The organism is Streptomyces sp. NPDC001381, assembly GCF_042895685.1.
Taxonomy (GTDB): domain Bacteria; phylum Actinomycetota; class Actinomycetes; order Streptomycetales; family Streptomycetaceae; genus Streptomyces.
The window spans coordinates 113,095-167,979 of the sequence record NZ_JBIAWO010000004.1; the positions used below are offsets into that span (position 1 = coordinate 113,095).

Annotated in this window: 55 protein-coding genes and 3 tRNA genes (1 of these 58 only partly in view); 25 read left to right on the top strand and 33 right to left on the bottom strand. The window is 70.9% G+C overall.

The window, feature by feature from the left end; genetic code table 11:
* The 4 genes from ACFY2L_RS19100 to ACFY2L_RS19115 all read right to left on the bottom strand — a co-directional run.
* Positions 1–375, bottom strand: the 5' portion of a protein-coding gene (locus tag ACFY2L_RS19100; protein ID WP_390822874.1) for a DUF5819 family protein. 342 nt of this gene lie to the left of the window's left edge; only the first 375 of its 717 coding nucleotides appear in the window; its start codon is at positions 373–375; its stop codon lies beyond the left edge, outside the window.
* 137 nt (positions 376–512) lie between these two features.
* Positions 513–1,838, bottom strand: coding sequence for an ice-binding family protein (locus tag ACFY2L_RS19105; RefSeq protein WP_390822875.1), 1,326 nt, complete (start codon positions 1,836–1,838; stop codon positions 513–515).
* Positions 1,839–2,757: 919 nt separating this feature from the next.
* Complete coding sequence (locus ACFY2L_RS19110; RefSeq protein ID WP_390822876.1) at positions 2,758–2,982, bottom strand: cold shock domain-containing protein; 225 nt, start codon at positions 2,980–2,982, stop codon at positions 2,758–2,760.
* Between the two features lie 123 nt (positions 2,983–3,105).
* Positions 3,106–3,483 carry a hypothetical protein gene (locus ACFY2L_RS19115; protein WP_390822877.1) on the bottom strand — a complete coding sequence of 126 codons (378 nt, stop codon included), beginning with the start codon at positions 3,481–3,483 and terminating at the stop codon, positions 3,106–3,108.
* A gap of 315 nt (positions 3,484–3,798) precedes the next feature.
* On the opposite strand from ACFY2L_RS19115, the gene ACFY2L_RS19120 reads away from it, so the two are divergent.
* Both ACFY2L_RS19120 and ACFY2L_RS19125 read left to right on the top strand, forming a co-directional pair.
* Entirely contained in the window at positions 3,799–4,101 is a 303-nt protein-coding gene (locus ACFY2L_RS19120) for a hypothetical protein (protein ID WP_390822878.1), read from the top strand.
* A 550-nt stretch (positions 4,102–4,651) separates the two neighbouring features.
* Positions 4,652–5,614: a hypothetical protein gene (locus tag ACFY2L_RS19125; protein ID WP_390822879.1), complete on the top strand. Its 963-nt coding sequence runs from the start codon at positions 4,652–4,654 to the stop codon at positions 5,612–5,614.
* Between the two features lie 159 nt (positions 5,615–5,773).
* On the opposite strand, the gene ACFY2L_RS19130 is transcribed toward ACFY2L_RS19125, so the two are convergent.
* From ACFY2L_RS19130 to ACFY2L_RS19145, 4 genes are all read right to left on the bottom strand, one after another.
* Positions 5,774–6,430, bottom strand: a complete 657-nt coding sequence (locus ACFY2L_RS19130; protein WP_390822880.1) for a class I SAM-dependent methyltransferase — start codon at positions 6,428–6,430, stop codon at positions 5,774–5,776.
* Between the two features lie 72 nt (positions 6,431–6,502).
* Positions 6,503–7,003 (bottom strand): hypothetical protein, encoded by a 501-nt coding sequence (locus tag ACFY2L_RS19135; RefSeq protein ID WP_351887670.1) that lies wholly within the window; start codon positions 7,001–7,003, stop codon positions 6,503–6,505.
* Between the two features lie 392 nt (positions 7,004–7,395).
* On the bottom strand, positions 7,396–7,611 hold the full coding sequence (locus ACFY2L_RS19140; protein WP_390822881.1) for a hypothetical protein: 216 nt from the start codon (positions 7,609–7,611) through the stop codon (positions 7,396–7,398).
* Positions 7,611–7,814: a hypothetical protein gene (locus ACFY2L_RS19145; RefSeq protein WP_390659900.1), complete on the bottom strand. Its 204-nt coding sequence runs from the start codon at positions 7,812–7,814 to the stop codon at positions 7,611–7,613. Before ACFY2L_RS19145 ends, ACFY2L_RS19140 begins: the two co-directional genes overlap by 1 nt.
* 172 nt (positions 7,815–7,986) lie before the next feature.
* On the opposite strand from ACFY2L_RS19145, the gene ACFY2L_RS19150 reads away from it, so the two are divergent.
* The 4 genes from ACFY2L_RS19150 (at position 7,987) to ACFY2L_RS19165 (ending at position 11,118) form a co-directional block, all read left to right on the top strand.
* The gene (locus ACFY2L_RS19150) at positions 7,987–8,745 is read left to right on the top strand and encodes a DUF6879 family protein (RefSeq protein WP_390659899.1); all 759 of its coding nucleotides are present in this window, start codon (positions 7,987–7,989) and stop codon (positions 8,743–8,745) included.
* Between the two features lie 16 nt (positions 8,746–8,761).
* Positions 8,762–9,613 (top strand): helix-turn-helix domain-containing protein, encoded by an 852-nt coding sequence (locus ACFY2L_RS19155; RefSeq protein ID WP_390822882.1) that lies wholly within the window; start codon positions 8,762–8,764, stop codon positions 9,611–9,613.
* 243 nt (positions 9,614–9,856) lie between these two features.
* Complete coding sequence (locus ACFY2L_RS19160) at positions 9,857–10,213, top strand: hypothetical protein (RefSeq protein WP_351887655.1); 357 nt, start codon at positions 9,857–9,859, stop codon at positions 10,211–10,213.
* Positions 10,214–10,938: 725 nt separating this feature from the next.
* Entirely contained in the window at positions 10,939–11,118 is a 180-nt protein-coding gene (locus tag ACFY2L_RS19165) for a hypothetical protein (protein ID WP_390822883.1), read from the top strand.
* Positions 11,119–11,215: 97 nt separating this feature from the next.
* Here ACFY2L_RS19165 and ACFY2L_RS19170 read toward each other — a convergent pair whose 3' ends face one another.
* The 4 genes from ACFY2L_RS19170 to ACFY2L_RS19185 form a co-directional block, all read right to left on the bottom strand.
* Complete coding sequence (locus ACFY2L_RS19170) at positions 11,216–12,061, bottom strand: hypothetical protein (RefSeq protein ID WP_390822884.1); 846 nt, start codon at positions 12,059–12,061, stop codon at positions 11,216–11,218.
* Positions 12,062–12,170: 109 nt separating this feature from the next.
* Positions 12,171–13,436 carry a winged helix-turn-helix transcriptional regulator gene (locus ACFY2L_RS19175; RefSeq protein ID WP_390822885.1) on the bottom strand — a complete coding sequence of 422 codons (1,266 nt, stop codon included), beginning with the start codon at positions 13,434–13,436 and terminating at the stop codon, positions 12,171–12,173.
* A gap of 241 nt (positions 13,437–13,677) precedes the next feature.
* Positions 13,678–13,917 carry a DNA-binding protein gene (locus ACFY2L_RS19180; protein WP_390822886.1) on the bottom strand — a complete coding sequence of 80 codons (240 nt, stop codon included), beginning with the start codon at positions 13,915–13,917 and terminating at the stop codon, positions 13,678–13,680.
* Complete coding sequence (locus ACFY2L_RS19185) at positions 13,914–14,120, bottom strand: helix-turn-helix domain-containing protein (protein ID WP_390822887.1); 207 nt, start codon at positions 14,118–14,120, stop codon at positions 13,914–13,916. Before ACFY2L_RS19185 ends, ACFY2L_RS19180 begins: the two co-directional genes overlap by 4 nt.
* A gap of 175 nt (positions 14,121–14,295) precedes the next feature.
* Here ACFY2L_RS19185 and ACFY2L_RS19190 point away from each other — a divergent pair, with 175 nt between their 5' ends.
* Together ACFY2L_RS19190 and ACFY2L_RS19195 are read left to right on the top strand one after the other, a co-directional pair.
* Positions 14,296–14,838 (top strand): multiprotein-bridging factor 1 family protein, encoded by a 543-nt coding sequence (locus ACFY2L_RS19190; protein WP_390822888.1) that lies wholly within the window; start codon positions 14,296–14,298, stop codon positions 14,836–14,838.
* A complete protein-coding gene (locus ACFY2L_RS19195) occupies positions 14,838–16,007 on the top strand; it encodes a tyrosine-type recombinase/integrase (protein WP_390822889.1) in 1,170 nt (389 codons plus the stop codon). The genes ACFY2L_RS19190 and ACFY2L_RS19195 overlap by 1 nt, the downstream gene beginning before the upstream one ends.
* Positions 16,008–16,117: 110 nt before the next feature.
* Here ACFY2L_RS19195 and ACFY2L_RS19200 read toward each other — a convergent pair.
* Positions 16,118–16,190, bottom strand: a tRNA-Arg gene (locus ACFY2L_RS19200).
* A gap of 230 nt (positions 16,191–16,420) precedes the next feature.
* A tRNA-Ser gene (locus tag ACFY2L_RS19205) sits at positions 16,421–16,511 on the bottom strand.
* A 156-nt stretch (positions 16,512–16,667) separates the two neighbouring features.
* On the opposite strand from ACFY2L_RS19205, the gene ACFY2L_RS19210 reads away from it, so the two are divergent.
* Both ACFY2L_RS19210 and ACFY2L_RS19215 read left to right on the top strand, forming a co-directional pair.
* Positions 16,668–17,258 (top strand): SSI family serine proteinase inhibitor, encoded by a 591-nt coding sequence (locus ACFY2L_RS19210; protein WP_390822890.1) that lies wholly within the window; start codon positions 16,668–16,670, stop codon positions 17,256–17,258.
* A 383-nt stretch (positions 17,259–17,641) separates the two neighbouring features.
* Positions 17,642–22,243, top strand: a complete 4,602-nt coding sequence (locus ACFY2L_RS19215) for a PAS domain-containing protein (protein WP_390823193.1) — start codon at positions 17,642–17,644, stop codon at positions 22,241–22,243.
* Positions 22,244–22,250: 7 nt separating this feature from the next.
* On the opposite strand, the gene ACFY2L_RS19220 is transcribed toward ACFY2L_RS19215, so the two are convergent.
* Positions 22,251–22,844 carry a TetR family transcriptional regulator gene (locus tag ACFY2L_RS19220; RefSeq protein WP_390659891.1) on the bottom strand — a complete coding sequence of 198 codons (594 nt, stop codon included), beginning with the start codon at positions 22,842–22,844 and terminating at the stop codon, positions 22,251–22,253.
* 131 nt (positions 22,845–22,975) lie between these two features.
* On the opposite strand from ACFY2L_RS19220, the gene ACFY2L_RS19225 reads away from it, so the two are divergent.
* A complete protein-coding gene (locus ACFY2L_RS19225; protein ID WP_390822891.1) occupies positions 22,976–24,181 on the top strand; it encodes an MFS transporter in 1,206 nt (401 codons plus the stop codon).
* 133 nt (positions 24,182–24,314) lie between these two features.
* Here the strand turns inward: ACFY2L_RS19225 and ACFY2L_RS19230 are convergent, their stop codons facing one another.
* From ACFY2L_RS19230 to ACFY2L_RS19255, 6 genes are all read right to left on the bottom strand, one after another.
* Positions 24,315–25,994, bottom strand: coding sequence for a long-chain fatty acid--CoA ligase (locus ACFY2L_RS19230; protein WP_390659889.1), 1,680 nt, complete (start codon positions 25,992–25,994; stop codon positions 24,315–24,317).
* A 118-nt stretch (positions 25,995–26,112) separates the two neighbouring features.
* A complete protein-coding gene (locus ACFY2L_RS19235) occupies positions 26,113–26,661 on the bottom strand; it encodes a SigE family RNA polymerase sigma factor (protein ID WP_390659888.1) in 549 nt (182 codons plus the stop codon).
* A 159-nt stretch (positions 26,662–26,820) separates the two neighbouring features.
* A complete protein-coding gene (locus tag ACFY2L_RS19240) occupies positions 26,821–27,990 on the bottom strand; it encodes a lipid-transfer protein (protein WP_390659887.1) in 1,170 nt (389 codons plus the stop codon).
* A complete protein-coding gene (locus ACFY2L_RS19245) occupies positions 27,987–28,388 on the bottom strand; it encodes a MaoC/PaaZ C-terminal domain-containing protein (RefSeq protein ID WP_390822892.1) in 402 nt (133 codons plus the stop codon). Before ACFY2L_RS19245 ends, ACFY2L_RS19240 begins: the two co-directional genes overlap by 4 nt.
* A complete protein-coding gene (locus ACFY2L_RS19250) occupies positions 28,385–29,284 on the bottom strand; it encodes a bifunctional MaoC family dehydratase N-terminal/OB-fold nucleic acid binding domain-containing protein (RefSeq protein ID WP_390659885.1) in 900 nt (299 codons plus the stop codon). The genes ACFY2L_RS19245 and ACFY2L_RS19250 overlap by 4 nt, the downstream gene beginning before the upstream one ends.
* A 193-nt stretch (positions 29,285–29,477) precedes the next feature.
* Entirely contained in the window at positions 29,478–29,792 is a 315-nt protein-coding gene (locus tag ACFY2L_RS19255; protein ID WP_390659884.1) for a hypothetical protein, read from the bottom strand.
* A 362-nt stretch (positions 29,793–30,154) separates the two neighbouring features.
* On the opposite strand from ACFY2L_RS19255, the gene ACFY2L_RS19260 reads away from it, so the two are divergent.
* On the top strand, positions 30,155–31,060 hold the full coding sequence (locus ACFY2L_RS19260) for a bifunctional DNA primase/polymerase (protein WP_390822893.1): 906 nt from the start codon (positions 30,155–30,157) through the stop codon (positions 31,058–31,060).
* On the opposite strand, the gene ACFY2L_RS19265 is transcribed toward ACFY2L_RS19260, so the two are convergent.
* Together ACFY2L_RS19265 and ACFY2L_RS19270 are read right to left on the bottom strand one after the other, a co-directional pair.
* Positions 31,050–31,727, bottom strand: coding sequence for a hypothetical protein (locus ACFY2L_RS19265; RefSeq protein WP_390822894.1), 678 nt, complete (start codon positions 31,725–31,727; stop codon positions 31,050–31,052). The genes ACFY2L_RS19260 and ACFY2L_RS19265 overlap by 11 nt on opposite strands.
* Positions 31,728–32,115: 388 nt before the next feature.
* Positions 32,116–32,484 (bottom strand): VOC family protein, encoded by a 369-nt coding sequence (locus ACFY2L_RS19270; protein ID WP_390822895.1) that lies wholly within the window; start codon positions 32,482–32,484, stop codon positions 32,116–32,118.
* Positions 32,485–32,617: 133 nt separating this feature from the next.
* Between ACFY2L_RS19270 and ACFY2L_RS19275 the strand changes: the two genes are divergently transcribed.
* On the top strand, positions 32,618–33,439 hold the full coding sequence (locus tag ACFY2L_RS19275; RefSeq protein ID WP_390822896.1) for a helix-turn-helix domain-containing protein: 822 nt from the start codon (positions 32,618–32,620) through the stop codon (positions 33,437–33,439).
* A 64-nt stretch (positions 33,440–33,503) separates the two neighbouring features.
* Here ACFY2L_RS19275 and ACFY2L_RS19280 read toward each other — a convergent pair whose 3' ends face one another.
* Positions 33,504–33,923, bottom strand: a complete 420-nt coding sequence (locus ACFY2L_RS19280; RefSeq protein ID WP_390659879.1) for an arsenate reductase ArsC — start codon at positions 33,921–33,923, stop codon at positions 33,504–33,506.
* A 77-nt stretch (positions 33,924–34,000) separates the two neighbouring features.
* Between ACFY2L_RS19280 and ACFY2L_RS19285 the strand changes: the two genes are divergently transcribed.
* Both ACFY2L_RS19285 and ACFY2L_RS19290 read left to right on the top strand, forming a co-directional pair.
* Positions 34,001–34,315 carry an ArsR/SmtB family transcription factor gene (locus ACFY2L_RS19285; RefSeq protein ID WP_390659878.1) on the top strand — a complete coding sequence of 105 codons (315 nt, stop codon included), beginning with the start codon at positions 34,001–34,003 and terminating at the stop codon, positions 34,313–34,315.
* Positions 34,316–34,351: 36 nt separating this feature from the next.
* Positions 34,352–35,137 carry an aquaporin gene (locus ACFY2L_RS19290; RefSeq protein ID WP_390659877.1) on the top strand — a complete coding sequence of 262 codons (786 nt, stop codon included), beginning with the start codon at positions 34,352–34,354 and terminating at the stop codon, positions 35,135–35,137.
* 15 nt (positions 35,138–35,152) lie between these two features.
* On the opposite strand, the gene ACFY2L_RS19295 is transcribed toward ACFY2L_RS19290, so the two are convergent.
* Positions 35,153–35,521 (bottom strand): ArsR/SmtB family transcription factor, encoded by a 369-nt coding sequence (locus tag ACFY2L_RS19295; RefSeq protein WP_390659876.1) that lies wholly within the window; start codon positions 35,519–35,521, stop codon positions 35,153–35,155.
* A 203-nt stretch (positions 35,522–35,724) separates the two neighbouring features.
* On the opposite strand from ACFY2L_RS19295, the gene ACFY2L_RS19300 reads away from it, so the two are divergent.
* Together ACFY2L_RS19300 and ACFY2L_RS19305 are read left to right on the top strand one after the other, a co-directional pair.
* Positions 35,725–37,095, top strand: coding sequence for an NAD(P)-binding domain-containing protein (locus tag ACFY2L_RS19300; RefSeq protein ID WP_390822897.1), 1,371 nt, complete (start codon positions 35,725–35,727; stop codon positions 37,093–37,095).
* 240 nt (positions 37,096–37,335) lie between these two features.
* Positions 37,336–37,674, top strand: a complete 339-nt coding sequence (locus ACFY2L_RS19305; protein ID WP_390659874.1) for a YciI family protein — start codon at positions 37,336–37,338, stop codon at positions 37,672–37,674.
* Between the two features lie 242 nt (positions 37,675–37,916).
* Here ACFY2L_RS19305 and ACFY2L_RS19310 read toward each other — a convergent pair whose 3' ends face one another.
* The 4 genes from ACFY2L_RS19310 to ACFY2L_RS19325 are packed head-to-tail and all read right to left on the bottom strand — an operon-like array spanning position 37,917 to position 41,003.
* Complete coding sequence (locus ACFY2L_RS19310; protein ID WP_390822898.1) at positions 37,917–39,095, bottom strand: tyrosine-type recombinase/integrase; 1,179 nt, start codon at positions 39,093–39,095, stop codon at positions 37,917–37,919.
* Positions 39,095–39,313: an excisionase family DNA-binding protein gene (locus tag ACFY2L_RS19315; RefSeq protein ID WP_256920608.1), complete on the bottom strand. Its 219-nt coding sequence runs from the start codon at positions 39,311–39,313 to the stop codon at positions 39,095–39,097. Before ACFY2L_RS19315 ends, ACFY2L_RS19310 begins: the two co-directional genes overlap by 1 nt.
* A complete protein-coding gene (gene repSA, locus ACFY2L_RS19320) occupies positions 39,307–40,680 on the bottom strand; it encodes a replication initiator protein RepSA (RefSeq protein WP_390823194.1) in 1,374 nt (457 codons plus the stop codon). Before repSA ends, ACFY2L_RS19315 begins: the two co-directional genes overlap by 7 nt.
* Before the next feature lie 47 nt (positions 40,681–40,727).
* Entirely contained in the window at positions 40,728–41,003 is a 276-nt protein-coding gene (locus tag ACFY2L_RS19325; RefSeq protein WP_390822899.1) for a hypothetical protein, read from the bottom strand.
* A 240-nt stretch (positions 41,004–41,243) separates the two neighbouring features.
* Between ACFY2L_RS19325 and ACFY2L_RS19330 the strand changes: the two genes are divergently transcribed.
* On the top strand, positions 41,244–41,978 hold the full coding sequence (locus tag ACFY2L_RS19330; RefSeq protein WP_390822900.1) for a GntR family transcriptional regulator: 735 nt from the start codon (positions 41,244–41,246) through the stop codon (positions 41,976–41,978).
* A gap of 494 nt (positions 41,979–42,472) precedes the next feature.
* Entirely contained in the window at positions 42,473–42,934 is a 462-nt protein-coding gene (locus tag ACFY2L_RS19335; RefSeq protein ID WP_390822901.1) for a hypothetical protein, read from the top strand.
* Positions 42,935–43,054: 120 nt separating this feature from the next.
* Here ACFY2L_RS19335 and ACFY2L_RS19340 read toward each other — a convergent pair.
* Together ACFY2L_RS19340 and ACFY2L_RS19345 are read right to left on the bottom strand one after the other, a co-directional pair.
* Positions 43,055–43,141: transfer RNA gene (locus tag ACFY2L_RS19340), tRNA-Ser, on the bottom strand.
* A gap of 63 nt (positions 43,142–43,204) precedes the next feature.
* Entirely contained in the window at positions 43,205–44,779 is a 1,575-nt protein-coding gene (locus ACFY2L_RS19345; RefSeq protein WP_390822902.1) for a S1C family serine protease, read from the bottom strand.
* Between the two features lie 257 nt (positions 44,780–45,036).
* On the opposite strand from ACFY2L_RS19345, the gene ACFY2L_RS19350 reads away from it, so the two are divergent.
* The 3 genes from ACFY2L_RS19350 to ACFY2L_RS19360 all read left to right on the top strand — a co-directional run bounded on the left by ACFY2L_RS19350 (position 45,037) and on the right by ACFY2L_RS19360 (position 48,036).
* On the top strand, positions 45,037–45,873 hold the full coding sequence (locus tag ACFY2L_RS19350) for a glycerophosphodiester phosphodiesterase (RefSeq protein ID WP_390659872.1): 837 nt from the start codon (positions 45,037–45,039) through the stop codon (positions 45,871–45,873).
* 294 nt (positions 45,874–46,167) lie between these two features.
* Positions 46,168–46,806: an ATP-binding protein gene (locus ACFY2L_RS19355; RefSeq protein ID WP_390659871.1), complete on the top strand. Its 639-nt coding sequence runs from the start codon at positions 46,168–46,170 to the stop codon at positions 46,804–46,806.
* Positions 46,807–47,046: 240 nt separating this feature from the next.
* Positions 47,047–48,036 (top strand): DUF5926 family protein, encoded by a 990-nt coding sequence (locus ACFY2L_RS19360; RefSeq protein ID WP_390659870.1) that lies wholly within the window; start codon positions 47,047–47,049, stop codon positions 48,034–48,036.
* A 278-nt stretch (positions 48,037–48,314) separates the two neighbouring features.
* On the opposite strand, the gene ACFY2L_RS19365 is transcribed toward ACFY2L_RS19360, so the two are convergent.
* Together ACFY2L_RS19365 and ACFY2L_RS19370 are read right to left on the bottom strand one after the other, a co-directional pair.
* On the bottom strand, positions 48,315–48,905 hold the full coding sequence (locus ACFY2L_RS19365; RefSeq protein ID WP_390659869.1) for a hypothetical protein: 591 nt from the start codon (positions 48,903–48,905) through the stop codon (positions 48,315–48,317).
* A 56-nt stretch (positions 48,906–48,961) separates the two neighbouring features.
* Positions 48,962–49,627: a bifunctional DNA primase/polymerase gene (locus ACFY2L_RS19370; protein WP_390659868.1), complete on the bottom strand. Its 666-nt coding sequence runs from the start codon at positions 49,625–49,627 to the stop codon at positions 48,962–48,964.
* A gap of 631 nt (positions 49,628–50,258) precedes the next feature.
* Between ACFY2L_RS19370 and ACFY2L_RS19375 the strand changes: the two genes are divergently transcribed.
* From ACFY2L_RS19375 to ACFY2L_RS19385, 3 genes are all read left to right on the top strand, one after another.
* The gene (locus ACFY2L_RS19375) at positions 50,259–51,659 is read left to right on the top strand and encodes a PP2C family protein-serine/threonine phosphatase (protein ID WP_390659867.1); all 1,401 of its coding nucleotides are present in this window, start codon (positions 50,259–50,261) and stop codon (positions 51,657–51,659) included.
* A gap of 83 nt (positions 51,660–51,742) precedes the next feature.
* The gene (locus tag ACFY2L_RS19380; protein WP_390822903.1) at positions 51,743–53,233 is read left to right on the top strand and encodes an aminopeptidase P family protein; all 1,491 of its coding nucleotides are present in this window, start codon (positions 51,743–51,745) and stop codon (positions 53,231–53,233) included.
* A gap of 64 nt (positions 53,234–53,297) precedes the next feature.
* Positions 53,298–54,674: a PLP-dependent aminotransferase family protein gene (locus ACFY2L_RS19385; RefSeq protein ID WP_390659865.1), complete on the top strand. Its 1,377-nt coding sequence runs from the start codon at positions 53,298–53,300 to the stop codon at positions 54,672–54,674.
* Positions 54,675–54,885: the final 211 nt, after the last annotated feature.

A 54,885-nucleotide genomic window follows, 5' to 3' on the forward strand; every position in this document is an offset into this window, starting at 1 on the left:
GGGACTCACCTGAACCGATCCGTCGGAGCCGGTGTGCGCGGTTCTTGCCAGAATCTGCCGGTTGACGGATTCGGGGTCCGGAGCGAAGAGTCGCCAATTCTGTTCGAAGAAAGGGAAGACCCATGCATTGACCTGCGGGCCGTATCGTTTGGAAACGGTGTTGGCCGGTGCCACGTGAAGGAATACCAGAACCACGTGGACGACCGTCACCACCAGGCACAGGACCACGGCTGCACACAGCCCGGCTCTGCATGCACGGACACCTCTCGGCAGCTTGAGGGGCTGGGCCACCGCGTCGGGACATTCCTGCGTGGCCGGACCGGAGCCGGAGTGCTGGAGTTCCACCACATCCGCTGAGTCGATTCCGCTCGACACCGCCTACCTGTCTTTCTCGTATCAGCTACTCACGTCCGGCGATTTCCGCTGAAGGCCGTCGACGGCGCGCGGCGGATTCGGTGAGAATTCCGCCGCGCGCCGTCATCCGGTGAGCGGACTGGCCGCGGTGGGCTGCCTCAGCCCTCGTGGCTCTTGGAGTCGACGTCCGCGTAGCCCTTGGGCTTGTTGCCGTAGCCGTAGTTCTCGTCGTGCTGCTTGCCGTGGTCGGGCTTGCCGTGGCCCGGCTTACCGTGGCCAGGCTTGCCGTGGCCCGGCTTGACGGGCTGGAAGTAGGGCTCGAGGTCCAGCTTGCCGCCGTGGCCCGGCCTGCCGGGCTTGTCGTCGTGACCCGGCCTGCCCGGCTTGTCGTCGTGACCCGGCCCGCCCGGCGCGTGATCGTTCCCGCCGGTGCCGTTCCCGGCGGTGTTGCCCACGGTGTTGCCGGTGTTCCCGGCGGTGTTGCCCGCGGTGTTACCGGACGTGTTGCCGGCGACGTTGCCCTGGGTGCCGCCGGTGCCGACGAGGATTCCGCCCAGGAGACCACCCGTGACCAGACCGCCGCTGGTGGTGGCGCCGGTGGTGGTGGTCCCAGCCGTCGCGCCGGTGGTGGTACCCGTCGTCGTTCCGGTGGTGGTACCCGTCGTCGTGCCGCCGGTGGCGGTCCCGCAGATCGGCCGGGTGATGGTGTTGTTGATCAACGACACGATCCCGGACTCGGCGACGGCACCGGCCAGCACGCGGCCCTCGACCGCCGCCCTGTTCTCCATCGTGATCGAGGTGTGGGCCATGAAGGTGCCCACGGAGAAGGAGTCGCTACCGAAACTGGCGGAACTTCCGATCTGCCAGAAGACATTGCATGCCGTAGCGCCGCCGGTGAACTCCATGCGGCTGCCGGACGCCAGCGTCAGCGCGGAGGGGACCTGGAAGACCCAGACGGCGTCGGGGCCGCCGTTCAGCGTGAGAACACCCGAGTTCGTGACCACACCGGGGACGAAGTTGTACAGGCCCGGGGCCAGCCCCGTCGGGCCGCCCGCGCCGCTCAGCTCCGAGTTGAGGGTGCCGTCGACGGGGCCGCGGGCCGCGGCGACGCCGTACGCGTTCTGCAGCGCGGCGTGGGCGAAGTTGGCCGGCCCGTCCGTGATGTGGACGGACCCGTTGATCACATTGGCGCACGGCGGAGACGCGGGGATCCCCGGCGGCGGCGGGTCACAGAATCCAGTGACCGATGTACCTGGTGACACGCCGGCGTCTCCGCTGATCAGGGAGGAACCGGTATTGGTCACCGCCTCGCCGCCCAGCACCGCGAACCTGGCGGCAGCGCCAAGAGGAACAGGCGTGGTAATGGCGTTTGCCTGCGTCGGCACCATTACCACTGTGGTAGCGGCGATCAACGCCGTGACCGCCGTCGCGATCCAGGCGGGCATTGCGCGCCGTTGACGCGCACCGGGGATGCTCTGTGTCATCGAGGGGACCACTCCTCTGGGGAAAGACAGTGAATGATTTTTGCTGTCCTTGTCGAGTTACCGCGAGCCGGAACCTCTTCTCGCTGACAAGCACCGTGGGCTTCCATCGCCTGCTCGGCAACGCCCGGAAAGAAGTTGGATTCACATTAACTGGCGAGGAACGACAGATAACGTTGACGCACGATCCATCCGGGTGGACTTTCGACGGATACCGTCCAACCCGAAACGGAATATCATATAAAGCTATGGGCGTAACACACCGACCCCGAAATTCCGCACACCCGAAAGCCACAGGGGAAGCGGCGACCGCCGCTGAAGCCGACCCATTCCATACGGTCACTTAATAAGAAATAACTCATGGACCGCGTCCCAAGTCAGCGCCATTCCGCCCCGCGGTCCGACGGAGCACCCGCCTGGCGGCGAACAGCGGCCAGCCCCTCCGACCCGTCCGCTGCCGTACACCCCCACAACGCAAGAGGCCCCGGATCTCTCCGGGGCCTCTCACCTGTGTGCACTCGGCAGGATTCGAACCTGCAACCTTCTGATCCGCAGCCCTGGAGAGATCGGTCATCGGAGCCGTACTTCGTTGCTGTACAGCAACGGCTACCAGTCCCGCCGGTCATCCGTGATCTCGGTGCGGCTGACGCCTCGCCTCACCGCCAGAGCAGGAACGCGTGAAGTGCCTCGTCAGTCGCCGCCAGCAGTGACTCGGGGAAGAGCTCCGACAGGAAGGCATCGCTCGGGGCCCGTGTCCCAGCAGCGAGCTCTGCCGCCTCTTCGTCCACGCGGGCACGCCAACGTGCTGATGGTCTGGTTGCCATGTGTGGACCGTAGGCCCAGGCTCTGACAGTGCCGTCGCAGTGCACGCTTTCCAACTGTGGTGGTGGGCTCGGGAGCTCCGTGATGGCAGATGTGGATGTCAGGCCGGCCGAGGCACTATCTTCACTGCCCGGTAGTCGTAGCCGTCCTGCTTGAAGCCAGGGGCTTCCCAATGGAGATCTACACGTTGCCCCGGCGACAGCGTATGGAAGCCCTTCGTCTGGATGTCGGCGTAGTGGCCCCAACAACCGCCGGGTGTCTCGGGAGAGTCGAGTACCCCCCACCCTTCCTCGTCGTGCCACTCACGGACAGTCGCAGTCACCATGCCGCGACTGTACGAGTGCCGGCCGCACCGACATCGCCGGAGGCCTTCGCCACCGCGCCCGCAATCCCGCTTACTCGCTCACCACGCCAGACATCACATGATCAAACCGGGTGAAATCGCGATTCAGCAGGTGGACCTGCTGGAGATCTTTATTCCGGTGACACTGTAGGCGTTGGCAAACACGGTTGAGGTGTTCGGCGGAAGGCAGATCGAGGTGCCGTCCTGGAGCCGCAGGTACACCACGTCGTCGTTCCGGGTGTTCATGACCCCGTAGTGCGGCCGGGGCGTGACGGCCTGGTAGGTACTGGTGACGTCCTTGTACTTCGAGATCGGCGTGCCCGCGAGCAGGGCGTTGTTGTCGACGTAGAAGCAGACGTAGGGGTACGGACAGCCGTGGGTGGGGGCCTCCGCATGGGCTGCGATCGCGCCGGTCACGGAGATGGCTGCGACGGCCACGCCCACCCCGGCGAAGCTTGCGACCTTCCGGATGACGGACTTCATCAAACCTCCAAAAACAGGTTAATTGTTCGAGTCTGCCCGTGAGTGGCGGCGGGCACGACAAGGCAGGAGCGTAGCCGGGGCAGACGTAGGCTGCTGTCGCGAACTCCCCACTCTCACAAGGCTCTTGCGGACGGTCACGCCCGGGCGCGCCGGCCACGACGAAGCGCTCACCCGCGAACGCGCCGCCGCAGCCGGTCACCCGCTCCCCGGCCCGGACACCGTCCTCGTGCTCTCGCACTGGCGCTTCGCGGCAAGCGCGCCCACGGCGAGGGTTCGATCTACGTCTACAGAAACGGCTTCGCCGCATACGTATGGGTGACCACACCGGACGGCGACCGCAAGCGGAAGTACGTCTCCCGGCGAGTCGTCCAGGCCGCCCGTGACGCCCTGCGCGCCGCGCTCACCCACGCGGTGACCGAGGAGGAGATCAGCAAGAACGTGGTCTCCCTGGTCAAGGTCCCCAAGCCGCGCCGTAGGCGGATCAAGCCTTGGTCCGTTGTGGAGGCGGGGCGCTTCCTCGCCGACGCGCCCACTCGTGAAGATCCTCTCTTCGCCGCCTGGGTTCCGGTCACCCGAAGGTGGCCCAGCGGGTTCTCCGGCACTCGCAGATCGCGATGACGACGGAGGTCTCCGCGGAGGCGAGCGAGGAGGAGGTGCGAGCCGCGCTCGGCAAGCTCTCAGCTGCCACGGGTGGGAGCGCGACCGACTAGGCAAAGCCCATTGCCGTACTCCGCTGCTGTACGAGTCCTCAATGCAAGAGGCCCCGGATCTCTCCGGGGCCTCTCACTTGTGTGCACTCGGCAGGATTCGAACCTGCAACCTTCTGATCCGTAGTGCAATGAAGGACTTCCTGGCCATCCATGTGGTCCATGCGGAGCCCTTGGAAGCCCCACGCGTCACCGTCCGGCCGTCGTCTCTCCGCCCGTCCGTGAGACGCGCGTGAGACGACGACAGGCCCCCGATCATCCTGGTGGGTGGTGGGATCCAGGGCGTCTCGTCGGCGTGAAGCCACCCCTGGGGGCTCGGCAGGCCTCGTAGGACTTCTCGACCGGGAGGTCGCGTGCATTCAGATCGGTGTGAGCATGAGTACCTGAACCGTACCCCGGCGTGACTCCCCCTAACGGAAAATGCCCTTCCCCCGTCGGCGTCTTCTGGCACGCTGTGCCGCGTGACAGGTGAGGGCGATGCCAGCAAGCACGACGAGGCGTGGGCGATGGAAATCCTCGACCAGCTGAATCGAGGCACGCAGGAAGCGCATGAGCATCGCGACGCGCTCGCGGCAGCGGTCGACGAAATGGCGTACGGATTTACGCAGTTGGGTCTCAAGCCTTGGACGATGGAGCCAAAGAGCCCAGCGCGAGAGGACATGAAGGCCCCCGACGTCCTGCTCGGTGACCGCGCCGAACCAGCCGCGACGATTCTCAGATATGAATCAGTGGTCAACATCCTTAGCGCCGCCGATCAGCTTCGGGGCTTCGCCGTCCTGCTTCGCGCGGAGGCATCGTTGATGGGCGCGGTCTCGGTCGCGCGCGGCATCTTCGAGGCGTGCCTGTGGGCCACAGCGGTGATCGACCCGACCATTACCACTGACGAGCGTCTGCAACGTGCCCTGACGCGTCGCCTCGCACGGCTCTCGGCAGGTATCCGTCTCAAGGCCATGCTCGGCGATGGCGTCACTGACGCCGACCAGGTCATCGACAACGACGGCCACGTCGACGACGAGCACGGGACCAACCGCGATCCTGCGAAGGACATCGCCGACATCGAGATCTACGCCAAGGGCCGGGGCTGGCCCGTGAAGAAGCGCCACCGCGCCTCCGAGATCACGCCCCTTTCGATCGACTGGCTCAGCGAGAACCTTGAGCGCCGAATCGGCATCGAGGGGTACGCCTGGACGAGCGGGTCGTCGATGGCGCACGGCGAGCATGCCGCCGACACGGCATCGTGGGTTGAGCTGTCCCAAGACCTTGGCACGGCTCCGGCGTGGTTGATCCGATTGTGGTCGACCGGCGCTTGGGCGGGGCCGCGTCTCTTCCTTGCAACGCTCGCTGGCTACACAGGGAGGGTGAGCCTAGGGCGCGAGTATCAGCGATTCGAGAAGCTGTTCTGGAACGAGGAGGGCAAGAGCTAAGGTGAGTGTTTGATTCTGGCTTTTCTGCAACGGCGCTCCAGGGGCGGCCGTCGGACATGCCACCCACCAGTCGCGTCGATCAGCTGCCACCGCTTGGGGTCGCTGACCGGCGCCGGGGCAGCGTGGTGCCAGCATTACGGCTGCTCCGCCACCGCGCAGTCACGGAGCTGTAGCGCGGACCAGGAGAGTCCCAATGTGCGCTGGGTACGGCGCGTCCAGCACCTGAGCCTCTGCCGTGGCGAACCCGGCCCGGGTCAGCAGGCGCTCCCACACCGCCGGGCGGTAGCTGTAGCGGTAGGTGAACATCGCTTTGCCGGCGAAGCCCCCCTTGTACATGCCCTGCGGTCCGTACGCGCCGGGGATGGCTGGAGGCTGCGAGAGAACGAAGACACCGCCGGGGTTGAGCCGCTGCCGGACAAGGGGGAAGAGGCGGCTCGGGTCGGTGAACCAGGCGGCTCCAAAGATCGAGTAGACGGCGTCGTACGCGTCCTCGTGCTCGCCCAGGTACTCCAGGACCTCAGCGCACACGAACTGCGCGCCGGTGCTGGCCCACTTCGCGGTGGTCTTCTTGACCATGACGGGAGACAGGTCCACGCCCCGAGCCGCGACGCCGCGCTGCGCGAGGAAGGCGAGGGCGCGGCCGGTGCCGCAGCCGATCTCCAGGACGGAGCGAGGGTCGCCGAGCAGTTCTGGGCCGGGTCCGTGACCGACGTACTGGGTCCAGCAGAAGCTCGGTTCCGCGTCGTCCTTGAAGGCCGAAGCGGCGAAGGTGTCCCATAGCTCCGTCTCGGCGGCGATGTCGTGTTGTGCGGGCAAGGCGATTCCTCTTCGCAAGGCTGGGCCCCTGTCCTCCTGGGGACCGAGGACAGGGGCCCAGCGTAGGGCCGTTCAGTGGCTGTCGGGGACCTTGTTGTCGCACGGCGAGCAGTCCGTGCCGTCGATCGCCCACAGCTCCTCGTCGACGTCGAAGCCGATGGACTTCAGGAAGTCCGCCGTGCGCAGGCACAGGCCGTCGCGGCGGCGCTCGATGAACGGGGCGTGGTGCTTGTAACGGCCCTCGTTGTACACGTCGCAGAGGGCCCACCACACCGGCGTGTCGAGGATGAGCTGGTGGACGCCGATGTCGACGAGCTTGCCGACGCCCAGGTGGACCTCGGGGTGCTCCATGCAGCCGACGGTGTACATGACGGCGTTGCCGAGGATGCGCTCGGCCATGTCACGGACCATCGTGTGGTCGCGCAGCAGCAGAGCGACCTCGCGGTCCCAGAGGGTCATGCCGCTGTCCAGGATGTTGACGGTCAGGTGCCTGATGTGCGGCTCAACGCCGTTGAGCAGCTCCTTCGGATCCCTGGTGCGAGTGCTGGAAGGGCTGTCGAGCGTGACGGTCATGGACGTTCCCTTTCTGGGAGGTGTCGTGCCGTGCTGGTAACCCGCCTCAGGCTCAACCTGTGCAGGGTGGGGCAGCTGGGGCGGGGGCTGGAGACCCACCCCGCCGAAGGTCTGTGGTCCTTCGACGGGATGGGAATGGGGGTGGGCTGATGTCGAGGCGCCGTGTCAGCGAGAACATGGAGGAGCTGCCCCGGTCGTATCGGCGGGCGCGGGCCGCTTGCGGTTATAGGTGTGGTGAGGGCAGCCGCAGCGGCGGACGAGCCAGATGCCGTGGGCGTGGGGCAGCGGAATGTCCTCGGTCTGGCGGCACTCGCGGTGAAGGTCCGTGTAGTCGGGCTGGGCGGCGAGCGCGCACTCGGCAGACAGAGGCAAGGTCTCGGTGGCGGGCACGGTCATCCGAGGCGCTCCGCCCGGTTCATCTCGGTCACACGGGCGCGCAGCACTTCGGTGTCCGTGGCCTGCCGGATGGCGTCGGGGTCCGCGTCCCACTCACGTCCGCCGCCGGGGGGTCGGAGCTGGACGTAGGGGCCAGCGTGCCCCATCACGTAGCCGATCTTGTCCGTCTTCGTGTCGACGACCAGGGTGCCGTTCTCTTCCCGCGTTGCCATCACTCACGGCCCCCTCGCCGAAGTGCTTCTGCCAGTCGTTCGGCTACGTCGGCGCGGACGCGCCCCAGCTCGACGAGTTTCAGTTCGGGGTTCGCGAAGTCGACGCCGAGGGACGGGAAAATGATCCCGACCTCGGTGAGCGCCGCCCTCAGAGACCCCACCGCCGCGTGCGGGTCGACGTCCCGCAGTTCCGTCGTAGGCATGAACAGGACGCTAAGGAGGTGGAGTTGATGGCCGCCATGGAAGTTGCGCGAAGTTGCTTGACTGCTCGGCGAGGTTGCGCAAGGTTGCTGCTGTGGGTCGACAGGACCCCCACCAGAAGACGCCGATCTCGGGGAAGCTTGGGAGATCAGTCCCCAGTGGAAGGACGTGATCATGGCCCGACGACTGCGTTTCAACGGCACGGGCAGCGGCGTCAACGGGTGCCCGTCCATTCACGAAGACCTCGACACGGGCGAGGTCATCGTGCACGGCCCCACCCTCACCGACCCTGACGACGTCGCCCAGCTTCGGCACCTGAACAAGGGGGAGGTGCCGATCGTGGTGCCACGGGAACTGCTCGTCGACTTCGCCCCCAAGGAGGTCACTCGCGTGCCGAACATCATCGGGCTGGATGAGTTCGACCGGCTCTTCACGCAGTTCGAGCACACGGCATGGCGCCTGGAAACCCGCCGCCGGTACGCGTCCGACGAGCTCACGGATACGTACGCGCAGTTCACCCGTGGCGAGCCCGTCAACTGGGAAGGCGTCGACGCCGAGTGGTGTGCCGAGCGCCGCGAGCAGACCGGGCTCGGCAAACGATTCGAGCGTGTCCGCATCGTCGACGACCCGCCGACGGCTGGCCAGCTCTATCTGCTCGACAACGCGCGCCGCAACAGCGCCGTCGGCGAGAAGATCCACAACCTGTGGCGAGAGAATGCCGACCGGCTCAGCCTGCCCGACGAAGACTTCTGGATCTTCGACTCCCGGCTGATCGCGCTCCTCAACTTCGATGACGCCGACAACCTGGTCAACGTCGAACTGATTACGGAGCCTGCGGCAGTCCTGCGGTACGCCATGGCGCGAGACGCGGCGATGCATCACGCCGTCCCGTACGAGCAGTTCGCGGCGCAGCTGACCGCGAAGGAGGACTGAGAGCAGGTGAGCACCGGTGAGCACGGACTATCAGCAGGCACGAGAAGCGCTCGGGGTACGGCTACGCGAACTCCGGCTCTCCGCCCCTGGACGCCGGCTCACCGGTACGGAACTCGCCGAGCAGTACGGGTGGAACAAGTCCAAGGTCAGCAGGCTGGAGAACGGCAGGCAGACGCCAACACCCGATGACCTGCGCAAGTGGGCGGAGGCAACCGGCCGGCCCGAGGCGTACGACGAGCTGCTAGCCCGCCTCCGTGGCTTCGAGTCCCACATCCGGTCATGGCGGCGACAGCTGGCCGCCGGGCACAAGCCAGTCCAGGACACCCACCTGAGCGCTCACGCCGACGCCTTCCTATTCCGTGGCTGGGAGTCCTCCATGATCTTCGGGATTCTCCAGACTCCGGACTACGCTCGGTCAATCTTCACGAGGTACGCGGAGCTGCAGCGATCGCCACGCGACACCGAGGAAGCAGTCCGGTCCCGCATGAAACGGCAAGAGGCGCTGTACGACTCCTCGAAGCGTTTCCACCTCATCCTGTGGGAGGCCGCCCTTCACGCTCTGATCTGTCCGCCCTCGGTGCTCGCGGCCCAGCTCGACCGACTTGCAGGAGCCGTCGGCCTGGACACGGTAGAGCTGGGGATCATCCCGCTGTCCGCCTCACTCAAGATCCCCCCGGCGACCGCCTTCTGGATCTACGACGACCGTCAGGTGATCGTTGAGAACTGGCACGCGGAGTTGTGGATCGACGACGAGGCGAGTGTCGACACGTATCTGCGGACCTGGAGGACGCTCCGGGAGTCCGCCGTGTACGGCGTTGACGCGCAGAACCGCATCAGTGCGGCAAGACGAGCGTTGAGCTCCTGCTGAAGCTCATGTCCGACAGGCGGGTGGGCCCAGCCGATTTCGACGACTCGGGCCGGGGACGTTGGACGGTCCCGTGCCCCTTGGTCGGATAGGACGGCTGACTGGAAGCCGGGCTCCAGCAGCAACCTTGCCGGGGCAACAGGCTTCCTCGCTCGGCGAGTTCCCGTTTCCGGATAGTTCGGGTGGCGGAGTGCTTGAATGGCCCGGCTGGGCCAGGCGAGGCCCGGCAGAAGGGGCGGGAACCTGATGCGTAGAGCGGGCCTGATCATGTCGACCGTCGCCGTGCTGGCGAGCCTGGTCACCGCGTGCGGCAGCGATTCGGACGACGACAGCAAGGACACGTCGGTCGCGTACGGGGCACAGACATGCTCGGACTGGGCCGGGCACATGGACGACAGCGAGCACTGGGATGCGGCCAAGGAGTTGCTGACCAACGCCAAGGGCAGCGACGGCACCGAGGGTGACAAGGCCCCCTCGACGAGCATCATCAAGCAGTTCGAGGCCGACCTGGGCACCGCGTGTGACAAGGGCTCCAGCGACGACCTGCTGGCCACTGTCGCCGACGACCTATACGCCTCGAACGCCGCGTACTACAGCCTCTGACGCGAGCAGAGCCCTGACGGGCCGTCACTCTCGTCTGGACCTGCTGACTCCCAGCCTGTCGGGTGTCGGTTCCTGTCGCCGCGTCGCCATCTCGTGCACGCCACGTCTCGGGGCAGGTGGAGGCGCGCCCCGCAGCGGCCCTTGAGCACCCCCGTGATGGGGGTGCCGTAACGCCTTCACAATTCCACATACCCTCACATATTAGTATGGGCAGTTGATTTCACCTGCCCCTCACCTGTCCCGCCTTCTGCCCCTTTACTCCACCGGTAGGGCTGAGTGACACTTTCTCAATCGACACCTCGCAAAAACGAGAAAATGTCACCGAGAGGGACGATTGGACATTTACGGCACCTTGCCCATAGTGTCCCGGCATGCTCAAAGAGTCCGACTGCCCTGGGCAATGCGTTTCCCTCAAGACCGCATGGGGTCGGGATCACCCTCATCTCCCCGCCGAATTCAAGGATGGTGGCTACGCCTACGCAGAGCTGGGAGAAAACGCTTCGTCGTACTGCGTCAACTGCTCGGGATACGTCTGCACGACGTGCGGAAAGGCGCCCTCCGATAAGTTGATGGGGTCCTGCCACCCATGTGCCGAGCAAACGGCGTGGGACCGCTGGGGGTACCAAGAGCACTCCCGTTGGCTGAGAGGGACCTCCCGAGCGGACCTGGCGGAGTACAAGACGATCGCGTCCTGGCCCCGCCCATGGGAACGGCTACTCCGGATCATGGGAGAAATCTCGGATATCACGGGACAGCACACCGACGTCATCGCAAAGCTCATCAATGAGGAACTCGGCACTGGAGATATTCGAGAAGGAAACGAAGGACTGATCCGGCAAGCGGTCGTATTGGCGCTGTCCTGGCACTACGAGCTATTCCGTACGGATAGCGATCTGCCTTCGTAGCTCAGCCATGATGGATTGGCCAAGGCGAGGTTCGGAGGACCGAGCCAGGCAGCACCAGCGATGAGCGCTCCGATCATGGTGAGCCGGCAACTGCCTCTCAGGTGAGCGAGGCCAGGGCGGGGAGCGTCTCGGGGTCGTAGAGGTTGCCCAGGCGCGGATCCGTGAGCGCGGGAGAGATCTTGCCGCGCTCCTTCCAGGTGCCGACCGTCGATGACTTCACGCCGTAGCGAGCCGCGACCTCGCGAGTCGTGAGGAAGCGCGTCTGCTCACCGTTGCTCGGGACCTGCTCGGCCCGCCCAGTGAGCTGCTCATGGGGTCGCTCAGCAGCGGGAGGGACAAGAGGCAGCAGGCCTGCCCCTGCGGGTGCCGAGCCCGGCCATGCCCGTCTAGCCGGCATGGCGAGCACGGCGGACGTCTCGGGCGCTGCCGCGGGCTGCTCACCAGCGCAGCCGACGGGGGTGACCGCAAGGTGCAGCAGGTGCCCGAACACGAGGGGCGGGACAGCCGAGACGGCAAGCACGAGCCACAGCGGGACGAGGGGCCGGGTCGGCAGGTGGCCGGTGACGATGGCGTGAGACAGGCCCTGCGCAGTCATGGCGGCTGCCAGGGCAAGCCAGGCTCCGATGACGGCTGACTTCTTTCCGGATGCTCCCTTGGGGCGCTTGCTCGCGACAGCGGCTGCGATGCCCGCGTAGGCAGCGAGGACGCTCGGCATGCCCCAGGCGAAGGTCTCGTTCCATCCGGCGAGCCGAGCAAGGTGGTGCTCACCGGGGGCGCACATGATCAGGACAATCACGGCGACGACGGGGCGCCCTCCGTCGGTCAGCACCGTGACCCACCACGGGGTGCGCTGAGCGACATGACCCGGGCCATGTATGCGGTACGAGTTGCGGTGCCCGTGGGTGAGCCGCTGCTCCTCGGTGGCCGTGACACGCTCAGACACCTGTGCGGTCATACTGTGCTTGCTGTGGCTCGAAGCCATGTCGTACTCCCGTCAGGCGAGGGTTGATGAATCAGGCGTGGCGACGGTGGCCACGGTCAGAAGGCCGCCTTCAGGCGGCCACCGCCGCCCCGAGCTGCGGGTTGTGTGCTTCACGGCGGGCCGAGGCAAGGAAGATGACGGTGGCGGGCCTCTGACGTTCCTGGTCGGCCGCCTGAACCTCTTGTTCGGCCGTGTGGAGCTCGCCCGTGGCGGTGTCGACCAGCTCGGTGTGTGCCGGTTCCGACTTCCAGGCGCCTCGTTCGATGGCGTTGCGTACGGCCGTGGTGCGGTCGTAGCGCTGCTCGTCGGCCTTGAACTGGACCCGCTCAACGATGGACAGCCAGTGGGCCTTCTCCAGCTCGTGGCGGAACTGGCGCTGCTCCTTCATGCCGACAGCACCGGCCTCCTGGGCCGCGTCGTCCAGAGGCTTCTCTGTACGTATCCACAGGTGGGCAGCCTCGGCGGCCAGGCCGAGTTCCTGAAGTCTCTTCAAGTTCCTCCACACCGTGGTGCGGTGGACGCCTGCCGTCTCGGCAAGTTGGCGGACGGTCATGCCTTCGCCGGTCAGGGCGGCGTGCACGAGCGCAGCGTGCTTGCCCAGGAGCAGGAAGATGTCCTCTCCGCTGGTGTGTATCGCTTGGTGCACGGGCCTGTTGCAGGAGGAGACACAGTCCTCACGCCCGGTGGAGGGGCTACGCCCCTGTGTCTCCCTGTGCAACACGGCCTGCGCAGCAGGGGGTACGGTCAGGCGGTACTCGTTGGCGTGAGAGACCAGCTCCCTGCGCTGGGTCTCGGCCAGCCACCCGGCCTCGGCCAGCCGCTTGACCGCACGTGCAGCGGTGGCCCTGGAGACACCGACCTTCTCAGCGATGGTGCGGACCGGCAGGTACACCCGCACACGCCGCATCCTGGTGGCCTCCTGGTGGTAGAACTCCAGGACCAGAGAGTCGACGACGGCCGTACGCCCTTGCAGTGGTTGGGCCCTGAAGGTCGCTCGGATCTCGCCGACCTCCTGTAGAGCAGCCTGCGGGTCGGAAATGGCCGGGTTGGCACGAACGCGTGCCACGGCCTTGGTCCAGGTCTTGTCCAGGCGGGAGAGAGTGTCGGAGCGGGAGCGCCGACGGTGCGCCTGGTCACCCGATCGGTAGTAGAACCAGCGGGCGAGATGATTCCGCTCGGGATCGGACATCTCGTAACGGAAGTCGGCCTCGTCCCAGCCCGCGTTGACCATCGCCATGGTCACCGCCATGACGGCCTCGTTGCGGGAGGCGTATCCGTGCTCGCCGGTGACCAGCGCGTCCTGGTGCTCAGCCTTCAGCGGTCGCTTGGGACGCACAGGCCGCTCCGGTATCGTGGACAGCGTCATTGTGGTTTCGATCTCCCTTGGAGACTCGGACCTTCGAGCGGCCGCCCGGGGCGAACGGGCGGCTTCTCGCGTTTCAGGGGCGTGATGGTCGCCCTCGTTCTCCTCGTCATCGGCCGAGCCGGAGGGTCGTGCCTGGCCTGCCGACGGCGGTCTCGTAGTCGGCCGGTGCCAGGAACAGCGGCAGTGGCTTCTCGTGGCGTCGGCGAACGCGTTAGGCGCTGAGCAACTCGCTCGCAGTCGTCGGAGCCACGTCGCCTCCGAGGACCTGCACAAGCGACGCGGTGATGACGACCACCCGCTTGTCGAACGACAGCGTTCGCACGGGCGCCTCGCCCCGGGCGATGAGGTCGTAGAGCTTGCTCTTGCCGCAGCCGAGCGCCTCGGCAGCCCGCTGCACCGAGACGGTCGCGGGCCAGGAGCGGACCTCGGCAAGCGTCGGCTGGGCGGTCACCCGCCTACCTCCAGCAGCAACACACCGACAGCTACGTTGAGGCCGTTGGCGATCCGTTGGAGGGTCGCGGGACGGGGCTGGCGCTTGCCGCGCTCGATGAGGCTCAGGGCGTCGATCCCCATGCCCACCTTGGCGGACAGGTCACGGAGGGTCATGCCGTCCTCGATCCGCTTACGGCGGATCGCAAGTCCGTTCGTCTTCACATCATCAACGTAATCACCAACCGGGCACCAACGCAAAGAAATCAAGGGACGGATTTTCTCGCCATGTTAGTGCTAAATTAGCGCTCGACTGATGGCCACAACGGGGTGCACGGCGAGATTTGATAAGGAGGTGCCAACACCACCGCCAACGGCACCGACAAAGGGAGACCACCGCATGCCCTGGACCAAGGACCCTGAAGCCTGGGCGCGCCTCGGAGCAGCGATCCGTGCGGAACGCGAACGGCAAGGGCTGCTGCAGGAGGAACTCGCGGACAGGGCTGGAGTCTCCGTCGGCACCGTGCGCAACGCCGAGGCGGGCCGCGTGCCCAAGGGCCTGCGCTGGCCGCAGAGCCTGACACAGATTGAAAAAGCTCTGGGGTGGAGCGTGGGCAGCATGGAGGCGGTCCTCGCGGACAAGGAGCCGAGCCGGCTCCCCCTCGGTACCCAAGAGCCCGAACCCGCGACCGCGACGACTCCAATTCCCACTGGGCAGGTCAAGCTCCGCACCATCGGCTGGCTCCGCGAGCACGGACGCGAGGTGTTGGAAGAAGCCCTGCCTCCGGTGAACCAGTTCGGCCACCTGTGCGCCCTCCTGGACGCGCCACAGCACGCCGTGGATGCCTACGAACGGGCGGTCGGCGAGCTAGTTGGCGCCGTCCGCGAAGCCCAAGGGTGGCAAGGCTGGGCGCCATTCGGAGAACAACAGGAAGAAGGCTGATGGCAGACCCCATCAAGAAGATCACGCTCGGCGACGGAACGGTCCGCTACCGCTTCGTCATCGACGTCGGCAAGGACCCGCAGACGGGCAAGCGCAAGCAGCTCACCGTCACCAAGGACACCAAGAAGGAGGCGGAGGCCGAGTACGCCCGGATCAAGCACCAGCGGTCCCAGGGCACGTTTGTCGCCCCCTCGAAGATGACCGTCGAGGAACTCGTCGACGCCTGGCTGGTGGAGGCGACCAAGGACGTCGAGGTCGCCACCAAGCGCTCCTACGAAGACGCCATGCGCTATGTGCGCACCCGCCTGGGCAAGAAGCCCGTGCAGGAGCTGACCGAGGACGACGTCGACGCCCTGATCACCTGGATGCTCACCGAGGCCCGGCGCATCGGGGGTAAGCCCGGCACCGGCCTGAGCGTCCGGACCGCAGACCTGACTCTGGGGCGCCTGCGCGCCGTGCTCGAACTCGGCATCCGGCGTCAAGTCCTCACCAGGAACGTCGCCCAGTACGTGAAGGTCCCGCGCGCCGCCCGCAAGGAGGCCCGCAGGAAGAAGAAGGAGAGGAAGCCCTGGAACGAGGAAGAGGTCAAGATCTTCCTCATGCACTGCGCCAACACCCGGCTGTACGCGGTGATGCTCCTGTCCCTGATCGGCTTGCGCCCCGCCGAGGTCGTCGGCCTGCGCTGGATGGACGTCGACCTGGAGCAGAGCACCATCCGTATCGAGATCACCCGCACCCTGGTTGCCGGCAAGGTCGTAGAGAAGGACACCAAGTCGGTCGCGGGCGACCGCTGGCTTCCGCTGCCCCTGGTCGTCCTGCAGGCGCTGAAGGCCTTCCACACCCGCCAGCTTCGCGAGCGTCTCAAGGCAGGCGAGGCGTACGAGGCGTCCGGCCGGGTCGTGGTCGACGATCTCGGCAAGGACTGGAAGACGGACAAGCTGCGGCGCGAGGCGTACAAGCTCATGGCCGCCGCCGGGGTCCGCAAGACCCGGCTGTACGACGCTCGCCACGCCTGCTTGTCGTGGATGGCGAACAACGGCGTGCCGGACACGGTCGTCTCGGCGTGGGCCGGGCACAGCGACCTGTCCTTCACGAAGCGCACCTACGTCCACCCCGACCCGCAGTCGCTCATGGCGGGCTCCGAGAAGCTGATGGAACTGCTCGGCTGAGCTGTAACTGATCAACCACGGACGGTGACGCGTGAGATTCTGTGAGACGCCAACGCAAAAGCCCCGACCTCCACTTGGGAGAATCAGGGCCTTGACCTGGCGTTTCTTTGTGCACTCGGCAGGATTCGAACCTGCAACCTTCTGATCCGTAGTCAGATGCTCTATCCGTTAAGCTACGAGTGCTTGTTGTTCAGTTTTTCTGTCCTTCGCTCCCGGCCCTTCCGGCCCGCTCGCGGCGACAGGAAGAACATTACATGACTGCCGCCGACATGTGAAATCCGTTTGCCGCACCCCTTGTGAGCTGCGAAAACGCCCTCGGAGGCGGTTCGGGCGGGGGGGCCGGGGACGGGGGCTGGGCGGGGGTGGGAACGGCGAAGCCCCGGGCCGTGAACGGACCGGGGCTTCTGTGACTGCGGAGGCGGAGGGATTTGAACCCTCGATGGGCTTTAAGGCCCAAACCGCATTAGCAGTGCGGCGCCATAGACCGGACTAGGCGACGCCTCCAGCACAACCGCTCGCGTGTGTGCGAGTGGTGCGTGCAGATGATGACACAGTCGAGCGTGCTGTCACCAATCGACGTCCACGGTACTAGGCAGTCGGGTCACAGGGCAAAGGGCTTCCCCTGCGGAACGTCGCCCGTGGCGCCGCGTTAGTCCGGTCATGTCGCAGGTCACCTCGCTCAGAGACCCCCGACGGTTCGGCGGCGCGATCACCGCCGTCGCCGTCGCCGCCGTCACCGCCCTCTGCACCGTGCTCCCCGCCGTCGCCGCCTCCGCCTCCGCCCCGTCCCGCCCGGACGGGACGGCCCTCGCCCCTCCTCCGGTCCGGGAGGAGGACCGGGCCCGTGGAGATCACCTCGTCGTCACCGTCCGGCGGGCGGGCGGGAAGGCCGACGGGGTCTTCGAGGTGTGGTGCCACCCCGGCGGCGGCCGTCACCCGGACGTGTCGGGTGCGTGCCGGGCCGTGGAGCGGAACACCCGGTGGGGGCGGGACGCCTTCGCGCCGGTACCGGGCGGCAGTGTGTGCACCATGCGGTACGGCGGGCCGGCCACCGCCCGGGTCACCGGCCGCTGGGCCGGGCGGCCCGTCGACGCGACGTACGACCGCAGCAACGGGTGCGAGATCGAGCGGTGGGATCGGATGGTGCCGCTGCTGCCCGGCCTCGGGGCCACCCCGGCCCGGGCCGGCGGCAGCGCCGCGCCCCACGGTTCCCAGGGTGCCGGCGGTCCCCACGGCCCCGCGATCTCCTGAACGTCCGTCGCTTCACCCGCGTCCGCCCCGCCCCGCCCCGCCCGCGACCGGTCCGCCCGCCCGCCAAGGGCGGTGGGCCGGGTTCCGTTAACGGGCCCCGTCCCCCGGACGGGGCCCGTTCGCACAGGCGTCGCACCGGGGATTCACCCGTCTCGTAAAACTCCCGCGAAGGTCATGCGTACGGTCACACGTTCTGTGTCACTTCGTCGTGCGAGCTCCCTCTCATCCGGGGCCGCCGACGGGAACCCAGCCCTTAGACTCCCTCGCGTGACACGTTGCGGGCCGGTTGGCAAGATGGCCCGAGCGGTCGGCAAGGTGCGGTAACAGGGAGGAAGCGACTCGTGAGCAGCAGGCCATCCCGAGGCGCTGCTCGCCTCGCAGCCATACTCGACGCGCTTCCCGACGCGTTGCTCCTGGTCAACGCGAACGGGACCGTCGTCAACGCGAACACGATCGCGCTCGAGGCCTTCGAGACCCCGGGTACGGCTCTGGTGGGGCGGGGGCTGCTCGACCTGCTGCCGCAGTTCGACTCCAAGCTCATCCCCGGGTCCATGCGGCGGCCCGATCACATGGATCCGCGCGGCCGCACCAAGCCGACCCGGATGATCGCCCGGCGGACCGACGGCTCCGAGTTCCCGGTCGAGGTCACCAGCGCGAACCTCGAGAACGGTCAGCAGGCCTACGACGGATACGGCTACGCCGCCGACGAACTGCTGATGCTCGTGGTGCGCGACCTGTCCGGCACCGTCGACACCGAGGCCGAGCTGGCGCGCTCGCAGCGGCAGACCGAGATGATCCTGCGGGCCGCCTCGGAAGGGGTCGTGGGCACCGACACGGACGGGCGGATCGTGCTCGTCAACCCGGCGGCCGCCCAGATCCTGGGGTACCGGGCCAGCGACCTCGGCGGCAAGGAGCTGCACACCCTCGTCGTGCACTCGCGCGCCGACGGTTCGCCCTTCCCGTACGACGAGTCGCCGCTCGCCGACACCCTGCGCTCCGGACGCAAGCACCGGGTGCGCGGCCAGGTGCTGTGGTCCAAGGGCGGGGAGAAGGTGTCCGTCGATCTGACCACCGCGCCCGTGCGCGACGGGGACCAGCTCGTCGGCGCCGTCATGACCTTCACCGACCGGCGGTCCTACGACGCCCTCGCCGCGGAGAAGGAAGCCGTCGAGAAGCAGCACGAGGACGAGCTGGAGCGGCTCTCCGAGGAGCACGCCTCCGACCTCACCGCGCTGCGCCAGCAGCACGTCACCGAGCTGGAGGAGCTGCGCGAGCAGCACGCGGAGGAGGTCGCCGCCGCCGAGGAGCGCTACGCGGCGCTCGGCGAGCGGGAGAAGGACCGCCACGACGCGCTCGCCGGGCGGTACGAGCAGCTGCTCACTCTTCTGGGTACATCCCTGCGCGGACCGCTGGACGAGCTGCGCCGCGAGCTGGCCGCGCTCGCCGCGGACGACGCCGGACAGCTGTGGCCCGAGGCCAACCAGGTGCTGCACCACCTGTCCGCCGGGTACTCCCGCATCACGACGCTGATCGACAACGTCCTCGGCTACCAGCGGCTGGACGCCGGCAGCGCGGAGATCACCCGTACGAAGGTGATGCTCGACGCCGTCGTCGCCGCGGGTGTCGACGGGGCCGTCGAGCTGATCGGGCCGGGGCGGGTGCAGTTCGCCGTGCACGCGCCGCCCATCGAGGCCGAGGTCGACGCCCGGCTCCTGGCGACCGCGCTCGCGCATCTCGTCGCCGACGTCGCGGGCGTCGACGCCACCGGCAACGCGCCCGTCTCGGCGGGCGGTTACATGGACAACACGGTGGTGGTCGCCGCCGCCCAGCGCGGGGAGGTCGTACGCATCGAGGTGCGCGGGCCGTACGCCGGCGGCGACCCGGTGCACGAGCCGATCGTGCGCGGGATCGTGCGCGCGCACGGCGGTGTGCTGCAGACCCACGAGGTGCCGGGCATGAGCGGCAGCGCCTACGTCCTGGAGGTCCCCCTCGGGGGCGGGGCGGGGGCCGTCGCGGCTCCGGCGCCCGCCGCGCTTCCCGCCGCACTGCCCGTCGCGGAAGACGTCCCGGGCGACAACGTGCCCGCGGAGCACGCCCCGGGGCGCCGGAGGGCGCGCCGGTCCTCCGTGGACGCCTTCCTGGAGGGCGAGGTTCCGGGCTCGGCCGAGGAGGCGGAGACGGAGAAGGCCGCGCCCACCGGGCGGCGCCGCCGGCGCGGTCCGGCCGCCGACGAGACGCCGGGTGAGGTGCAGGAGAGGGCCGAGGAGGCCTCCGGCGGTTCCGGGCGGCGGCGTGGACGTCCCGCCGAGGACGCGGCGGCCGGTGCCGGTGTGGCCGAGGGCGCGGTCATGACCGCCGCCGAGCACGCGGCGGGGACCGCCGCCGCGGGGACCGGACTGGGCGGCACCGTGCCGCCGCAGGGCGTACCCGCGCCGCCCGGCGGACGGCGTGCCCGGCGCGCCGACGACGGACAGCAGAACGCCCTGCCGCCCGCTCTGCCGGCGGTCGCCGGGGCTCCCGCCCCCGACGAGGAGGGGCAGCCGACCGGGCGGCGCCGGCGTGCGCTGGCCGCCGCGTCCGAGCGCGCCGCCGCCCAGGAGGCGGGGCCGCGTACGGTGTTCGCCCTGCCGCCGGCGGAGGCGGACCGGACGGCGGACGCCTCGGGCGTGCCCGGACAGGCGCAGGAGGTCGGGACGGTTCCGGCTCCCGTTCCGGTCCCGGTCCCCGGCCAGGCTCCGGTGCCGCAGATCCCCGCCCAGGGCTCGTCCGAGGACGCCCTGATCGACCACGGCCGGCACGACGCCGTACCGCACGACCAGGCCGACGACCACACCCCGCCCCAGCCGCACCCCACGAACGCGCCCACCGGCCGCCGCCGGCGGGCCGTGGCCCAGCCCGCGGAGGCGGCGGGCACGGTGGCGCCGGGTGGCGTTCCGGCGCAGGGCGCGGGAACCGCTGCGGCCGCAGCGGCCGTTCCGGCGCAGGCCCAGGCTCCGGCGTCGTCACCGTCGTCGACGCCGCTGCCCGCGCAGGCTCAGGCCCAGGGCGCCGTCGGGCAGGCGATTCCGGGACAGCAGGGTGCGGCTCAGGCGGCGCAGCCCGTCGGCGCGCAGCCGCTGCCCGGCCAGACCGTGCCCCCTGCCGGTCAGCCCGTCCCCGGGCAGGCCGTGCCTCCCGCCGGTCATCCTGTCCCCGGCCAGACCGTGCCCCCCGCGGGGCAGCCCCTTCCCGGCCAGCCCCTTCCCGGCCAGCCGCTTCCGGCCCAGCCGCCGGCCCCCGGTCAGCCGGCCGGAACCGCCGGTCAGCCCCATCCCGGGCAGCCGTCCGTCGGGCAGACCGTTCCGGGCCAGGCGGTCCCCGGTCAGCCCGTGCCCGCACCTCAGCTCCCCGCGCAGGGCGGCCCCGCCCAGCCGGTCCCGCCGCAGGTCGCGGGCGTCCCGCCCCAGGTCGCGGCCCCGACCGGAACCCAAGCGGCTCCGGTCCCGCAGGCACAGCCCGTGAACGCGACCCCCACGCAGGGCCGGCCGCTCCCCGCCGAAGCGGTCCCCGGCGCCACCCCGGCCGCTCCGGCCGTTCCCCCCGCGCCCGCGGCCGTACAGCAGCCCGCCGTACCGTCCGCGCCCGCCCCCGCTCCGGTCCCCGCCACCTCGACCCCCAGCACCGGCACCCCGCTCCCGCCCGAGGCCCCCGTGCCCCCGGTCGCTCCCGTGGCGCAGCCGCTGCCCGCCGAGGCGGCGGCGCTGCCCGTGGACCCGAACTCGACGCAGGGCCGGGCGATCAGCGTGCGGACGCTGGGGCAGGGAGTCCCCTTCACCCGGCAGGCCGCCCAGGTGCAGCAGGCGCAGTCCGCCGCGCAGGCCACGGCCACGCCCGCCCCGCACATGCCGGGCGGTTCCGGGCGGCGCCGCAAGCTGGGCACGCCGCCGGACCCGGCCGCCCGCCCGGAGCAGACGGCGCGGGCGCATCCGCCGGCCGAGCAGCCCGTCGCCGGCCAGACACCGCTGCCCCCGCATTCCTCGCTCGCGGGCCAGCCGCTGGTCCCGCAGCCGTCCCTCGGCGGCCAGGCGCCGCCCCCTCAGCCCTCCCTCGCCGGTCAGACGCGGCTGGCTCCGGGCACCACCGAGGGTGCCGGGCGGTCGTACGCCATAGGGGCGCCGGACGAGAACGCCGCCGAGGGCCCCGAACCGCTGGACGGTCCCGGTGGGGCCGTCGAGGTCGCGGATCCGCCGCGGCCGGTTCCGATGGACGACGAGCTGCCGCCGGAGCCGCTGGACAACCCGCGCCGGCTGCTGGTGTGGCCCGCGCCCGACGTGAACACGCAGCAGGCGCTCAGCGACTGCGGCTACCGGCCCGTCATCGTGCACTCGCGCGAGGAGGTCGACGCGCAGATCGCCGCGTTCCCGGCCGCGCTGTTCGTGGACCCGCTGACCGGGCCGATCACCCGGACCGCGCTGCAGTCGCTGCGCCAGGCGGCGGTGGCCGCCGAGGTTCCGGTGCTCGTCACGGCCGGGCTGGGACAGGCGACGCGTGAGGCGGCGTACGGCGCCGACCCCGCCGTCCTGCTGAAGGCCCTCGCCCCCCGGGACAGCGAGCAGCACCCGCCGCGGGTGCTGCTCATCGAGGAGCACGCGGAGATCGCGCTGGCCCTGACCGCGACGCTGGAGCGGCGCGGCATGCAGGTGGCGCGCGCCGCGAGCGACGCGGACGCGGTGACGCTCGCCGGGCAGCTGCGGCCGAACCTGGTGGTGATGGACCTGATGCAGGTGCACCGGCGGCAGCCGGGGTACGCCGGGATCATCGACTGGCTGCGGGCGAACGGCCAGCTCAACCGCACCCCGCTGGTCGTCTACACGGCGTCCGTCGACCAGGCGGACCTGCCGCGGCTGGCGTCGGGGGAGACGGTGCTGTTCCTGGCCGAGCGGTCCACCAGTGCCGAGGTGCAGAGCAGGATCGTGGACCTGCTGGCGCGCATCGGCACCAACTGACCTACGCCTACCGCGCGATCATCCGCCGCGCCGCCTCCTTCACGGAGGCGCGCAGGCGGGCGCGGTCGGTGTCCTCGGAGCCCGCGAGGATGCGGCTCATCTGGGGGACGACGGTGGCCCAGTTGGCGATCGCGATCAGCAGGAAGAGCAGGTCGCGGGCCGGAATGGCGTCGGTGATCACGCCCCGGTCCTGGCCGTCCTGGACCGCGGCGATCTTGAGGGCGTAGTGCTGCCGGCGTTCCGCCTCGTCGGGGAGGTCGGCGGTGCCGTACTCGATGCCCTCCCAGTACAGCAGGCGGAACAGCTCGGGGTGGGCGGCGTGGTAGTCCATCAGCCGGTCGAGCCAGCCCTCGATGTCGTCCGGGTCGACGGGGACGGCGGAGGCGAGGTGGACCATGCAGCGGCCGAGGACCTGGGAGAACAGCTCGGACTTGTTGCCGAAGTAGGCGTAGATGAGCTGCTTGTTGGCCTTGGCCTCGGCGGCGATGCGGTCGATGCGGGCGCCCGCGATGCCGTGGCGGGCGAACTCCGCGACGGCGGCGTCGAAGATCCGCGCCTTCGTGGCCTCGGGGTCCCGGTTCGTCGTCCTGGTCGTTGCCATGGGGACATGGTAGCCAGGCAGGCAACCAACTAGTTGGTTGACACGGAATCGTTCCGCCTCCCACACTGTTGCACCCACCGTTCCAACCAACTGGTTAGTTGTGAGACCCGGCTCGAAGGAGCATCCCGGTCATGCCGACCGCAGTCACCGCCACCGCCGCCTCCCAGGGCACCCGGCGGCCGTCCGCCACGCGAGGCGGGCAGCTTCTCCTCGTCCTCATCACCCTCTGCACCGCCGTCACCGCCGCCAACATCTACGTGGCGGCCCCGCTGCTCCCGCTCATCGCGCGCGACTTCGGCTCGACGTCCTCCGCCGTGGCCTGGATCGCCTCCGTCGCCCAGTTCGGCTACGCGGCCGGTCTGCTCCTCTTCGCCCCGCTCGGGGACCGCGTGAACCGGCGCCGGCTGGTCGCCGTGCTCTCCCTGGTCACCACGGCGGCGCTGACCGCGGGTGCCGCCGCCACCGGCACGGCCGGTCTCGCGGCCGCCGTCCTCGTCGCCTCCGCCGCGACCGTCGTCCCGCAGCTCCTGGTGCCGCTGGTCGCCGAACGCGCCCCCGCCCACCACCGGGCACGTCACGTCGCCGCCGTCATCGCGGGCCTGTTCACCGGGATCGTCGCGGCCCGCGTCCTCGGCGGTCTCGCCGGTCAGGCCTTCGGCTGGCGCGCGGTGTTCGTCGGCGCGGCGGTGCTGACCGCCGTCCTGGGCCTGCTGACCGCCGCCGCCCTCCCCGCCGAGCCCCGCCGGCCGCGCGAGGGCGGGCTCTTCACCGGCCTGCGCACCATGCCCGGCCTGGTCCGCCGCTCCCCCGACCTGTGGCGGGCGTGCGTACGGCAGGCCGGCATGTACGGCGCGTGGAGCGCGCTGTGGACCTCGCTGGCGCTGCTGCTGACGGGCGAGCCGTACGGGATGACCACCGCGACCGCGGGCCTGTTCGGCCTCTTCGGGCTCGCGGCGAGCGTGGTGGCCCCGCTGGCGGGCGGCCTGGTCGACCGCTTCGGCGCCGCCAAGGTCGTACGCCACGCCTATGTCCTCGCGGCCGTCTCCGTCCCCCTCTTCTGGCTGGGCGGGCACGCGCTCGCGGCGCTCTTCGCGGCGGCCGTCCTGATCCACGCGGCCCTGGTCGCCTCCCACGTCGCCAACCAGACCCTCGCCCTGACCACCACCTCGGCCCCGGCCACCGCCAACAGCGCCTACGTCGTCGCGGGCTTCGCCGGCGGCGCGACCGCCTCGGCCCTGGCGGGCCTCGCCTTCACCCACTACGGCTGGGGCGGGGTGGTCGCGGTGTCGGGCCTGTGGCTGCTGCTGGGGTGGACCACCACCGTCGTACGGCGATGACGGGCGCCGGGGTACGGCCGTGCCGCCGGTGCACGCCGGGCAGGTGCCGCGAGGTGACCTGCCCGGCGCACACCGGAACGGTACTCAGAGCCACCCGGCTCTCGGAGCCGGGTGGCTCTCAGCCGGGGGACCTTCAGAGCCGGGTGACGTCCAGCTCGCCCTCCGCGTACCGCCGGCGCAGCACCTTCTTGTCGAACTTGCCCACGCTGGTCTTCGGCACCGCCTCGACGATCGTCCAGCGCTCGGGGAGCTGCCACTTGGCGATCTTCCCCTCCTCGGCGAGGAAGGCGCGCAGGGTCTCGAAGTCGGCGGTGGCGCCCTCCCGGAGGACGACCGTGGCGAGCGGGCGCTCGCCCCACCGGTCGTCGGGGACGGCGACGACGGCCGCCTCGGCGACGTCCGGGTGGGACATCAGGGCGTTCTCCAGCTCCACCGAGGAGATCCACTCGCCGCCGGACTTGATGACGTCCTTGGCGCGGTCGGTGAGGGTGAGGAAGCCGTCGGGGCTGATCGTGCCCACGTCGCCCGTCTTCAGCCAGCCGTCCTCGCTGAACTTGTCGGCGGGGCGGAGGGGTTCGGCGTCGGGGCCGTTGTAGTAGGCGCCGGCGATCCAGGGGCCGCGCACCTCCAGCTCGCCTGCGGACTCGCCGTCCCAGGGGAGGCGTTCGCCGCCGGGGCCGGTGAGACGGCCCTCGACACCGGCCGGGAAGCGGCCCTGGGTGAGGCGGTAGGCGAACTCCTCGTCGGTGCCGACGACATGGGCCGGCGGCCGGGCGATGGTGCCGAGCGGAGAGGTCTCGGTCATGCCCCAGGCGTGGAAGACCCGCATGCCGAGGTCGTCGAAGGCCTTCATGAGGGAGGGGGGACAGGCCGCGCCGCCGATGGTGACGTTGCCGAGGGAGGAGACGTCCCGGGGCTTGGCGCTCAGTTCCGCGAGCAGGCCCTGCCAGATGGTGGGGACCGCGGCCGCGTGGGTCGGCTTCTCCGACTCGATCATCTCGGCGAGCGGTCCGGGCTGCAGGAAGCGGTCCGGCATCAGCATGTTGACGCCGGTCATGAAGGTGGCGTGCGGCAGACCCCACGCGTTCACATGGAACTGCGGGACCACGATGAGCGAGGTGTCCTCGTCGGTCAGGCCCATCGACTGGGCCATGTTGACCTGCATGGAGTGCAGGTAGATCGAGCGGTGGCTGTAGACCACGCCCTTGGGGTCGCCCGTGGTGCCGGAGGTGTAGCACATGGAGGCGGCGGAGCGTTCGTCCAGCTCGGGCCAGTCGTAGTCGGTGGGCTTCCCGGCGATCAGGTCCTCGTACTCGTGGACCTGGGCACGGGCGCCCGCGAGGAGGGAGCGGTCACCGGGGCCGGAGACGACCACGTGCTCGACCGACTTCAGGTGCGGGAGCAGCGGGGCGAGCAGCGGCAGCAGGGAGCCGTTGGCGAGGACGACCCGGTCGGCGGCGTGGTTGACGATCCAGGCCAGCTGCTCGGCGGGCAGCCGCAGGTTCAGGGTGTGCAGGACCGCGCCCATGGAGGGGATGGCGAAGTACGCCTCGACGTGCTCGCCGTTGTTCCACATGAGGGTGGCGACCCGGTCGTCGCCCCGGACTCCGAGGTCCTCGCGCAGGGCGTGGGCCAGCTGGGCGGCGCGGGCGCCGATCTCGGCGAAGGAGCGGCGCTGCGGTGCGCCCTCGCCCGTCCAGGTGGTCACCTGCGACGAGCCGTGGATCCTCGCCCCGTGGGTCAGGATCCTCGAGATCAGCAGCGGTACGTCCTGCATGGTGCTCAGCACGGCGTCCTCCCAGGGCGGCGACATTGCCTACGCGGTGGTAACGGTTGCGCTGATTCTGCGCACATACCGCGCGGTATGTCACTAGGTAACGACGAACGATCACGTCACGACAAAGCCCGGGTCAAAACACCATGTCGGCCCGCTATCGCACAAGTCCCAGCTCAGGGTCCTCGCGGAGCTTGCCGAGGGCCCGCGAGACCGCCGATTTCACCGTCCCCACGGAGACGCCGAGCACCTCGGCCGTCTGGACCTCACTGAGATCCTCGTAGTACCTGAGGACGACCATCGCCCGCTGCCGGTCGGGCAGCTTCATGATCGCCCGCCACATCGCGTCGCGCAGCGCCTGCCGCTCGGCCTGGTCGTCCTCGCCGGGCGCGGGCTCCGGTTCCGGCAGTTCCTCGCAGACGTACTCGTCGACCTTGCGCTTGCGCCACTGCGAGGTGCGCGTGTTCACCAGGGCCCGGCGGACGTAGCCGTCGAGCGCCCGGTGGTCCTCGATCCGCTCCCACGCGACGTAGGTCTTGGTGAGCGCGGTCTGCAGCAGGTCCTCGGCGTCGCTCGGGTTCGCCGTCAGCGACCGGGCGGTGCGCAGCAGCACCGGCTGGCGGGCTCTGACGTACGACGCGAAGGACGGGTACGGGGATGACCGCCTCTTGCCGTGCGAGGCGCTGGTGCAGACGGGTGTGGTCATGGCTCCACGCTAGGAGCGGACCCCGCTCGGGCGGATCGCCCGCAGGTGCCGAAGACGAGTCCCCCTCAGGTTGTAGGGGTGGTGCCCGCTCCACCTCCTGAAGGTGGACGGAAGGGGGGTGTCTACTACGGGACGACCCTGAGGGCGCTCGGGGCGGGCTCAGCGGTCGGCGGTCAGGACCAGGCCCGAGGTCGGCACTCCCGTCCCCGCCGTCACCAGGGTCCGCTCCGCGCCCGGCACCTGGTTGACCGAGGTGCCGCGCAGTTGCCGTACGGCCTCCGCGATGCCGTTCATCCCGTGGAGGTACGCCTCCCCGAGCTGCCCGCCGTGGGTGTTGAGCGGCAGCCGGTCCTCGGCGACGAAGGCGGCCGCCTCGCCGGGCGCGCAGAAGCCGAACTCCTCCAGCTGCATCAGCACGAACGGGGTGAAGTGGTCGTACACGACGCCCACGTCGATGTCGGCGGGCGCCAGCCCGGACGTGCGCCAGAGCTGGCGGGCGACCACCGCCGTCTCCGGCAGGCCGGTCAGGTCGTCGCGGTAGAAGCTGGTCATCTGCTCCTGGGCCCGGCCGGAGCCCTGCGCGGCCGCGGCCACCACGGCGGGCGGGTGCGGCAGGTCGCGGGCCCGCTCCACCGAGGTGACGACGAGGGCCTGGCCGCCGTCCGTCTCCTGGCAGCAGTCCAGCAGCCGGAGCGGTTCGGCGATCCAGCGGGAGGCCGCGTGGTCGGCCAGGGTGATCGGGCGGCCGTGGAAGTACGCCGCCGGGTTCGCCGCCGCGTGCCGGCGCGCCGTGACGGCGACCGGGCCGAAGGCCTCCTCGGGGCTCAGCCCGTAGGTGTGCAGATACCGCTGCGCCGCCATGGCCACCCACGAGGCCGGGGTGAGCAGCCCGAACGGCATCACCCAGCCCAGCGCCGCCCCCTCCGCCGAGGGTTCGCGGTGTCTGACGCCGGATCCGAAGCGGCGGCCCGAGCGCTCGTTGAAGGCGCGGTAGCAGACCACCACCTCGGCCACGCCCGCGGCGATCGCGAGCGCCGCCTGCTGCACGGTCGCGCAGGCCGCCCCGCCGCCGTAGTGGACCCGGGAGAAGAAGGACAGCTCCCCCATCCCGCAGGCCTGCGCCACGGTGATCTCCGGACTGGTGTCCATGGTGAACGTCACCAGACCGTCCACGTCCGCCGCCGTGAGCCCGGCGTCGTCGAGCGCGGCCCGCACCGCCTCCGCCGCCAGGCGCAGCTCGCTGCGGCCCGAGTCCTTGGAGAACTCCGTGGCCCCGATCCCGGCGATCGCGGTCCGTCCGCCGAGCGAGTCCCGCGTCCGTACGCTCATCGCGCGTCCCCCTCCCCGACGGGGACCGTGACCGTCACCGTGCCGGTGACATGCCGGCCGACGCCGTTGTCCCCGGTCACCCTGACCACGGCCGTGTCCCCGTCGACCTCCTCGACCGTGCCCCTCAGCACCAGGGTGTCGCCCGGGTGGTTGGGCGCCCCGAGCCGGATGGCGACCCTGCGGAGCACCGCCGTGGGCCCGAAGTGGTCGGTGAGGTAGCGGCCGACCAGGCCGTTGGTGGTGAGGATGTTCATGAAGACGTCCGGGGAGCCCTTGGCGCGGGCCGCCTCGGGGTCGTGGTGCACGTCCTGGTAGTCGCGCGAGGCCAGCGCGCCGGCGACGATCAGGGTCCGGGTGATCTCGATCTCCAGCGGCGGCAGCACCTCACCCGCTCTCACGCCGTCACCCCCCGGAACACGGGCAGCGTCAGCTCGTCGTCGTACCGCCGGAACTCGAGCCGTACCGGCATCCCGATCCGCACCTTGTCGTACGGCACCCCGACCACGTTGCTCACCACGCGCACCCCCTCGGCCAGCTCGATCAGCCCGATCGCGTACGGGGGTTCGAACGCCGGGAACGGCGGATGGTGCAGGACGACGTACGAGAAGACGGTCCCCTCGCCGGCCGCCTCGACGGTGTCCCACTCCGGGCAGCCGCAGGCGTGGCAGCCGGGCAGCCACGGGAAGCGGAGGCCGGCGCAGGCGGTGCAGCGCTGGAGGAGGAGCCGGTGGTCGCGTACGCCCTCCCAGAAGCCGGCGTTGTCGCGGTTGACGACGGGGCGCGGCCGGCGCTCCCGTGGTGCCGTCCTCCCCCGGGCGGGGGCGTACTTGAGGATGCGGAAGCGGTGGGTGCCGGCCAGGTCGGGGCCGGCCCTGACGTCGGTCCGGGTGGTGATGAAGTACCCGGCGCCCAGCTTGGTGTTCTTCCGCTCCGACACCGACTCGATCACCGTGTCGAAGGTGACCTCGTCGCCGGGCCGGAGGGGGCGCAGGTACTCCTGCTCGCAGTCGGTGGCGACGACCGCCGTGCAGCCCGACTCGTCGAGGAGGGCCAGCAGTTCCTCGTAGGGCCGGGCCCGGCCCGGGTGGCCGCCGAGGCCGCCCATGGTCCACGCCTGGAGCATGGTGGGCGGGGCGATCGCGCCGGGTCCGGTGTACGCGGGGTTCCGGTCGCCCATGGCCTCGCACCAGTGCCGGATCATGGGCGCGTTGACGGGGTCGCGGCCGGTGCCGGAGACGGCGGCGGGCCGGCCCTCGTAGGCCTTCAGACGTGAGTAGAGCCCGTCGTCGTCCACGTCGCCGCTCCCTCCGATGCGCCGATACCACGGCCCGGGCAGGTTTCTGACTGTCCGTCAGACAGCGGGAACTGTCAAGGTCACGCGAACACGCCTGCGCGGCGGCACCGAAGCACCGCCGCGCAGACGCCGTTCCACCCCCACGGAGCACACCCGGGCGGAGGCCGGGGGCCGAGACCCCGGCCTCCTCAGCTCACCACCACAGCGGCGAGAAGGAGACCGCCGTGTTGCGGTTGCCCTGGTTGACGGCCGTGAACGCGGAGCCCTTGACCTGCGCGGTGTTGCTCTGGTTCGAGGCGCCCGAGCCGACGGCGTTCTGCTGGGTGGTCGAGGAGTTGCCGCTGTTGTCGCGCCCGACGCCGCTGCCCACGATGCTCGCGACACCCGCGTTCGATCCGTCGTCCGCGGCGCCGCCGTTGTCCGCCGCCGCGACGCCGGCGAAGAGGGCGGCTGCCAGCGGAAGGGCGGAGACGGCGGCGATGACGCGGGCGGTACGGATGCTTGCCATGTAGGTCCTCCAGAACCATCGGGATACGCGGTGAGAAGCCCTGAACCGCGGCTTCCACCAGGGCGGCCGGCCGGCCGGCCCGGTGCGGTGACGACGTCGCGAGACCAGAGTTGCCCACCGGATCCCCGGCGAACCGCCCCGGAAGCCCTGATTAGCACGCAAGCGTGATGACAAGTCGATAAACCCGGATCCCGGATTTTCCCGCCCAGGACGCCCTGACTCCCGGCGGACCGGGTACCCGTCGCGCAGGCCCCGCACGGGCTGAAGCGTTCCGTCAGGCGTCCGGCGCGGTCGCCGCCCGCCGGCGCGTCGCCCGTCGCGCTCCCCTTTCCTTTTTCGAACACCAGTACGACACTGGAAGCATGGCCATCCCCGACCGGCACAGCACCCGGCACCCGGACCGGCACCCCCGGCAGGCCGGCACCCTGGCCCTCGCCCACGCCCTGTCGGCCGCCGAACGCGGCCTGGCCGTCATCCCCCTGTCCCGGACGAAGCTCCCGGCCCTGCGCTCCCCCCACCGCGACGCCCCCGCCCCGGCGCGACCGCCCTGCCACGGCGAGTGCGGCCGCTTCGGCCACGGTGTGTACGACGCCTCGACGGACCCCGCCCGCATCCGCGAACTCTTCGCCGCCGCCCCCTGGGCCACCGGCTACGGCATCGCCTGTGGCCTGCCCCCGCACCATCTGATCGGCGTCGACCTCGACACCAAGTCGGGCACGGACTCCACGGGCGCCCTGCGCGCACTGGCCCTGCGCCACCTGTTCACCGTCCCGCCCACCATCGTGGTCATCACCCCCTCGGGCGGCCGTCACCTCTGGCTCACCGGCCCGCCGGACGTCGTCGTCCCCAACTCGGCCGGCCGTCTCGCCCCCGGGATCGACATCCGGGGCGCCGGCGGTTATCTGGTCGGCCCGGGTTCCCGCACCGCCCACGGCGTCTACACCACGGCCCCCGGCACGGCCCACCTCGCCCCGGCCCCCTGCCCCCGCGCCCTCCTGCGCCTCCTGCTGCCCCCGCCCCGCACACCGGGAGCGGGAGCCTGGGCGGGCGGCGCGCACGGCCGGGGCCTGGTCCAGTTCGTCCTCGCGGCCCACGAGGGCCAGCGCAACACCCGGCTGTTCTGGGCGGCCTGCCGGGCCTACGAGGACGGCATCGGCGAGGCGCTCGCCGACGCGCTCGTCGCGGCCGCGATCCGCACCGGGCTGACGGATCGCGAGGCCCGCTCGACGATCGCGTCGGCGGCCCGCATGGCCCGTCCTACGGCGTGAAGACCTGCTCCAGCCGGTGGATGGCACCGTCGTCACCGGTCTCGTACCGGAACACCAGCCCGGAGTCGGGGTGGGCGTCGACCCAGTCGATCAGCTCCTGCACGCCGATGCGCCGGTTCTCGGTGCTGTCGGTGATCGGGGTGACGGCGGTGACGTACGCCGCCTGGTCCATCGCCCAGCGGCTGTCCTCCCCGGTGACGACGAAGGGGGCACCGTCGGTGTCCTTGCCCGGGCAGCCCCAGACGCCGTGCTGGATGACGAGGTTCACCTTGTCGGTGACGCCGTCGATCTCCTCGATCCGGAAGAGGGCGAGCTCGTCGGGGTCGACCTCGTCGGGGGTGGGGGGCTCGTCGGAGCAGCCTGCGGCGGTGGCGGCGGACGTGGCGGGGGGCGCGGCGGAAGGCTTCTTGGAGGCGGCGGACGGGACGGCGGACGGCGTGGCCCCGGCGGGCGTGGCGGCGGCGGTGGATGCGGCGGGCTTGGCGGACGCGCCGGTACCTGCGCCGGCCCCCGCGGCGGATCCGGCGGCGGATCCGGCGGCGGATCCGGCGGTCGAGCCACTGGCGGAACCGGTGGCGGAACCGCCCTTCTCACATCCGGTGAGCACGGCGGTCAGCGTGACCGCCGCGAGCGCGACGACGACAGGTCTGAGCCGGTTGGCCTTCATACGGGACGTCCCCCCTGGTCACGGGCGGCCCACTCGGCCGCACCCGGTGGCGGGACGGTAACAACGCACCGCACCGCACCACATCACGGCAAGCCCTTGCGTCACACAGCCGGGACAAAGCCGTCACCGGGCGGGGACGGGTGTGACGGGGCGTCCGCGGTCCGGGGGGAGGCCCTGAGGGAGGAAGGCCCCGGCGAGAGGCCTTGGGGGAGCAGGCGGGGGACGTTCGCCCGCCCTCCGCGGCTTCCCCGGTTCGTGACGCCCCGGGCCCCACGCGCCGGTGCACCGCGCTGACGTCATGGACCGCCGCCCGGACGTGCTCGGGCGCGCTCTCGACCAGGACTCCTGGTGGACGCACGCCCCGTCCGCCGCTCCCTTCGCCAGGTCGTCAGCCGCCGGCGGCGATGCAGAACGGGTGGCCCTCGGGGTCGGTGAACACCACCCACTTGCCCTCACCGGGCTGGAACTCGGGCTTCGCCGCCCCGATGGCGAGCAGTTCGGCGGCGGCGCTCTCCAGGTCGGCGACGGCGAAGTCGAGGTGCATGTGCTTGCGGGCGTCGGGCCAGCCGGGCGCCTGGTAGCCCTCGACGCGCTGGAAGGCGATCTGGGTACGGCCGCCGGCGCCGCCGCCCAGGAAGACGTAGTCCTCGTCGCTGTAGGTGATGTCCCAGCCGGTGGCCTTCCTGTAGAACTCGGCGAGCGCGGCCGGATCCGCGCAGTCGATGACGACGGTGGTGAACTCCGCGAGAGCGGGCATGCCGAAGACCCCTTCGTGTGAGTGCTGTTGTCCTGCCGTAGTGGCTTCTCGGCCAGCTTGCCCGTGGCGGCGGGGCCCCGTCTTGAACATCCTTGCGCGGTGATTGTCAGACCCCCGGCGTAGCGTGCGAAGGGTGCTCGCAGCGACCGCTCTCGCCACCCGGCCCGACTTCAGCGTCACCGCCGTGACCTGCCGGGGCGACCACCCGCGCTGGTCGGAGGCCGAAGTGCGCGGGGACTACCGGGTGGTGCTCGTGCGCCGCGGCCGGTTCCGCAGGCGCGCGGCCGGAGCGGACGCGGACATCGACGCCACCATGGCCTATGTCGGCGTGCCGGGCGAGGAGGAGCGCTTCGCCCATCCCGCCGGGGGCGACGAGTGCACCTCCGTCAGCCTGACGCCGGCGCTCTGGCACACCATGGCCGGCGAGGCCGCCCGCCCGGCCGCCCGGGGCGTGTACGTCGACGCCCGCCTCGACCTCGCCCATCGCCGGCTCCTGGCGACCGCCCGGGCCGGGGACGTCGACTACGCGCTGGCGGAAGAACTGCTCGGACTCCTCGCCGCCGCCGTCGGCCAGGCCGTCTCCGGGACCGCGCCGCTCGGCGCGCCGGCCCCGGCGGGCGACGCCGCTCTCGTCACGGCGGCCCGCCAGGCGATCGCCGAAGACCACCCCGCCTCGGCCGGGCTGTTCCCGCTCGCCGAGGCGCTGGGCGTCTCGCCCTACCGTCTGAGCCGGTCCTTCGGCCGCGCGCTGGGAGTCTCGCTGACCCACTACCGCAACCGCGTCCGCGTCGGCCGCGCCCTCGACCGCCTGGAGGAGGGCGAGGACAGCCTCAGCGCCCTCGCCGCGGACCTCGGCTTCGCCGACCAGGCGCACCTGAGCCGGACCGTACGCCGGTACCTGGGCCACACCCCGACGGCACTGCGGCGCCTGCTCGCCCCGGGAACCCCTCACTGACCGCCGCCGGCGACGACGAGGTCCGGGTGGCTGCCCTCGCGCCCGCCGGTACCGGTCGCAGGGGTCAGCCGTCCCGCCGGGCGTCGATCTCGGCGATCAGGGCCTCGATACGGGTCCTGATCTCGTCGCGGATCGGACGGACGGCCTCGACGCCCTTGCCCGCCGGGTCCTCCAGGGCCCAGTCGAGGTACTTCTTGCCGGGGAAGACCGGGCAGGCGTCGCCGCAGCCCATGGTGATCACGTAGTCGGACGCCTGGACGGCTTCGGTGGTGAGGACCTTCGGCTGGGCCCCGGAGATGTCGACCCCGGCCTCCCGCATGGCCTCGACCGCGGCGGGGTTGACCCGGTCGCCCGGGACGGAACCGGCGGAGCGGACCTCGATCCGGTCGCCCGCGAGGTGGGCGAGGAACCCGGCGGCCATCTGCGAACGGCCGGCGTTGTGGACGCAGACGAACAGCACGGAGGCGAGCGGGCTGGAGGACATCGGTTCTTCCTTCGTCAGCGGAGCAGGAGATCACCTCAGACTGGTATCAGCCCAGAGTGATGTGACAGTATCAGCCCATGATGATGCCGGTCGACACTGATCTGCTGCGGGTCCTCGCGGACCCGCTCCGGCTCCGGATCGTCACCCTGCTGGCCAGGGAGACGCTGTGCAGCACGCACCTGATCGAGGAGACAGGGGCCCGGCAGACCAACCTCTCCAACCACCTGAAGGTGCTGCGGGAGGCCGGAGTCGTGGAGACCGAGCCGTGCGGCCGGTTCACCTACTACCGGCTCAGGCCCGACGTCATCGCCACCCTCGCGGGCCAGTTCGCCGACCTGGCGGAGACCGCGCGCACCACCGCCGAGAACGACGTCAAGCGGTCCTGCCCCTGATCCCCGCCACACCGGCGACCCCACCGAGGAGTCCTGTTGACCGCCACCGACGCCACCGAGCACGACAGATCCGGGAAGCCCGGGGCGACCCCGGCGACGGAACCTCAGCCCGCACCGGGCGCCACTCCGCCTCCGTCACCGCCCCTGGTCGCACGGGTAGCGGCCGAACTGGTCGGCACCGCCGCCCTGGTCGCGGTCGTGGTCGGCTCCGGCATCCAGGCCACCGAGCTGACCGAGGACGTCGGCCTGCAGCTGCTCGCCAACTCCACGGCCACGGTCTTCGGCCTGGGCGTCCTGATCACCCTCCTCGGGCCGGTCTCCGGCGCGCACTTCAACCCCGCCGTCACCCTCGCCGAGTGGTTCACCGCCCGCCGGGGCGGCGCCGGAGTCACCCTGCGCGAGGCGGCCGCGTACGTCCCCGCCCAGATCGCCGGGGCGGTCGCGGGCGCGGTCCTCGCCGACGCGATGTTCGGCGAGCCCCTGGTGAAGTGGTCCACCCACGACCGCTCGGCGGGCACCCTCCTGCTCGGCGAGACCGTCGCCACCGCCGGCCTGATCCTGCTGATCTTCGGCCTGGCCCGCACCGACCGGCTCCGCTTCGCCCCCGTCGCGGTCGCCTCCTACATCGGCGCCGCGTACTGGTTCACGTCTTCGACGTCCTTCGCCAATCCGGCAGTGACGATCGGCCGCGCCTTCACCGACACGTTCGCCGGCATCGCCCCCGCGTCGGTCGCCGGGTTCATCGGCGCCCAACTCGTCGGGGCGGCGACAGGCCTGGCCCTGGTCGCGTTGATCTTCCTGCCCGCCCGGCCGGCCGAATAACACGGTCAGGCCGGATCAGCCGACGATCCTCAGCATCTGCCCCATCGCCGCGACCACCGAAGGCTCCACCCGGTAGTACACCCACGTGCCGCGCCGCTCGGAGGTGAGGAGACCGGCCTCCCTGAGCTTCTTCAGGTGGTGGGAGACGGTCGGCTGGGAGACGCCGACGTCGGAGATGTCGCACACGCAGGCCTCGCCGCCCTCGTGCGAGGCGACCAAGGAGAACAGCCGCAGGCGGACGGGGTCACCGAGGGCCTTGAACATCGCGGCGGTCCGCTCGGCCTCCTCGGCCGTCAGCGGGCGCTCGGTGAGCGGCGGGCAGCACGGCACGACACCCTCGGCGACCTCGGGGTCCAGCAGCGGCAACGCCTTGATGTTCGACATGCGTCTATGTTGACACATGTCGAACCAGACAGGGAGGGCCCCGAGGAGGCCCAGGATCACCGGCGAGCCCCTCCACCCGGCAATGCCGACGCGCCGCGCCCCTCCCTGTTTCGACGAATGTCTATGTTGACGTCCATCGATGCAAGTGTCATGCTGGGCCGCGTAAGACATCGACAAACGTCGAAACAAGCAAGGGAGTCACCGTGAACGCGCCTGCCCCCACCGAGCTGCCCGTCGTCGTGGTCGGAGCTGGTCCCGCCGGCCTCGCCGCCGCCGCCCACCTCGTCGACCAGGGCCTGGAGCCCTTGGTCCTGGAGACCGGACCGGCCGCCGGGGCGGCGGTGCGGGAGTGGTCGCACGTCAAGCTGTTCTCCACGTGGGGCGAGGTGGTCGACCCGGTCGCCGAGAAGCTGCTCGCTCCGGCCGGCTGGACCAAGCCCGACCCGGCGACGTACCCGTCCGGCGGCGACTGGGTGGCGCAGTACCTCGAGCCTCTGGCCGACCTCCTCGGGGAGCGCGTCCGCTTCGGCGCGACCGTCACCGGTGTGTCCCGGAGCGGTCGTGACCGCATCGTCGACGCCGACCGCGAGACCCAGCCCTTCGTCGTGCACGTCCACCACGCCGGCGGCCGCGAGGAACGGATCTTCGCCCGTGCGGTGATCGACGCGTCCGGCACCTGGACCACGCCCTCGCCGGCCGGTGCGAGCGGGCTTCCGGCACTCGGCGAGAAGTCGGCGGCCGACCGGGTCACCTACCGCGTCCCCGACCTCCAGGACCCCGCCGTCCGGGCCCGCCACGCCGGCCGGCGAACCGCCGTCATCGGCTCCGGCGCCTCCGCCTTCACCGCGCTCGCCTACCTCGCCGACCTCGCCAGGACCGAGGCGGGCACCGGCACGAAGGCGGTGTGGATCCTGCGCCGTGGCATCTCCGGTTCCACCTTCGGCGGCGGTACGGCCGACCAGCTTCCCGCCCGCGGTGCCCTGGGCCTGGCGGCGAAGGCGGCGGTCGACGACGGGTACGCCGACGCGGTCACGGGCTTTCGTACCGAGGCGATCGAGCGCGACGGCAGCGGCCGGCTGGTCCTGGTCGCCGAGGACGGCCGGCGGCTGGAACCGGTGGACGAGGTCATCGTGCTGACCGGGTTCCGCCCGGACCTGTCCTTCCTGTCCGAGGTACGTCTCCACCTCGACGAGCGCCTCCAGGCCCCGGTCGAGCTGGCGCCGCTGATCGACCCCAACCAGCACTCGTGCGGCACCGTCTACCCGCACGGCCACCGCGAGCTGTCCCACCCTGAGCAGGGCATCTACCTGGTCGGGATGAAGTCCTACGGCCGCGCCCCGACGTTCCTGGCGATGACCGGCTACGAGCAGGTCCGCTCCGTCGCCTCCGCCATCGCGGGCGACCTGGAATCCGCCGACCGCGTCGAGCTCACCCTCCCGGAAACGGGAGTCTGCGGCGGCGCGGGTCTCTTCGACGAACCGGACGACGCCGAGCAGTCCGGCGGGTGCTGTGCGGCCCCCGCCACCCTCCGGATCGGCATCGGCGCCCCTGCCGGCGCGTCCGGCGGCTGCTGAAGCTCCTGCCCGGGCTCCGCACCCGCACGGGCGGGGCCGCGGCCGTCCCACCCTGCCCGACGCGCCATCAGCTCCCGGAGCCGTGATCACCCGCCCCTGAGCAACTCCGGCCCGAATCCGCTCCACCGGCCTCTCGTCGAAGGCGGGGCGGGTCGACCGATGAGAAGCTGCCGTGGGATCCGTCCGAGCTGGAGCATCGGAGAGGCGGCCGGGTGGTCGCCGAACAAGGAGGCGAGAACGATGGCGCGGTACCTGATCTCGTTCGACGACGGATCGATGGACTTCCCCGAGGAGGACCTCCCGGCGGTCGAGGAGGCAGCCCGCCGGGTGGTCCAGGAGGCCAAGGAGGCAGGTGTCTGGATCTTCGGCGCCGGAGTGGAGCGTCAGCAGGCGAGCGTCGTGGCCACCGACGGCACGGTCACGGACGGACCGTTCCCCGAGACCAAGGCGGTCGTCGGCGGCTTCGCGATCATCGAGGTCCCGTCGCGTGAGGACGCGCTGATGTGGGCTGCGAAGCTCGCCGGGGCGTGCCGGTGCGCACAGGAGGTGCGCGAGATCATGTACGACCCGGAGAGCTGAGCCACCGGTCCGGACCAGAGGTCGCGCCCCGTCCGTGCCCGGCCTGCCGGGGAACCGCGGTGCACACCGGTGCCGGGCGGGCACCTCGCCATACGACGGCCCCTGACCGAATGACCTGGTCAGGGGCCGTCCTCACTGCTCACCACGCGGAGACGGTGGGATTTGAACCCACGGTGACATCGCTGCCACGACGGTTTTCAAGATCTCTCGCCGATCGGGCGGGCGGGACGCTCCGCAGCAGGTCAGACGGGTACGAGCACCCCGGCGGACCCGTCGTCATCCTCCTCGTGCCCGCTACGTGCCCCAGGCTCGTGATCGTGCCCGCTGAGCCAGGAGTCGGCCGCTTCGGCGACCTGGTCGTCGCGACCGGCGACGGGCTGGGCGTAGTGCCGGGTGGTGACGCTCGCGTTCGAGTGGCCGAGTCGATGGGCGGCGGTCATGACGCCGTACCGGTCGGCGACCCAAGTGCCGTGCGAGGCCCGGAGGTCATGCGGGGTCACGTCGGTCAGCCCGGCCGCTGAGACGGCGGGGTCGAAGTAGGCCTTGCGCCACTGGTTGTAGCGCAGCGGCTTGCCGCCCGGGGTCGTGAACAGGAGCGCGTCATCCCCGCCGGGCAGAGTCTCCAGGTGCCGGCCGAGCTGCTTCGCCAGCGACGGGCCGACGCGTAGAAGCCGCTTCTGATGGGACTTCGGGGTGTCGAAGACCAAGGTGCCGTTGGCTTCGGCGAGGTTCTCGTCGACCAGGACGAAGCCGCCGGACACGTCGATGTCCGCGCGCCGGAGGGCGAACGCCTCGCCGACTCGCAGGCCCGCGTACGCGAGGAGCGCGATCAGCAGGTCGTGAGGCTTGGCCGCACTCCGCACCATCCGGGAGGCTTCGAGCGGGGTCAGGATGTGCGGCTCGGTCTGCGGCATCCGAGGCAGCTTGACGCCCCGGCAGGGGGTCTGCGGGATCATGTCGTTGTCGACGGCGGCCCGCATGACCTGGGACAGGACGCGGTACGCCTGCCGGATCCGCGAAGCGCTGAGCCCCTTGGTCTTCATCCCGCCGACCCACTCGGCAACCGTGATCGGCCGCAGGCTGGACAGCTCACGGTCCCCGAGCGCGGGGTCGATCAGCGAGTTGATCAGAGACCGGTACGACGCCTGTGTCTTGTGCTTGAGCTGTGGGGAAACGGCTGCGAGCCACCGGGCCGCCCAGTCTCGTACGGTCGTCTGCCCCTCGGCGGGGTCCAGCCAGTGCCCTTCTTCGATCTCGATGCGCTTCCGAGCTAGCCAGCGGTCAGCGTCCGTCGAGGTGGCGAACGTCCGATCTGCAGGGCGGAGGACCCCATCGGGCCCCGGGTACCGCGCTTGGAAGCGACCGGAGGGGAGCTTGCGGACCCGGCCGAAGGCACGGCGGGACTTGCGCTTGCCAGCCATCAGGCAGCCCTCCTGAGCGCGTTGGGCCGCAAGGCGATCGGCTGCACGGTGTTCTCGGCCACGTACGCCTCCAGAGCCCATTCAGGGATCCGCACGTGTCGGCCGACCTTCACGAAGGTGATGCGACGCTCTTCAACAAGCCGACGGGGGAACCTCACGCCGGTACCGAGCCGGTCGGCGACTTCTTGCACGCTCAGCAGTCGATCCACACTCACCACTCCCCCTCAGCCTCAAGATCAGAAATGTCGGCCAGGGCTTCACGGGCCGTCTCTCGGTTCAGTCGGATCTCCTTTGCGATCGATGCGGCGAGCCAGGATTCGCCGGGGGTGTGGCCGTGCCCGGCGTAGGACCAGTGGGCGACGACGAGCGTGGAGCCCTCCGTGTCGGCGGAGTCCTCGGGCAGGCCCCGTTCCCGACGCTCCTGGCGGGCGCGGAAGTCGGCGCGGACCTGGCGACGTTCGGCGAAGGTCGAGGAGTACCGGCGGGACTTGGTGAGGAAGTGGCCACGGAAGCCGAGCATGTGGGCCCAGGCCCAGAGCTTGCGGTCCGGGTACTCCCGGTCAAGGGCATGACAGGCTCGAATCAGGCGCCGGGTGTGGTCGGGAAGTTCGGGCCGCTTGTCGAGCTCGGAGAGCTCCCCGACGCGTCGGTCCACGGTGCCGGTGGACTCGGCAGCCTTGGTGGCGTACTTCGCGACGTACGCGGCCACGGCCTGTTCGGTCAGCTCCTGGCCGTCGGTGCCGATGGCGCGTACGTCGACCTGGGCGCCCCAGCGCAGGACGCGCGCCGGGAGGTCACCGGCAGGCGCGACCGGGACAGAGACACGGGCGGCGGCATCGCGGATGGCGTCGCCGAGCAGCGCCGTACTGGCCCACTCGGACGGGGTGTCGTCGGGACCGGCCGGACCGTCCAGGCGCACGATGGCATGGAAGTGAATAGCCCCGCGCTTCTGGAACTCGGCGACCTTGCCAAAGGAGATCCGGCAGACCTCCCGGAGCACGCTCTGAGTGATCCCGGCACGGGCGGCGATCTCCCGGCGGAGGTAGATCGTGAACCGGCGCCAGAGGTCACCGGCGTGGTTGTTCCAGAGGACGGCCCCGGCGTAGTCGTACGTGGCCGGGTCGAGGGCCGTACCGAGTTCGGGGGCGTCCTCGGAGTGGGCGACACCGCAGCGGCAGCGGCCGTTCTCGGGACGGTTGTGGACCGGCCCGAAGGAGGGGGCGGTGAGCGTGGCGAACACACCGGGATGGACGCGTACGCCGTCCGGGATACCCATCCGCGAATCCCCGGTGAGCCCGGCGCGTATCAGGTGGTACGCGTCTCCCGCGTACGTCCAGGCGCAGGAAGGGCAACGGGAGGCCCGCCGGTTGCCGCAGGCGACCCGCAGACGTCCGCCCGGCTCCTCGGCCGTGGAGTACGAGTAGAGGACATCCCCGGTCCGGGCGTCACGGGTGACCGTCGTACCGGAGAGGTGGATCGGATCCGAGCAGCCACCCGTACGGCGTACCTGATCGCGCCACCGGTCGAACCCGGGAGCCGAAGCGACCCGCAGCAGATCGGCCAGAGTCACGGGGTCGGTGCCCATGGTGGCCGCAGCACCGGCGACGGCCGCAGGGGCGACGGGGAAGACCGTCACTCGACCACCCCCGGAGCGTCGACGATCTCGACCTCCAGGACCTTCGCGCCGCCGCAGTCGGGGCAGTAGAGCTGGAATCCGGTGGTGTCGTAGCCGCTGCCCGCGCAGGCCGGGCACTCCAGCCACTCGGTGGTGCCGAAGGCCGTACGGCAGGCGTTCTTGTCCTGGCAGCGCGTCTTGCCGCACACCGCGCAGCTACGGGTCGTACGCCGAACGATCCTCGGCGCTGAGACCCCGGTCTGTCGGCCGGGGTGGATCAGCGAGACAGGCATGATGGAGGCTCCCTTGGAAGAGGGGTAGGGCGGCGCATCTGCTTGGCGGTAGGGGCGCCGCCCTTCTTCAGGGAGTGTTCACCTCCCTAGGGAGATTGAAACCAAACCTCCCTAGGGATGTCAACGAGACCTGCGGATGACAGGTGGGTTGGGGAAGTGATCGGGTACGCGTTCGTGCGACCGGAAGGGGGTGGCAGGTAGGCTGACCACCCTAGGGAGCATCGACAAGTGGGAGAGACAATGCCCGAGACTGCGCGGCAGATCGCCGACGATCTCCGGGCGCGGATCGAGTCCGGTGAGCTACGGCCGGGCGATCGGTTGCCCGGTGAACCCTCGTTGGTGAAGACGTACGGCGTCGCCAAGATGACCGCGAACCAGGCGCTGAAGATCCTCGTGAGCGAGGGCCTGGCGGTCGCGCGGCCGGGATCCGGAACCTACGTAAGGGAGTTCAGGCCGATCCGCCGGGTCGCGAACGATCGCCTCTCCAAGACGCGCCGAGACGCAGGGCAGTCCATCTGGTCGGCCGATGTCGCCCAACGCCCCCTGGTCACCGACGTCCAGGTCTACGAGGCCGAGGCCCCGCGCCAGATCGGCCGGTTGCTCAACCTGGAACCCGGCGCGGCCGTCATCGTGCGGAGTCGGAAGTTCGTCGTCGAGGACCGCCCTGTGCAGATCGCGACGTCGTATCTCCCGGCGGACCTGGTACGGGACACGGCGATCGCCCAGCCGAACACGGGTCCCGGAGGCAGCTACGCGCGCCTGGCCGAGCTGGGCGCGGAACCCGTGCTCTTCTCCGAGGAGTTGCGGGCGCGGATGCCGAGCGAGGAGGAGCGCACCGCCCTGGCCCTCGCGGCCGGCACTCCGGTCCTGGAGATCTGCCGCCCCGCCTTCACCGAGGACGAGCGCCCCGTAGAGGTCAACCAGATGCTCTTGGACGCCGGTTCGTACGTCCTGGAGTACCGCCTGAGCAGCTGAGCTGTTACAGGAATCCCTACCTCATCAAGCACCCGTCGTCGCTCCGCTCCTCCGGGCGGGCGCGGGCCGCCGTCCGCGCCCGCGCTCATGTCTCCGCCCCGCTCGGCACGGCCGACGGCCCGCTCCCGCCCAAGAGGTAGGCACACGGGCATGAGGTCAGAACAAGCCTCCGGCGGGGGATCGGTCGACGCCGGGATGGAGGGGGCGCCGTTCCCGAGTGCGGGCTCGTTGTGGCGTGTGTGGGGAGCTCCCATCCCGTTCACCGTCGACCCAGGCAAAGCCGAGCAGACGTGGCCCCTGGCGTCCAGGTCGTTCGTACAGTGGCGCGCTCCACCTGGACGCCAGGAACCACGCCCGCTCCACGGTGTGTGGGTCGACGGCAAACGGGATGGGAGCTGGGGTGCGTAGCCGGGTTGCGGAGGGCCGACGCAGACCTGTCTCACTGTGGATCAACAGCCGTGCAAGTACCTTTGACCACCGGCCGAAGGAGAAGCGTGAAGTACGCAGTCGTGGAGAAGCAGGGGCAAGGCACCTACTGGCATGACCCCAGCCCCTATATCGCCAAGCTGTCCGAGATCCTTCCGGCGCTGCCGCCCGGGGCACGAGCCTTTGCTTCGCATCCCGAGCACTACGACTTCTCGGCGCCGCGCTGCGTGAAGGATCTCAAACCCCAAGAGCTGCCTTCAGCTGCTGATGGCCAGGGTCAGTACGAGCTTCGATTCACCTGGTCGGGGGGCGAGAGCGACGTGCTCACCATCCGCTACATGGGCGTCAGCAGCGTTCAAATCACGTCTGACGACGGCGGTCCTGTCGAGTTGTCGGACTACAACAGCGTCCGCCTGGACGAAGTCCTTCCGCACGAGGCCGGATGCAGCCATGAGCTAAGGCTGACGACCGGAACCGTGCGGATCGAGTGCGCGGACCTCACAGCGAGCTGGGCGCCGATCAGCAGCTAACGAGGCGTGCCCCTTCCGTGCCCGATCAAGCGGGCAATGTCGGGGAACGACGGTTACTCACAGGCAGAGACCACAGGAACGGCCCCCGACCGATTCACCTGGTCAGAGGCCGTTCACGTGCGGAGACGGTGGGATTTGAACCCACGGTGACATCGCTGCCACGACGGTTTTCAAGACCGTTCCCTTAGGCCGCTCGGGCACGTCTCCCCGCGCCGTCGTTGATCGGCGGCGCGGGGACAAGAGTAACGGGTGGGCAGGCGCGTGTGCGGGTCAGTTGTCGCCGGTGCGGGAGCCGAGGGTGAGCTCGACGGTGTGGGTCTTGCCGTCGCGCTCGTAGGTGATGGTGACCTTGTCGCCGGGCTGGTGGGTCCAGATCTCGCCGATGAGGGTGGGGCCGGAGTCGATCACGGTGTCGTCGAGCTTGGTGATGACGTCGCCGGGCTTGAGGCCGGCCTGGGCGGCGGGGCCGCCCGACTCGACCGCGGAGGAGCCGCCCGAGCCCTGGTCGGTGATCTTCGCGCCGCCCGAGGAGTCCTCCAGGGAGACGGACGCGCCGATCTTCGCGTACACCGGCTCACCGGTCTTGATCAGCTGCTGGGCGACGTACTTGGCCTGGTTGATCGGGATGGCGAAGCCGAGGCCGATCGAGCCGGACTGCGAGGTGCCGCCCAGGCCGCCGCTGCCGGTGGACTGGATCGCGGAGTTGATTCCGATCACATTGCCCTGGGCGTCGAGGAGCGGGCCGCCGGAGTTGCCCGGGTTGATCGACGCGTCGGTCTGCAGGGCGCTCATGTAGGAGGAGGAGCTGCCGCTGCCGTCCGAGGACGCCACCGGGCGGTTCTTGGCGCTGATGATGCCCGTCGTCACCGTGTTGGAGAGGCCGAAGGGGGCCCCGATGGCGATCGTCGAGTCGCCGACCGCCACCTTGTCCGAGTCGCCCAGGGTGAGCGGCTTGAGGTCCGACGGGGCGTTCTTCAGCTTGATGACCGCCACGTCGTAGCCCTGGGCGTGGCCGACGACCTCGGCGTTGTACTTCTTGCCGTCGGGGAAGGTGGCCGTCACCTTGCCGCCGTCGACGGCGTCCGCGACGACGTGGTTGTTGGTGACGATGTGGCCCTGGGTGTCGAAGACGAATCCGGTGCCGGTGCCGCCCTCGCCGTTGCTGGACTCGGCCTCGATGGTGACCGTGCTGGGCAGGGCCGCCGCGGCGACCCCGGCGACGGTGCCCGCGTCCCGCTTGACGGCGCCGCCGCTGGTGGAGGCGGAGACGGTCGTGGAGCCGCTGTTGTCGTCGTTCTTGGCGAGGGTGTAGCCGAGGCCGCCGCCCAGGCCGCCCGCGACCAGCGCGGCGACGAGGACCGCGGCGACGAGCCCGCCCCGGCCGCGGCCGGACTTGGGCGCGGGCTGCTGGTAGGAGGCGCCCCAGGCCGGGCCACCGACACCGCCCACGCCACCGGCTCCGCCCGCGCCCACGGCACCGCCGTCGCCGTACGCGTGCGCGCCGGCGCCGGCATCGGCGTAGAGGGGAGTGGTCGGGGGGTTCTGCCAGCCGTCCGCCGGGGCGGCGGCCGGAACGTGCTGCGCGGCGGCCGCAGCGGCGGGGGCCGGCCACTCGCCCTCGGCCGCCGCGGGGGCGGCCTGGGGTGCGGTCGGCGGGGGCCAGTCGCCCGCCGGGGCGGCCGGGGCCGCGGGCGGGGTCTGCGGAAGGGGTGTGGTGGGCGCGCCGGCGTCCGGCGCGGGCGTCTGCGGGGCGGCGGCCGAGGCAGTCTCCACCGGCACGGGGGGTGCGGACGGCGCCGGGGGAACCGGGGTGCCCTCGTTGGTGCCCTCGTTCTCGGTGCTCACAGCTCTTCTCCTCGATCCACGGCTGTTGTCGTCGGTCGCACTAGGTCTCGCCCGTTCACGCTTGTCGTCGACCCGGCGCGGCGGTAGCTGTGCGTGTGCTTTTGTACTGCTCAGCTTTTCCCACGGGCCGTCAGAGCACCATAAGCGGTGCCTGTGGGTCCATGGGCATTCTTTATAAGGGACGTTTAGTGCACTAAGCAGGCATCCCCGAAACATCTCAGACTGTTCTCAGATGGTTCCGGTGGCACCATGACGCGGTGACCCACGTACGCCAGCACCACATTCAAGTCGTCGCTCACCGCGGAGCCTCCGAGGAGGCCCCCGAGCACACCCTGGCCGCGTACAAGAAGGCGATCGAGGACGGTGCGGACGCCCTCGAGTGCGATGTACGGCTGACCGCGGACGGACATCTCGTCTGCGTGCACGACCGACGCGTCAACCGTACGTCCAACGGCCGCGGTGCCGTCTCCGCCCTGGAGCTCGCCGATCTCGCCGCGCTGGACTTCGGCTCCTGGAAGACCAGAGAGGCACGCGAGGCCTGGCACGCGCGCGTGGAGGACCCGGACTGGGAGGTCCGGCCCGAGGACCGCGAGGAGACGTCCGTCCTGACGCTGGAGCGGCTGCTGGAGCTGGTGTCCGACGCGGGCCGCCGGGTGGAGCTGGCCGTCGAGACCAAGCATCCGACCCGCTGGGCCGGGCAGGTGGAGGAGCGGCTGCTGGCCCTCCTGAAGCGGTTCGGCCTGGACGCGCCGGCCTCGGCGGCCGAGTCGCCGGTGCGCGTCATGAGCTTCTCCGCGCGCTCGCTGCACCGCGTGCACGCGGCGGCGCCGACGCTGCCGACGGTCTATCTCACGCAGTTCGTCTCGCCCAGGCTGCGCGACGGACGGCTGCCTGTCGGGGTGGGGATCGCGGGCCCCTCGATCCGGATCGTGCGCAACCATCCGCTGTACGTCGAGCGGCTGAAGAAGTCCGGTCACCAGGTGCACGTGTGGACGGTGAACGAACCGGAGGACGTGGACGCCTGTGTCGAGCTGGGCGTCGACGCGATCATCACCAACCGGCCGCGCGCCGTGCTGCACCGGCTGGGCCGATGACGTCAACCGCGTCCCCGCGCGGTGCGTCCCCGTACGGTGCGTCCCCGTACGGTGCGTCCCCGTGCGGCACGTCAGCCGCGCGGCACGGCGCCGGACGGCCCGTCGCCGTGCGTCGTGCGGGACACAGCGCGGCTTGAACCTCCCCACAGGTCACTCACACCTCACAGATACCTCACGTCCCCTTGACCCCACGCCAACCCTCCCGCATCCTCCAAATCGGCCACTCCGACGAATTTCAGCCATGTGCTCACGGGGAGTGCTCCGGCGTGTTCGCTCCGTGTTCGATCGTTGCGAATGCGTCTGAGGACATGGATTGGCCGGTTTCCGGTACAGGCCAATGGGGCATCCACACCGTGGCGTGGGGCGAAGGAGGTCTCGGGGGTGGCGTTGGTGGTGGCACAGGAGGTGCCCACGTCGTCGAGCATGGCCGTACCCCATGGCCCTGCGGGCGTGGGGGAGGCAAGACACCGCATGCGCGATCAATTGCGCAGGGGCGGGGTGTCGGAAGCGGTCATCGACGATGCCGTACTGATCCTTTCCGAACTTTTGAGCAACGCGTGCAAACACGGCAGACCTCTGGGCGACGCCCTCGCCGGGGACGGTGACGTCCGCGCCGCGTGGCGGGTCGATCCGGGCGGCCGGCTGGTCGTCGAGGTGACCGACGGCGGCGGCCCGACCCGTCCGTCACCGGCCACCCCCTCCGTCACCGCGCACGGCGGCCGCGGGCTGAACATCATCACGGCCCTGTCCGACGACTGGGGCGTGCGGGACGACGTCCACGGCGAGGTCACGGTGTGGGTCCTGGTCCACGCGGACGTCTACGACCCCGACGCCGGCTGCCGGCGCGACGACTTCGCCTCCCGGGTCGCGGCCCCCGCGGTGGCGTCGATGCCCGGACTGGACTTCGCCGACGCGTTCGACGACCTGGACTAGGACCCGTGCGGAAGTGGCGCCTGCCGCGCGGCGCCCGGCACGCTCCCCCGCGGCCCTGAAGGCGCGGGAGGCGGCCCCGCTCGCCGCACCGCCTCCGGGCGGCGGCGCCACTTTCGCAGCAGCCACCGGCCGGCACCCGGCCGGGACAACCGCCGCGTTGTCCACAGGTTCCCGTGGTCGCGGGTACGAGCGGCTAGGCTCCCGCCCGTACCAGACGAGCCGTACCCGGGAGACACCCAGATGGCCAAGAAGCGACCCCAGACGAAGGCCGGCAGGCCGCAGACCACGGGCGGTGCCCGCGCCGCAGGCACCGATGTGGACGTTCCGGTCGTCGGTGCCCGGGAGCCCTGCCCCTGCGGCAGCGGCCGCCGCTACAAGGCCTGTCACGGCCGGGCCGCCGCGCATGCCGTGACCGAGCTGGTGCAGCGTCCCTTCGAGGGCCTGCCGGGCGAGTGCGACTGGGTGGCGCTGCGCGAGCTGGTGCCGGCCGCCACGGTCGAGCTGACGCTGAAGGACGGCCTGCCCGAGGGCGTCCCCTCCGTCACGCTCGCCACGGTCCTGCCGATGGCCTGGCCGGCCCTGCGCCGCGACGACGGCTCCGTGCTGCTCGGCCTGCAGAACGACACGCCGTCCGGCGACATCAGCCGTGACCTGGCGGACACGCTCCAGCGGGCCCTGGAGGCGGACCCGGGTACTCCGGTGCAGGCCAGGCGTGCCCCCGCGGGCGGCCCTCGGATGCAGGATCTGCTCGACGCCGAAGGCGCGTTCGAGCCAGTTGTGCACGACGGTTTCGAGTTCTGGGTTCCGGACCCGGAGAACGCCTCGCCGGAGGTGGCCGCCTCCCTGGAGCGGGCCAACGCGGCGGCGATCCCGACCGTGAAGCTGACCGGTGTGGACGCCGCGTACTGGTGCGAGACGCCGGACAAGAACCATCTGCGGTGGGTCATGCCGCACCCGGAGGAGCGGCTTCTGGACGCACTCGCGCGGCTGCACGCGGCAGGCCGTTCCAGCCTCGGTGAGGGCACGCGCCTGGTGGGCTCCTTCCGGGCGCACGGCCTGACGGTGCCGGTCTGGGACCTGCCGAGCGGGGTCTCCGCGGACGACGTGGAGAAGCCGGCCGCCGAGTTCGCCGAGCGTCTCGCCGCGGCCCTCGCATCCGACGCCCCGCTCACCGCCGAGGAGCGTCGCGCGCGCGGCGGGCTCACCAACCGCCAGGTGACGCTCAGCTGAGACACGGGCACGGCCCGGGGTCCGGCTGACCGGTCGGTCAGCCGGACCCCGCGGACGGCGGGCGTGACTCCGCTCACAACTCCCGTGCACGCAAGGTGAGTCGGAGCCAGAAAACGCCGATCAGCGGGTGTCCGAAAGCCCGATGAAAACAAGAGATCGAATTTGCTTGGAGCCGATCTCTTGTTACCGTTCCAATAGCCCGGTTGCTGGTGCATCCCCCGTCGCCAGCAACCGGGTCTTTCCATGTCCGGCCGACCCGGGCAGCACCGGGCAGCGCGTCAACTGCCGTCGCCCGTAGCGGAGTTGCTACCGGAGCGCAGCAGCAGCGGCCGCTCGCCCGCCGCCCCCTCGACCGTCGAGAACTCGGCGATCGCGGTGTACGCGTCCAGCGCCCCCCGTGTCCGCTCACGGGGCGTCTCACAGGTGTCCGGCTCGTCCTCGGCGTCCACGGCGCAGCGCATCTGCACCGTGCGCTCCCCGGGCCCCATGAGGCTCAGGACGGCCTCCAGGGCGCGTCCCGTGGCGTTGCGGTAGTAGGTGCGCGCCCAGGTGTCCTGCCCCTGGGTCAGCACACAGGTCTGGGCCTCGACGCCTTCGGGGGAGCTCAGTTCGGGACCGCACCGGACGGCGGTGGCCAGACCGAGGCCGAGCAGCCCGGGAGCGGGGGACGGCGCGGCGGAGGGCGCCTTCGGATCCGTACCGTCACCGGCGGACGTGAGGGAGCGCGTGACCGGTGGCCCCTCGCCTCCGGCCGGCCCCGCGGACGCCATGGCCAGGGGAAGGACGAGCGCGCAGGCCACGGCTCCGCCGAGGGGGAGGAGACGAACCCATCGGGGGTCTGGGGGCGGCCCCCCGGAAGGAAGCTGCATACTGCGGAAGATAAGGGGCGAACGCGGGCCTCCCGACCGGCGCGCGCCCGACACCCCTACAACTCGGGCGCGCTCACACCCGTACGAGTGAGGGCGTCGACGACGGCGTCCACCACCGCCTCGACGTCGGGCACCCACGGGGCGGCCGAACCGGGCAGCGGGGCGCGTTCCCACCGGATGTCGCCGCGGCCGGTCTCGGACGGGGGCAGGGCGAGGTAGCCGCCCTCGCCGTGGAAGCGCAGGGAGCCGGGGACGAAGTCCTTGGCGTACAGCAGTTCGCCCAACTGCTCCATGGTGTAGGGCCGTACGAGGATCGCCCAGCGTGTGGGCGAGGCGACGACCGGGCCGAGCCGCATGCCCTGCCGGTCCAGCGCCACGAGCGCGCGGGACGCCGCGAGGGCGGGGAGGCTGACGGCGCAGGGGGCCGTGCCCCCGGTGGCCAGGACGATCGGCGCGGCCGGGCGGTTGCCCCACCACCAGCGGATCATGCGTTCGTCGGTGGTGGCCGCGAGGAGGCCGGGGTCGAAGGGATGAGCGCCGGGCATCACGCACTCCGGGTCGGGGCAGCCGCAGCGGGACGTGCTCCGCTGGTCCGCCGTCACACCCGGGAGAACGGGCCACTGCCATTCCGTCGCGAAGGTCAGGGCCGAGTCGACCAACTCAGACCCCTTGTCGCTGCGCTGGGACAGGAGCCTGCGTCGCCTTCCGAGGATCTCGCGCATGAGCGCTCGTTCCTTTCCGTTGCACCGCTGGCAACACCGTGGGCCACATCACACCATGTGTCGATCACTTCACTGGGCGTACCTGTTGGCGCATCACACCCCTGTCCGCGACAAGGGGAACCCCTGGGGGCCGAGTACCGGCCGCTTCCGCGGCCGCTCCGCCGACTTGCGTCCATCAAAAGGCTGGGCGTGGCGCGGGGTGGCGAAGTCTGGCGTTTTGCCGCCCGCTGTATTTCTCTCCGCCTCCGCCACGGGAGGATGGGGCACGGTCGTCGGTGGCTATGACGCCCGGATCGGTCACCAGGTTCCGGGTGGCTCCCGACGACCCCTGGTCCTTACCGAGTACGTACCCATCACGACCGCTGTGACGCTCCGTGGAGCAAGGCCAGTCGACCGCAAACAACCGTAACCCGAGTCAGTTTTAAGCCAATTTTGCGAATCCACAAGGGGGTCGGACGAAGGAGGTCGGATTCCCCCCGAAGGCCTCGCGGACACCACTAATCCCAGCAGGACAATGCTGGACATCCCCTTACGAGTGCGTGTAGATGTGGAGACACTGCTGGCGGCGCAGATTGACATGGGGGTTTGCGATGCTTTTGAGCAATAGGCGCCGGTCCGAGAGCCGGACGCCATGAACGCCCCTCACGCTCCGAAAGTGGCCGGAATCGATTCAACGGTTCCCTCGCCCGCACACACTGTCGCGCCCGCGCCCGCCTCCCCGGGGGCCCCACCGGCCGCCACGGCCTCCTCCGGCCCGGGAGCCCTCCTGACGGACCGGCTCGCCGGCTGGGTCTCGGACCTCACGACCCTGCACGAACTGACCGAACGCCTGGCCCGCACTAACGCACTGCCCGAGGCCCTGACCGAACTGCTGCGCGCCGGAGCCGCCCTCGTGGGCGCCCGGCGCGGTCTCGTCGTACTGGAACCGGCCGACGGCCTCGGTCCCGACACCACGATCGGCCTCGGCCTCGGCCGCGCGGATCTCGGCCACATCGAGACCGTGCCGCGCAGCGCCCTCTCCTACGGCCGGATCCTCGACGGGCTGCCCGGCGGCGAGGGCGAGATCGCCGAACCCGACCTGTTCGCCGAGGACGGACTCGACCCCCGCCACCGCGAGGTCGCCGCCCGCCTCGGCTACGCCGCCAGCTACGCCCTGCCGCTGGTCGCCGAGGCCTCCGACGGCCGCGTCGGCGCGGCCGTCTGGCTCTACGACGAGCCCGCCGAGCCGGGCGAACGCCAGCGCCACCTGGTCGGCCTGTACGCCCGCACCGCCGCCGAGCACCTGTCCCGGCTCCTCGAGGTCGAGCGCACGCGGGCGTCCATGGCGACGATGACCGAGGAACTGCTGCCGTCCCGGCTGCCGAGGGTGCCCGGCGTCCAGCTCGCGGCCCGGCACCGTACCGGCCCGCGCGGCGGCGGCGACTGGTACGACGCGCTGCCGCTGCCGGACGCGGCCCTCGGACTGGCGGTCGGGTCGGTCACCGGCTCGGGCCCCAGCGCGATCGCCGCGATGGGCCGGCTGCGCGCCTCCCTGCGGGCGTACGCCGTGATGGAGGGCGAGGACCCGGTCGCGGTCCTGTCCGACCTGGAGCTGCTGCTGCGGCTGACCGAGCCGGCCCGCTCCGCGACCGCCCTGTTCGCCTACTGCGAGCCCGCCCTGCGCAAGATCACCCTGGCCGGGGCCGGGCACTGCCCGCCGCTGCTGGTGGGCGAGCGGCGCACGGAGTTCGTGGAGACCTCCGTCTCCGCGCCGCTGGGCATGCTGGCCTGCTGGGAGGCGCCGAGCGTGGAGCTGGAGCCCGAACCCGGAGAGACGGTTCTGCTCTACACCGACGGGCTGCTGCACCGCACCGGCGACCCCGTCGACCGCGCCTTCGCCCGGCTGCACGCCGCGGCCGCGGGGGTGCCGAGGGCGCTGCGCCACGACCCGGGCGCGATCGCCGACCACGTGCTGCGCACGGTCCTGCCGGACGGGTCGGCCGAGCAGCACGGCGAGGAGGACGTGGTACTGCTGGCGGCGCGCTTCGAGTGAACGGCGGGTGACAGGACCTTCGCCCCTGGGCCCCCTTACGTACGACCGTACGATGGAGGGGGTCCAGTGCCGTATCGAGGAGGATGACCGTGGCCGACGAGCTCACCCCGGCAGTGTCCGATTCCGCTGCTGACGCAGCGGGCCCGGACGAGACCGAGGAGCCCATCAAGCAGCGCAAGAACGGCCTGTACCCGGGCGTGTCCGACGAGCTGGCCGAGAACATGAAGTCCGGCTGGGCCGACACCGAGCTGCGCGACCTGGAGCCGATCGCCCAGGCCGCCCGGACCGCCGCCCGCCGCGCCGCGCTCTCCGCCCGCTTCCCGGGCGAGCGCCTGGTCATCCCCGCCGGCAACCTGAAGGTCCGCTCGAACGACACGGACTACCCCTTCCGCGCGTCCGTCGAGTACGCCTACCTCACCGGCAACCAGACCGAGGACGGCGTCCTCGTCCTGGAGCCCGAGGGCGAGGGCCACACCGCGACGATCTACCTCCTGCCGCGCTCCGACCGGGAGAACGGCGAGTTCTGGCTGTCGGGCCAGGGCGAGCTGTGGGTCGGCCGCCGCCACTCCCTCACCGAGGCGGAGAAGCTGTACGGCATCCCCGCCGCCGACGTGCGCGAACTCGCCGACCGGCTGCGCGAGGCCACGGGCCCGGTGCGTGTCGTGCGCGGGCACGACGCCGGCATCGAGGCGGCCCTGACCGACAAGGTCACCGCCGAGCGCGACGAGGAACTGCGGGTCTTCCTCTCCGAGGCGCGGCTGGTCAAGGACGAGTTCGAGATCGGCGAGCTGCAGAAGGCCGTCGACTCGACGGTCCGCGGCTTCGAGGACGTGGTGAAGGTCCTCGACAAGGCCGAGGCCACCTCCGAGCGGTACATCGAGGGCACGTTCTTCCTCCGCGCGCGGGTCGAGGGCAACGACGTCGGCTACGGCACCATCGCCGCCGCCGGCCCGCACGCGTGCACGCTGCACTGGGTGCGCAACGACGGCCCGGTCCGCTCCGGCGACCTGCTCCTGCTGGACGCGGGCGTCGAGACGCACACGTACTACACCGCGGACGTCACGCGCACCCTGCCGGTCAGCGGCCGCTTCAGCGAGATCCAGAAGAAGATCTACGACGCGGTGTACGAGGCCCAGGAGGCCGGTATCGCGGCCGTCAGGCCGGGCGCCAAGTACCGCGACTTCCACGACGCCGCGCAGCACGTGCTCGCGGAGAAGCTCGTCGAGTGGGGACTGGTCGAGGGGCCGGTGGAGCGGGTGCTGGAGCTGGGCCTGCAGCGCCGCTGGACACTGCACGGCACCGGTCACATGCTCGGCATGGACGTCCACGACTGCGCCGCCGCGCGCGTGGAGTCGTACGTCGACGGCACGCTGGAGCCCGGCATGGTGCTGACCGTCGAGCCGGGGCTGTACTTCCAGGCCGACGACCTGACCGTGCCCGAGGAGTACCGGGGCATCGGCGTCCGGATCGAGGACGACATCCTCGTGACGGAGGACGGCAACCGGAACCTGTCGGACGGGCTGCCGCGCCGCTCCGACGAGGTCGAGGCGTGGATGGCTTCGCTCAAGGGCTGAGGGTTCGAGCCGATGGCCGGGTACTGCTGAGTGCCCGGCCGTTCACATGTCTAGGGGGGACTTCGTGAACGACTTCTGGTCCGGTGTCGGTGTCGGTCTGCGTCTCGAACCCGATACCGGCGAAGGACGGCGGGCCGGGCTGGAGCGGGCGCTGCGGGACGCGGTGCGGGAGGGGCGGCTGGCGCCCGGGACACGGCTGCCGGCCACCCGGCGGCTCGCGGTCGAGACCGGCATCTCGCGCAACACCGTGAAGGCCGCCTACGACCAGCTCGTCGCCGAGGGCTACCTCACCGCCCGGCAGGGGTCGGGGACCCGGGTCGCCTCGCTGAGCTCCGCCGGCACCGAACCGCCGGAGGCCGTCACCCGTGCGCGTGAGCCTCGCTTCGACCTGCGGCCCGGCAGCCCGGACGTCGGCGCGTTCCCGGCGGCGGCCTGGCTGCGGGCGCTGCGCCGCGCCATCGCCACCGCGCCCTCCCTGGCGTACGACTACGGCGACCCGCGCGGCCGCATCGAGCTGCGCACGGCGCTGTCCGGGTACCTGGGGCGGGCCCGGGGCGTGGTCGCGCCGCCGGAGCGGATCGTGATCACCTCCGGCTATGTGCAGGGGCTGGCGCTGCTCACCCGCGTCCTGGAGGGTGGCGAGGTCGCGATGGAGGACCCGGGGCTGCCGTTCCACCGGGAGGTCGTGCGGCGCAACGGCGGGACCGTCGTGCCCGTGGGCGTGGACGAGAAGGGGGTGCGCGTCGCGGAACTGGGGGGCGCGGGGGCCGTGGTGGTCACACCGGCGCACCAGTACCCGACGGGAGTCACCCTCCACCCCGAGCGGCGACGGGCGCTGACGGACTGGGCACGCGCGCGTGAGGGGCTGATCGTCGAGGACGACTACGACGGGGAGTTCCGCTACGACCGGCAGCCCGTCGGCGCGCTGCAGGGCATGGCCCCGGGGCAGGTCGTCTACCTGGGCACGGCCTCCAAGACCCTCGGGCCCGCGCTGCGGCTCGGCTGGATGGTGCTGCCGCCGCATCTGGTCGACGCGGTCGCCGACGCCAAGCTGCACAGCGACCACCACACCGAGTCGATCGGGCAGCTCGCCCTCACCGAACTCATCGACAGCCACGCCTACGACCGTCACGTACGCGCGTGCCGACTGCGCTACCGGCGCCGGCGTGACCTGCTGCTGGACCGGCTGGGCGCGCGCCGGGGCGTGCGCGGGATCGCGGCGGGGCTGCACGCGCTGGTGGAGGTCGGCGACGAGGCGGAGGTGCTGGCGCGCGCGGCGGCGGAGGGACTGGCGGTCGGACGCCTCGGGGAGCACTGGCACGGACCCGACGGGGACGGCGGAGAACGCCTTCAAGGACTGGTCGTCGGCTACGGAACCCCCCGTGAGCGGGTGTATCCGGATGCGCTGGAGGTACTGGCGAAGGTACTGAAGGAAAGCTGACCCACCGCTCACCGAGGCGCCCCGGCACCCCGCAGCCGTACCCCGGGACCAGTCCGGGCGGAGGCAACCCCACACCGCAGCTGCGGGCAGTCGTGCCGCTGGGGCCGGCACGGGTGGGCGCAGCGGCACCCCGCAAGCGCGGGCGAGCGACACCCACCCGGCCCCAGCCCTCACGCCGGGCACCCGTCACGCCACCGGACCGGGCCCCCGC

Excerpts from the sequence above, each read along its gene's own strand:
- ACFY2L_RS19105 (WP_390822875.1), bottom strand. The coding sequence starts at position 1,838 with ATGACACAGAGCATCCCCGGTGCGCGTCAACGGCGCGCAATGCCCGCC.
- ACFY2L_RS19110 (WP_390822876.1), bottom strand. The coding sequence starts at position 2,982 with ATGGTGACTGCGACTGTCCGTGAGTGGCACGACGAGGAAGGGTGGGGG.
- ACFY2L_RS19115 (WP_390822877.1), bottom strand. The coding sequence starts at position 3,483 with ATGAAGTCCGTCATCCGGAAGGTCGCAAGCTTCGCCGGGGTGGGCGTG.
- ACFY2L_RS19135 (WP_351887670.1), bottom strand. The coding sequence starts at position 7,003 with ATGACCGTCACGCTCGACAGCCCTTCCAGCACTCGCACCAGGGATCCG.
- ACFY2L_RS19140 (WP_390822881.1), bottom strand. The coding sequence starts at position 7,611 with ATGGCAACGCGGGAAGAGAACGGCACCCTGGTCGTCGACACGAAGACG.
- ACFY2L_RS19145 (WP_390659900.1), bottom strand. The coding sequence starts at position 7,814 with ATGCCTACGACGGAACTGCGGGACGTCGACCCGCACGCGGCGGTGGGG.
- ACFY2L_RS19150 (WP_390659899.1), top strand. The coding sequence starts at position 7,987 with ATGGCCCGACGACTGCGTTTCAACGGCACGGGCAGCGGCGTCAACGGG.
- ACFY2L_RS19160 (WP_351887655.1), top strand. The coding sequence starts at position 9,857 with ATGCGTAGAGCGGGCCTGATCATGTCGACCGTCGCCGTGCTGGCGAGC.
- ACFY2L_RS19165 (WP_390822883.1), top strand. The coding sequence starts at position 10,939 with ATGGGAGAAATCTCGGATATCACGGGACAGCACACCGACGTCATCGCA.
- ACFY2L_RS19190 (WP_390822888.1), top strand. The coding sequence starts at position 14,296 with ATGCCCTGGACCAAGGACCCTGAAGCCTGGGCGCGCCTCGGAGCAGCG.
- ACFY2L_RS19195 (WP_390822889.1), top strand. The coding sequence starts at position 14,838 with ATGGCAGACCCCATCAAGAAGATCACGCTCGGCGACGGAACGGTCCGC.
- ACFY2L_RS19210 (WP_390822890.1), top strand. The coding sequence starts at position 16,668 with ATGTCGCAGGTCACCTCGCTCAGAGACCCCCGACGGTTCGGCGGCGCG.
- ACFY2L_RS19220 (WP_390659891.1), bottom strand. The coding sequence starts at position 22,844 with ATGGCAACGACCAGGACGACGAACCGGGACCCCGAGGCCACGAAGGCG.
- ACFY2L_RS19225 (WP_390822891.1), top strand. The coding sequence starts at position 22,976 with ATGCCGACCGCAGTCACCGCCACCGCCGCCTCCCAGGGCACCCGGCGG.
- ACFY2L_RS19230 (WP_390659889.1), bottom strand. The coding sequence starts at position 25,994 with ATGTCGCCGCCCTGGGAGGACGCCGTGCTGAGCACCATGCAGGACGTA.
- ACFY2L_RS19235 (WP_390659888.1), bottom strand. The coding sequence starts at position 26,661 with ATGACCACACCCGTCTGCACCAGCGCCTCGCACGGCAAGAGGCGGTCA.
- ACFY2L_RS19240 (WP_390659887.1), bottom strand. The coding sequence starts at position 27,990 with ATGAGCGTACGGACGCGGGACTCGCTCGGCGGACGGACCGCGATCGCC.
- ACFY2L_RS19255 (WP_390659884.1), bottom strand. The coding sequence starts at position 29,792 with ATGGCAAGCATCCGTACCGCCCGCGTCATCGCCGCCGTCTCCGCCCTT.
- ACFY2L_RS19260 (WP_390822893.1), top strand. The coding sequence starts at position 30,155 with ATGGCCATCCCCGACCGGCACAGCACCCGGCACCCGGACCGGCACCCC.
- ACFY2L_RS19265 (WP_390822894.1), bottom strand. The coding sequence starts at position 31,727 with ATGAAGGCCAACCGGCTCAGACCTGTCGTCGTCGCGCTCGCGGCGGTC.
- ACFY2L_RS19270 (WP_390822895.1), bottom strand. The coding sequence starts at position 32,484 with ATGCCCGCTCTCGCGGAGTTCACCACCGTCGTCATCGACTGCGCGGAT.
- ACFY2L_RS19280 (WP_390659879.1), bottom strand. The coding sequence starts at position 33,923 with ATGTCCTCCAGCCCGCTCGCCTCCGTGCTGTTCGTCTGCGTCCACAAC.
- ACFY2L_RS19285 (WP_390659878.1), top strand. The coding sequence starts at position 34,001 with ATGATGATGCCGGTCGACACTGATCTGCTGCGGGTCCTCGCGGACCCG.
- ACFY2L_RS19295 (WP_390659876.1), bottom strand. The coding sequence starts at position 35,521 with ATGTCGAACATCAAGGCGTTGCCGCTGCTGGACCCCGAGGTCGCCGAG.
- ACFY2L_RS19305 (WP_390659874.1), top strand. The coding sequence starts at position 37,336 with ATGGCGCGGTACCTGATCTCGTTCGACGACGGATCGATGGACTTCCCC.
- ACFY2L_RS19310 (WP_390822898.1), bottom strand. The coding sequence starts at position 39,095 with ATGGCTGGCAAGCGCAAGTCCCGCCGTGCCTTCGGCCGGGTCCGCAAG.
- repSA (WP_390823194.1), bottom strand. The coding sequence starts at position 40,680 with ATGGGCACCGACCCCGTGACTCTGGCCGATCTGCTGCGGGTCGCTTCG.
- ACFY2L_RS19325 (WP_390822899.1), bottom strand. The coding sequence starts at position 41,003 with ATGCCTGTCTCGCTGATCCACCCCGGCCGACAGACCGGGGTCTCAGCG.
- ACFY2L_RS19330 (WP_390822900.1), top strand. The coding sequence starts at position 41,244 with ATGCCCGAGACTGCGCGGCAGATCGCCGACGATCTCCGGGCGCGGATC.
- ACFY2L_RS19355 (WP_390659871.1), top strand. The coding sequence starts at position 46,168 with ATGCGTCTGAGGACATGGATTGGCCGGTTTCCGGTACAGGCCAATGGG.
- ACFY2L_RS19360 (WP_390659870.1), top strand. The coding sequence starts at position 47,047 with ATGGCCAAGAAGCGACCCCAGACGAAGGCCGGCAGGCCGCAGACCACG.
- ACFY2L_RS19365 (WP_390659869.1), bottom strand. The coding sequence starts at position 48,905 with ATGCAGCTTCCTTCCGGGGGGCCGCCCCCAGACCCCCGATGGGTTCGT.
- ACFY2L_RS19370 (WP_390659868.1), bottom strand. The coding sequence starts at position 49,627 with ATGCGCGAGATCCTCGGAAGGCGACGCAGGCTCCTGTCCCAGCGCAGC.
- ACFY2L_RS19375 (WP_390659867.1), top strand. The coding sequence starts at position 50,259 with ATGAACGCCCCTCACGCTCCGAAAGTGGCCGGAATCGATTCAACGGTT.
- ACFY2L_RS19380 (WP_390822903.1), top strand. The coding sequence starts at position 51,743 with ATGACCGTGGCCGACGAGCTCACCCCGGCAGTGTCCGATTCCGCTGCT.